This window comes from Legionella sp. JM-2024, assembly GCF_055389095.1.
Genome location: NZ_AP039388.1, coordinates 1,758,258 through 1,815,928, shown reverse-complemented (window position 1 = coordinate 1,815,928; position 57,671 = coordinate 1,758,258). Strand labels below are relative to the sequence as shown.

Genomic DNA, 57,671 nt, shown 5'->3' with positions numbered 1-57,671 from the left:
ACATCAGTACAAAGCATACACCACCATGTGTTAATGGTCGCCGTATCAAATTACGTTATGCACATCTGGGTGGACATAATCCACCAGTTGTAGTTATTCATGGAAATCAACTTGATGCTTTACCTGAAAGTTACAAGCGTTATTTAAATAATGAATTTGTTAAACATTTGGGATTAATTGGTACTCCTTTAAAACTTGAATTTAAAGGTGGTTCTAATCCGTTCGCCAACAAAAAAAATAAATTATCACAAAGACAAGTTAATAAGAAAAAACGATTGATGCGATGGGCCAAAAGCAAAAAATAAATTAAAAAAATAGGTCATAGTGAATCAAATAGGACTGAATCATAATCAGGAAGATCCCGTCTTAACTACGTTCCCCCTGGCAACGATTGCACTTTTACTTGTTGTCTTCTCTTTCTTCCCAAGATTAATCTGCTCTAAGAGTTAATACATCGCAATGCGCATGGTTTACTACAGCATGAGCTGTGCTCCCTAAAATTGATGGGAGGCCCATAATAGAATGAGAACCTATTATAATAAGCTGGCAGTTTAAATCTTTTGCCTTATTTAGCACATGTTCTTTTACTGATCCAATTTCTACAAATTGCTGCTCTAAGGGTATTCGTAAATTTTCCCCTAACAATGAAAGTACGGTTTGTGCATCCTCTTTTGAAGGGTTAGCTAACTCAGTAAACCCCAGTCCTTGGGCTATTAATATACTTGTTGGTAATTCGATTACATGTAAAAGATATAGTTTGGCATTGAACTGTTTCGCGATACTTGCAGCTTTTTCTGCGAGATGGACATGCTCATTTAATAAATCAGTTGCAAATAAAATATTTGTATACATGTTGACCTCATTTTAAATAGAATCATTAAGTTATAGTGTAGTAGATTATGTTGTCAGAGTATAATCCTAAATAACGTAACTGCATCCTTCTATGAGCACTTAAATCATCCATCTCCAAAACCTTAGATATTCTTGTTACGAATACAGCCGCACTTTTTAAGATAATTTGATGCTGATAAATCTGGCTTTAATTCCAGAAGAGGAATAAGAACAAAATCTCGCAAGTGAAAACATGGATGTGGAATTGTTAAATTTTTTGTTTTAACTGATCTACTACCAAATAAGACAATATCAATATCAAGTGTTCGTGGCCCCCATTGTTTTTTCCTAATTCGCTTATGTTTGTTTTCAATTTTTTTGCACCATTTTAAAAGTACTGTGGGTGATAAAATGGTTCTGATTTCTATCATAACATTACAAAAATCTTGTTGATTCTTAAGTCCCCATGCCTTATTCCAATATAATTGGGATATTTTTACGAGGGAAGTTGATGGAATTTGTTTAATTTCATTAATGGCCTGTCGTATTTGACGTTCAGGATTTTTTTGATTTGAACCCAGGCTGAGATAACAGACGTTCATTTTATTACTTTCGGTTTACGACGTTTTTTGGATTTTGCAGGGCTGTTCGCAAATAATTGCGCGACCATTTTGTTTTTTTCATTATCATCAACTTCTTGAAAAGTTGTCCACCACTGTGCTAAATCCATCGATTCATCGCCAGCTAATGCCCTTAATGCCATAAAATCATACGCTGCCCTAAAACGTGGGTGTAAAAGCAAATTGAAAGCCCTACCTCCGAGTCTTTTTTCAAAACGGTATTGTAAAAGCCAAATTTCCCTAATGACCTGGCTATAGCGCTTCGGAATAGAAATTATTGTATTCTGGTCACTAAGCGCCAAGGACATTGCTTTTTCAATAGATGGTAAAGGATCCAATCCGGATTTTTGTAATTTTTTAGAGATTTCAATCATTGGAAACCATAGTAAAATAGCAATAAGAAATGCAGGAGTTACTGGTTTTCCATCGCGTATTCTTGTATCAGTATTTTCGAGAGCAATGCCCAATAGAGGATTAACTGGATAATTGCTTTCAAGTAAAGCGCTAGTCTGAGGAAATAAATAATGAAATAAACCATATTGAACAAGTAATTTTTGAACTGTTTCAGCTTCCCCACATTGATAAAGTTTAGTCATTTCATCAAATAGCCGTGAACTAGACACTTGAGTAATCAGATGACTGATTTTAGGGAAGGGGGCTTCTGTCTCTGGTGACAGTTTAAAATGCAACTTCGCACTAAATCGGACAGCTCTCAGCATACGCACTGGGTCCTCTTTATAGCGTGTGACCGGATCTCCAATTATCCGAATCCGCTTTTGTTGAACGTCTTGAACACCACCAGTAAAATCAATAATTGAAGAATCAGAAATATTATAATAAAGAGAGTTAATCGTGAAATCTCGCCGCCATGCATCCTCATCCAGGGAACCATAAACATTATCCCTTACGAGCATCCCACGCTCATTAAATTGATGACTGGAATCACTGGAATCATGACCTCGAAAAGTAGCCACTTCAATAACTTCACGATGAAATAAAATATGGACTAACTTAAATCGACGACCAATGATGCGAGCGTTTTTAAATAAATTTTTTATCTCGTTGGGAGTAGCATTTGTCGCGATATCAAAATCTTTAGGTGCCTTATGGAGTAATAAATCTCTGACACTGCCACCAACAATATATGCCTGAAAACCATGACTAATTAAACGGTTAAGAACCTTTAGAGCATTTGTGCTAATATCCGCTTTAGATATGTTGTGCTTATTTCTTGGAACAATATATGCCAAGTCGATTACACATCCATGCGTCCTGTTTTTTCTTAACAGCTTTTTGATAAACTTGATGATCGTTGTTTCTCTCTTGATTGATTAAAGATATTAGGGTGTGTTGACAATTACCTCATAAATTATAAGTACCGGCAAAAAAGCATCAACATAGAGGACATTGCAGATCGCTTTAAACACCGAATTGTTAACACAGACTAATTATAACGAAGCAAATGATCAAAGGGAATCATTTACCTTTACAAATATTTTAGCGAAAATGATGCATCATACTTATCATAAGGATACTAAATGGATTTTATAGATATATCCCTTAGTTTAACCGCCCTGGTTATCCTGGAAGTGGTTCTTGGAATAGACAACCTGGTTATTCTGTCAATTATGACAGAAAAATTGCCCCGTGAAAAAAGAAAAAAAGCAAGAAGGTGGGGTTTAACTTTTGCCTGGATGACACGATTACTCTTACTGGCCTCTGCTGCATTTTTAGTTAAATTGGTAAAGCCAATCATGACTATAGGTAGTCTGTCATTTTCAGCACGTGATTTGTTCTTGATATTGGGTGGTGCTTTTTTAATTTGGAAATCAACAGATGAGATTCATCAGGATGTTATGGAAGAGCCACCTATCGAGCCTGTTTCAAAAAATGTTTATTCAACAGCTACATTCAGAGGTGTTGTGATTCAAATAGCATTGCTTGATATTATATTTTCACTGGATAGCGTTCTAACGGCCGTTGGACTAACATCTCATTTTATGGTGATGGCACTAGCTATTACCATTGCAATTATCATTATGATCTGGGCAAGTGAACCTGTCAGTAAATTTATCAGTGATCATCCTACTATTAAAATGCTGGCTCTAAGCTATTTAATTCTAATAGGTACAGTATTGGTAGCCGATGGATTTGAATTTCACGTACCTAGAGGATATTTATATTTTGCCATGGGCTTTTCGTTAGCAGTAGAATCACTCAACCTGGTTAAACATGAGCGAGCGAAGCGTAAGAAGTTGAGAAGGAAATAGGTATGTTATTCATTAAAGCATTTCATATAATTGCCATGGTAGCCTGGTTTTCAGGTTTATTTTATTTACCAAGACTGTATGTATATCATGCTGAATCCCAGGATAAAATCAGTCTTGAACGGTTTAAAATAATGGAAAGAAGATTATATTATGGAATTACCTGGCCTGCAGGGCTTGTTACTACCATTTTGGGCTTGTGGCTATTAAATTATAATATGTCTTATTATCTTAAAGCAGGGTGGATGCACACCAAGCTTACGCTGGTTTTAATTTTATGGATATATCATTTGGTTTGTGGCCACTACCTTAAATTGTTTGCGCTTGATAGAAACACAAAAAGTTCTCGTTTTTATCGGTTTTTTAATGAAATGCCTACCTTACTACTGATAGGCATAGTTTTGTTGGTTATTTTGAGGCCATTTTAATCCATTTCAACCATTTCAAAATCTTCTTTACCTGCCCCACAATCTGGACAAAACCAGTTTTCAGGTACGTCCTCCCATCGTGTGCCTGGCTCAATACCATCTTCAGGCCAACCTTCAGCCTCATCATATATAAATCCACAAATAACACAAATGTATCTTTTAAACTCTTGCATAGTCTAAACTCAATAAAAAAGTGCTAATTTATCTACTGTTGACAATTATGTAAAGTTAAACCTCATTTGATACTGCAGCAAACTTATTATTTACATTAAATACAAGCATATTGATGCAATTTTGTACTAATCAATAGCTGATATACAATTCCACTGAAATTGGATACTTATGTATCAATCTTCAAACTTATAATCATTCATAATACACATGATGAATTGAATTTAAGCAGAACAATAGTTCTAAATCAACTCGATCTGATATCTACTTGATGTGTGTTTAATACTACTATTTTGCAAAATTTACGAAATGACTGTACCATAGCCTTGCAAAATAGATAGTTACTTATATAGTTTAGTCATTATGAAGCGACTTCTGGCCTGCTTTACTAATCAGCTAACACAATAGCCGTGAAGAGCCTTAAGACGTAATTGTTCATATGAGTTCCTGAACATCCTAAATCAATAGAAATAATGACTAAAACCTTATTTATTATTTTAGGATTTTCTATGAGTCGTTCTTTAGATTTATTTCACCAAGCTCAAACAATCATTCCAGGAGGTGTTAATTCACCTGTCCGTGCTTTCAAAAGTGTAGGCGGCGATCCAATTTTTTTCAAATCCGGTAAAGGCGCATATCTTACCGATGTAGATAACAAACAATATGTTGATTATGTTGGATCATGGGGACCATTAATCCTTGGCCATTGCCATCCAACAGTTATAGAGGCTGTCAATAAAGTACTGCATAGTGGTATGAGTTTTGGAGCTCCAACAGAACTGGAAATACAACTGGCTGAAAAAATTGCCTCATTAATGCCCTCAATAGAAAAAATTCGTATGGTTAATTCAGGTACGGAAGCAACTATGACTGCAATTCGCTTGGCACGTGGATTTACCAATAAAAATAAATTTATCAAGTTTAATGGGTGTTATCATGGACATAGTGATAGCTTATTAGTTAAGGCTGGTTCTGGTTTACTTACTCTTGGTATACCCTCAACACCAGGTATTCCGCAAAGCATTACTGAACACACATTGACCGCTGATTTTAATGATCTGGATCAAGTGGTTCAGCTATTTGAAAAATACCCAGATGATATTGCTACAGTAATTCTAGAACCTGTTCCTGGTAATATGGGATTTATATTACCTAAACCCGAGTTTTTAAAAGGTCTACGTGAACTTTGCGATCAATATAATGCTTTATTAATTTTTGATGAAGTAATGACTGGATTTAGAGTTGATCTACATGGAGCACAGGGTTTATTCAGTATTAAACCAGATATAACAACACTTGGAAAAGTAATAGGTGGGGGTATGCCTGTAGGAGCTTTAGGTGGAAAACGTGAAATCATGTCCTTTCTAGCCCCAGAAGGACCTGTTTATCAAGCAGGTACTCTCTCAGGAAATCCTTTAGCAATGGCAGCTGGTTTGGCTACTTTAAAAGAAATTGAGAAAAATAACTTCTTCAAGGATTTAAGTAACACTACCCTTAAATTAACCAAAGCATTATCAGCGGCAGCAGAAAGTGCCAATATTCCATTTTTTACTTCATCATTGGGCGGAATGTTTGGATTTTGTTTCACTGATAAGAGGAGTGTTGAAAATTACTCAGATATTGCTTCATCTGATGAAGTTTTATTTAAAAAATTTTTCCATGCGATGCTTACACAGGGTGTGTATTTCGCACCATCCATGTATGAAGCAGGATTTGTTTCAAGCGCACATGGTGACATGGAAATTCAGAAAACATATGAAGCTACTGAACTGGTGCTTAATCAATTAAAAGGTAAATAGACACTTCATATGTCTTTGAACTAAGTTAAGGAAAAGGTTTCCTTAACTTAGCGCGTTGAGACTTATTCTGGAAAGATTAGTCCTCAGCAGTATCCTTTATATTTTTAGGGTTAGAAAGCATCTTTTTATCATTGCAAGCTGTCATTTTAAATAATTTATAAAACACTAGACAGTAGTTTTTCCCTATGTCATATTCCTGTCTCTAGATCACAAGTATGGAATCTTGGTGAAAGATCAAATTTGAACTCATAATGGTGAAAAAGTTTCTAATTGAATACAACATAGATTTCTGAGATTTTAACTATTCTTGCAGAGATAGAAAATATCTTTAATCCAAGGATCTATTAGTGCATACAGATACTTTTCACTCAAGATGAGTCAAGTATGGTTTTTCTTTGATTTGATCACAAGAGAGTCGATGTTATATTCGAGAAGAACTCAGCTAGCAAGGGAAGGCATATTATGTCGATATTGAGAAGAAGAGGACTATGGAGCTCCATGCCACAAGGTACGTTTGCATTATTTTTTATACAAGTAGTTTCTACTTTAAGTTTTAGTGTTCTTTATTCAACTCTTGTTTTATATATGAAGGGTAAACTGGGTTTACCAATAGCCACCGCAAACAGCATAATGGGTGTGTTTATAGCGTACAATTTTGCTCTGCATTTATTAGGTGGTTTCTGGGGAGGTAGACTTCTATCAAATCGCTCACTATTTTGCGTTGGCATGATTGCGCAAATTCTTGGGTGTATTCTGTTGTCTGTAGGAAATACCACCTTTTTATATTATGGATTAGCTGCTTTTCTAACAGGCTCTGGGCTAAATGTTACATGTGTTAATTGTATGTTAACCCAGCAGTTTACACCCGAAGATTCTCGACGAGAAACAGCTTTTCTCTGGAATTATGCAGGTATGAATATTGGCTTTTTCATTGGGTTTAGCCTGAGTGGTATTTTCCAAATTTCTCAAAACTATCAAAGGCTTTTTCTTTTAAGTAGTTTAGGTAACCTTATTGCTTTGCTTATTTGCCTCTATTTTTGGCAACAACTTTCTGATAAAAACACCACATACTCAAGAAAAAACAAACTATCGCAAAGAAAAGCAACAGTATTTGGGCTTGGATTAGTTATTGTACTTCCTTTTATTTTAAGTCAATTGTTACAATATGCGGATTGGGCAAATAAATTAGTTCTTGTAACTGGTCTTGCCATGCTTGGATTAATATTGGTGTTAGCCCGTCAACAACCCACTAAAGAAGCAAAAGACAAGATTTATGGATTTGCGATATTAATGATGGTTGGTACTGTTTTTTGGATGCTATACCAAATTGGTCCAATGGGATTAACAGTATTTATTGATCATAACGTACAACGACAATATGGAAATTGGATTATCCCACCACAGTGGTTCCAAAATATTAATACGGTAGTCATAGTATTTGGAGGTCCACTACTAGGATTGACATTAAATAAAATGCGCAATAATGGATCACAAGTAAATATTCCCACCCAATTTGCTTTTGCATTACTATTTATAGGAATCGCATTCGCTATCTTACCAATAGGCATTGCTTACGCTAATTCGGAAGGTATGGTTAGCCCCAGCTGGGTTATCACCAGTTTTATACTGCAAAGTATTGGCGAACTTCTAATCTCTCCTATTGGTTATGCTATGATAGGAGCCTTAGCTCCAACTTCTTTACAGGGTGTGATGATGGGAATGTGGATGCTAAATACTGGGGTAGGAGCCACTTTATCCAGTTATAGCTCAAATTTGATGATTATTGGTCAGGAAAGCACCTCGCCTTTACTAACCAATGCGGGTTACAGCCATGTTTTTTTAATGCTTGGTTTGTTTGCTATGGCATCATCCGTTATACTTTTTACTTTAGTGCCTAAATTAAGAAAGTTAATTAAAGAGAGAAATTTAAATAACTTTAAAGAATCAGGCTTAGAGGTGAACGAAAGAGTAGCTTTATGTGAGTAGTCCGTTTGTACCCATTATAACGGCAGATATCGATTGGCGCGATGGACTGCCTTACTCCTTGCAGTTTGATGATATATATTATTCTGCTGAAAGTGGCATTAATCAAAGTCGCCATGTTTTTATCGATGGGAATAATTTAATTGATCGATGGCAACAGTTGCCAATCGATGAATCAAGCATGTTCACTATCGCAGAAACAGGCTTCGGAACTGGAATGAATTTTTTGCTCACTTGGAAATTATGGGAGCAATTTGCGCCTAAGGATGCCAATCTGCATTACATTTCATGTGACAAACATCCCTTAAGTAAAAAAGACTTAATCAAATGTCTAGAAAAATGGCCAGAACTGAGTGATTACGCAATACAATTAATAGATCAATATCCAATTTTAACCCCCGGATATCACTATTTGACATTTAATAATAGTCGAATTACTTTGATTTTAATGCTTGGAGACGCACTGGAGTGTTATGAACAACTTTTGTTGTGTGGTGATAGTAATCTTGAGCAACAGTTGCGAAGCTCCCATATTAATGCATGGTATTTAGATGGATTTTCACCCTCTAAAAACCAAACGATGTGGTCTGAAAACTTATTTACTATCATTGCGATGTTATCAAAGAATGGCACAACTTTAGCTACTTATTCAGCCGCTAATCAGGTCAAATCCGCTTTAAGAAATGCAGGATTTATTATTGAAAAGAGAAGGGGATTTGGACCTAAGCGACATATGGTCTGTGCTTATTATAAAGAGTTCTCCTCAAATTCACAAAAATATCGTCATACTCCCTGGCATGTTAGTCCTCCGTTTAAAATGAATACAAAATCTGCACTTGTTATTGGAGGAGGTCTGGCTGGGTGTTTTATCGCAAATAATCTTGCCAAGCGAGGATGGACTGTTACGTTATTAGAAGAAAAGAGTAATGTTGGATGCTGTGGATCTGCTAATCAGCAAGCTGTCTTGTTTCCTAAATTATCGGCTTATAAATCACCATTCACACAATTTATGCTTTATTCATTTATTTATGCCAACCATGTTTACAGGGCACTTCTAAATCAATATAAAATTGGTGAATTAAAAGGTTCTTTGTTATTGGCACATAATGCTAAGGAAGAAAAAAATCAACAAAGCCTGGTACATTGGTTAAAAGCGTATCCAGAATTGGGACAATTAATAGATAATAAGGAAGCAACGGAACTATCTGGGCTATCCTTACAGTGTGGTGGTTTGTTCATTCCTTTTTCTGGCTGGATTAACTCACCAGAACTATGCAAAATATTGATCAATAATAATAGAATTTCTTTAATCACTGAAAAAAAGATCAACACAATAAATTTTAATCAGAAAAACTGGGTAGTTAATGATTTAGAAGCTTCTGTACTGATTTTAGCGAATGGACAACAAATCAATCATTTTCAAGAAACCGATTATTTGCCTGTTAAATCCATAAGAGGTCAAATGACTACAATTAAAACAACAGAGAACAGTTCAAAATTAAAGATACCTTTATGCGCAGATGGACATGTTTTACCATCATTAGAGAACAGTCATAAAATAGGGGCCACCTATAATATCGGTATATCTGAACCAGAAATTGATACTCAGGATGATCAGTTAAACCTTAGCAGATTGAAACAGATGGTTCCCGAAGTAGAGTGGTCTACACATGTTTTAAATCACTGGGCAGGTATACGTGCTGCTTCACCCGATTATTTACCTATAGTAGGACCAGTATCCAAAGCAAATGAATATAAAAAAATTTATTCAGGGTTACAAACTAATTCAAAGAGGTGGATCGCTCAACCTGGACCTTATTATCCCGGCTTGTATGCTTGTGCGGCTTTTGGATCCAGGGGGTTAACGACTATACCTCTTGCAACAGAATGGTTAGCTTGTTTAATCAATAACGAAATTTCAATACTACCTCGAAAATTAGTACAAGCGATATCACCAGCACGATTTTTAAGAAAAAAAATTATACATGGATTATAAGATATATTGATAACTCAACTTAACTTCATCTTTCTATATCAGCTATAATCCTTATTTTGATGTGAGCTGACTGTGCATAATATTGAATTTTATCAAATAGATGCTTTTACCGACAAAGTCTTTCATGGTAATCCAGCAGCCGTCTGTATACTTGATGAATGGTTAAATGATGAATTGTTAAAAGCAATCGCTGCACAAAACAGTTTGGCAGAAACTGCATTTATAATAAAAGATAAACAAGATTTTTATATTCGTTGGTTTTCTCCTAATGGTGAAATTAGTTTATCAGGACATGCAACATTGGCAGCTGGTTTTGTGTTGTTTGAATTAGGTAAAAGTCAAGATGACCTCATTGTTTTTCATCACACCAGCGGGCAGTTTTCAGTAGAGAAAAGAAAAGACAGAGTTGTTCTGAACTTTCCCAGAATAAACTATAAAAGAAATCTTTATCCTGAGACTATTATATCTTTATTAGATCAACCAGCTATTGAGGTCTATGAAAGCGAACTTGATTATTTGGTTTTGCTAGAAAATGAAACTCAAGTTCAAAAATTACAAATAGATCTTCTGGGTTTAATGAGGTTACCTAAAAGAGGAATCATTATAACTTCTACAACAACAGACGCCGATTTCTATTCTCGTTGTTTTTATCCAAAATATAATATCGCAGAAGATCCTGTTACTGGGTCAGCTCATTGTATATTAACTCCTTTTTGGTCAGAAAAACTCAATAAAACCAGCTTGCATGCTATTCAAGGACTGCATAGAAAAGGGGAACTACACTGTGAACTTAACGGGCAAAGAGTATTTATTACTGGAAATTGCCGATGGTATTTACAAGGATATTTAGTCATTTAACCTGGGCTTTATAAGTTAAGTATCATCTATTGTTAAGACAAAATATAATTTTGTACCGTTTCCAATGAGAACACAGGTTAATTTAATAAAATTAATTGAGATACATTCCCCATTGAAGCATAATATATACCCTTCAGGTTGAAGAATCGACGCATTTTGTTTGTCATCGCAGGTGTGTGTGAGAGACTTTCCCAAAGTTATCTTTATGCTTGCATAAAGATAACCTTCTCATACACTTGGGGAGACAACCTCATAAAAGTTGTTGATGCATCAGCTTTCGGGATCAACAGAGTTTAATTGAATGACCAATTCTGGAAGTGCGGACTTCCAAAAAAATTAAAGAAAAACATACTGTTTCAATAAACTCATACCCAACAATTTTAATTGTATAGGAAGAATACTTATTTACAGTAAGACATCAAAATACATAAAAAAATAGACCAACTGATGGAGGAGAAAAATGAGTAGCAAAAGTGGAGGTTTAGCCGGTGTAGTTGCTGGTCAATCAGCAATTGCCACAGTTGGATTGGCAGGCAAAGGATTAAATTACAGGGGTTACTCAATAAATGATTTAGCTGAATACGCAAGTTTTGAGGAAGTAGCTTATCTGTTGCACTATGGAGAACTTCCAACACAGAGAACACTGGATGAATATATAAAAAAACTCATTAATCTAAGAAATATACCCGATAAGCTTAAGAGTGTTTTAAAATTCATACCTAAAAACACCCACCCTATGGATGTTTTACGAACAGCTTGCTCTTTTCTAGGAAATATTGAACCTGAAGAAAATTTTAAGCAACAATACGAAATAGCTGATCGTTTATTAGCACTTTTCCCTGGAATAATGTGTTATTGGTATTCCTACCATTTTAAAAACAAGGAAATTTCTGGCCTTAGTGAAGAAAAAACAATAGGTGGGCATTTTCTAGCTTTATTACATGGCCGTCAGCCTAGTCAAATTGAAACAGATATGATGAATGTTTCTCTGATTTTATATGCTGAGCATGAATTTAATGCCTCTACATTCGCTGCTCGAGTTACTGCTGCAACACTCTCAGATTTTTATTCAGCAATTACAAGTGCAATAGGAACTTTGCGTGGCCCCTTACATGGCGGTGCTAATGAAGCAGCCATGGAATTAATCGAGCGCTTTAAAACTCCTGAAGAAGCGGCAATCGGTATAAAGCAAATGCTAGCTGATAAAGAATTAATTATGGGATTTGGTCATCGAGTATATACAACCTGCGATCCTCGTTCAGATATCATCAAGAAATGGTCATTTAGACTAGGTGAAGAAAAAGGTGCGCTGCTTTTATATCATATTTCAGAGCGCATTGAAGAAATAATGTGGCAAGAGAAGAAGCTATTCCCTAATCTGGATTTTTATAGCGCGTCAGCTTACCACTACTGTGATATACCAACCCATTTGTTTACTCCAATCTTCGTGATGTCACGTATTACAGGATGGTCAGCCCATGTCTTTGAACAGAGAGCTAATAATAAATTAATACGTCCTACCTCCGAATACATAGGTCCTGATTCAAGATCATTTCCCGTCATTGAAACACGAGGTTAAATATGCACAGTTATGTAGAAGATAATGTTAAGCCAGGCTATGATCAGGTTATAACTGATATAGCTGATTATGTTTTAAATAAGAAAATTGATAGTGTACTAGCCTTTGAGACCGCCAGATTATGCTTAATGGATACACTCGGATGCGGTATGTTGGCTCTTAATTTCCAAGAATGTACTAAATTAATGGGTCCAATAGTTCCTGGTGCGTTTCTTCCAGGAGGAGCTCGAGTACCAGGTACTGATTATGAATTAGATCCGGTTCAAGCCGCATTTAATATCGGTACGATGATTCGCTGGTTAGATTTTAATGATACTTGGCTTGCTGCGGAATGGGGACATCCCTCAGATAACCTTGGTGCAATTTTGGCAGTTGCTGACTACCTATGTCGAGAAAATTGCTGTAAGGGAGGTACGCCTGTATTAATGCACGATGTTCTTACTGCGATGATTAAAGCCCATGAAATACAGGGTTGCTTAGCCTTAGAGAACAGTTTTAATCGTGTTGGTCTTGACCATGTCATATTAGTCAAGATAGCCAGTGCTGCAGTTGCAGCCCACTTGTTTGGTGCTGATCGTGACATGATGTTAAGAACACTCTCACAAGTTTTCGTTGATGGACAAACCCTGAGAACTTATAGACATGCCCCCAATACCGGCTCAAGGAAGTCATGGGCTGCCGGAGATGCCACTTCCCGTGCTGTTCGTTTGGCTTTAATTGCCAAATCAGGTGAAATGGGATACCCAAGTGCATTGACAGCACCAACATGGGGATTTTACGATGTACTGTTTGATAAAAAACACTTTAAGTTTCAACGTCCCTACGGCAGTTATGTGATGGAAAATGTTCTATTTAAGCTGTCTTATCCTGCCGAATTCCATGCGCAAACCGCAGTGGAATGTGCGGTAAAATTACATCCAATCGTTAAAAACAGATTCGATGATATTGACCGAATTGACTTAGTTACTCACGAATCTGCAATAAGAATAATAAGCAAACAAGGTGCATTACATAATCCTGCTGATAGAGATCATTGCCTGCAATATATGGTGGCAATAGGTCTTCTCTTTGGTGATTTAAAAGCAGAACATTATGAGGATGATGTTGCTTCAGATCCAAGAATAGATGCTTTGCGTGCCAAAATGCATGTCACTGAAAATGAACAATTCTCAAAGGATTACCATGATCCTGAAAAACGTTCTATAGCCAATAGCATTAAAATTGTCTTTAAGGATGGGACTGAAAGCGAATTGATAACCTTAGAATATCCAATTGGTCACAAACGTAGACGGGAGGAGGGCATTCCAGTTTTAATGTCTAAATTTAAAAATAATCTGAGTACACGTTTCTCAGCAGAACGTGTGGAAAAAATTATCCAGACAATGAGTGATACCAATACTCTATCCGCTATGAAAGTGAGTGATTTTATAGCCTTGTGGACAGTTAATTAAAATCCATCAGAAATACAACTTTATAGCCCGGACACTGCATCAACAGTGTCCAGGATCTTTGATCAAAACACTATGCAAATGATTGCTATATTTTCCTCTGTAAGCCAGCAATAGCAAGTACCTTTGTTGAGATTTCCTCGATAGAAAATTTAGTTGAATTAATATAAGGAATGTTTTCCCTTTGATACATTGCTTCTACTTCGGCTACTTCTAAACGACATTGCTCTACAGAGGCATATTTGCTATTTGGCCGACGTTCTGACCTGATTTGTTGTAACCTTTGATAATCAATTGTAAGTCCAAATAATTTCTGTTTATAAGGTCTTAATATCTCGGGTAAACGAAAGCCTACAAGATCTTCTTCTGTAAAAGGGTAATTAGCAGCTAAAATGCCATATTGTAATGCCATATATAAACAGCTCGGTGTTTTACCACAACGTGAAACTCCTATAAGAATAATATCTGCTTTATCGTAACCTCGAGTTTTTATTCCGTCATCATGTGATAAAGCAAAATCAATTGCTTCAATTCGATGAGAGTAAGACTTAACATTTGCCACTCCATGAGTCTTACCCACTGTATACGATGACTTCTCTTCAAGCTCATTTTCTAAAGGACCAATAAAAATGCTAAACAAATCAAAAACACAAGCTTGAGCTTTTTTAATAGATTGCCTAATCTCAGGATCAACCAAGGTCATAAATACCAAAGGTTTGGTCCTTTGTTCAGAAAAACATTGATTAATTCTTAGCACAACGTTTTCTGCTCTTTGTATTGAATCTATATAAGGAATAGTTATTTTTTCAAATTGTATACTCTCAAATTGGGTAATCAAACTATTACCCAATGTCTCTGCTGTAATCCCTGTTCCATCAGAAAGCATAAAAACATAGCGTTTCATAAGTAGCCTTATTTTAATTTATTGATTAATAAAAATATTAATCAAATTACGAAATAGAATCAGCATTGTACTTATTATTAGTCATCTGCTATCTTAAAATTATAATATTACATTAGTTTAAACAAATTGAACTTTGGAAAATACTGTGCAGAATAAAATATACGAATATAGTAAGCTACATATAATAGGCATTATTTGTTTAGTAGTTTCCTTAGGCCTCTTTTTCTTTAGTTTTTATATTGTACCTTACTTAATTTGGCAATTGGATTACGATATTCCTGATTTTATCATGGATATGATTTCATATGGTGAAGATGAGTTTTTTTACAGTTCTACTATCAGCCGACTTATTGTTTGGCTGCTCTTTTTTATACCAAGCCTGGTTACTGGGTATATCGCTTATTATATCTCAAATTATATTGATAAAAAGAAATTACACCTTGAAAAAAAATCAGAGGAACAACCACAACAAGAATCATCTTCCCAACCTTCCGGTAGTGCAAGAGACTCGGCTATGTTAGGATTCAAGATCATCTTGTTGATGATTTTAATTATCGCAGCAATTTTTTTATTGCAGGCATTAATTAACGTCACAACTTAGACAGAGGAATATGCATGTTTAATTTTAAACGTTGGAAAATAAGAAGAATTACAAAAAAAATTAAGGCTATGCAAGCAAATAGGGTAAGTAATCAACCTGGGGACGAAATCCTCAAGAAGGAAATACTATATTATTTTGAACTGGCCGCAATTTTTAAGAAACTACAAGGGCATAAAAAATTTCCCCACGCAGAAATTATGTTAATTGAGTGCTATAGAGCAGCAGCTAATCTCGATGATTCTGCTGCGAATTTTCAGCTAGGTCAAATTTTTCTTGAAGAAGCGAAATACAGACAAAAATTAGATAGTGAAGGCATATTTAATAGTCAAGCCAATCTAAAAAGAGCTCAGCAACTCTATGATGAGGCACATGCCCACTTAATGGCTGCCGAAAAATTAGGGCATATAGGTGCCAAGAGATTAAGAGGTCTTTGTATCATCAATGGCTGGGGGGTCGAAGTAGATAAAAATGCAGGATTTGAACTGGTTGTAGCGAGCATTGATCAGGAAGGAAGTTGGGATAGGGTTCCACAAATCTTTGCATCAATGGGGCTAAACAAGCCTGAGTTTTTCTCCGCTATTATGCAAAGAAGAAAAGATTTATCTTAAAATTATTTAGTTATGAATATAAAGAAAAGGTCAACCAATGGCATAATTTATTAAATTCTTATGAGCTAGTTAAATTGAAAATAAGTATAACTTACTATTTGTAGTTGAAATCTTAATGAACGTATCTAAATCAGAGATAGAACTAACTGAAAATTATCAATCTATAACGACTCAATTCTCAGAAGGGGAACTTGCTCATCTTTCAAAGATTGGAAAAATTGAAAAATATGCTTCTGGAAATATCATTTATAATGATGGTGATCCATCTGATTCATTCTTCGTTATCCTCGAAGGTGAGGTCGAAGTATTTAAAACAGTCATCGATGAATTTGGTGAACATAATATACATTTACTTGCCACTTTATCTAAAAATGATGTTGTTGGAGAGATGTCGCTCATAGAAAATAATTCGCGATCCACTTCTGTTAGAGCTAAGACTAGCTTAACTGTCATACAGTACCCACTGGAAAAGGTGAAAGCTCAACCAAAGTTGAATTTGAAGTTAATAAGAAACATGGCACAGATACTCTCCAAGAGGCTTCGTTTTACTAATGAAGTAACCGTTAAGAATATGCAGCAAAGATTAAATGAATCCTTAGGCCGTAATTCTCTAGGCGTATTTCTCATAGGTTTGCTTTGGATCATTTGTCTTTATACTTTATCCTTAAATTTCTTGATCATGTTGATAGATAAAGCTGCTATTACAACTACATTGTCAATCTGTTTAATTACGCTCTTTGCCATAACAACGATCGTTGCTATGCGCTTTACAGGACTCTCTTATTCCCGATTTGGAATCACTTGGAAAAATTGGGGAAAAAATACTTTGGAAGCCTTGGCTTTTACTATACCTGTTATGCTCTTTGTATTAATAGTGAAGGTTTTTTTTATAATAGGTATCGACCCTCCGGATAAAATCTCTATATTTACAGGAGCAGAACCTTTCATTACAAATCATAAAATTGACTGGGAATATTATATATCCACAATGTTTTTATATAGCCTTTTTGCACCTATTCAGGAGCTTATTGCACGAAGTGCACTGCAATCAACATTTTTTCTTTTTTTACCAGGAGAAAAACTATTTCGCAAATGGAATGCAATTTTTCTATCAAATCTAATATTTGCAACCATGCATACTCATTTTGGATTAAATTTTACCTTATTGACCTTTATTGCGGGACTTTTTTGGGGATGGTTATTTCATAGACAGAATTCTCTTTTAGGAGTATCCGTTTCACATGTTATTCTTGGTCTATGGTCATTGTTTATTGTTGGCGTGAGTTAAACTACTTTATATATTACATCCAAAATTCTAAATACCAATTTATGATAGATTGCCCCCAAAATATAGCTACTAATCCAGAGCCACATAAAAAAGGACCAAAAGGAATAGCCGTATCTTTTGATTTATTACTTATTTTTAAATAAATCAATCCAACGATAGCGCCCGTTATTGAGGACAATAAAAGAATTAATGGTAAATACATCCAACCAAACCATGCACCAAAAGCTGAGAACAATTTAAAATCGCCATGTCCCATTCCAACTTTACCTGTAAATAAATAAAAAAGATTAATAAATAACCATAGTGCCGCATAAGCCCCAGCACTACTTAACACAGCAACTTGAAGACTAACAAACAAGTCCTGAGTATTAGCTATAAGACCAAGCCATAAAAGACCTAAAGTCATGCAATCAGGTAAGATTTGATGATCAAGATCAATAAAAATAAGTGGTATCAATATCCAGATAGCTAATAGAATAAATAATAATTGTAAAGTAAGTCCGAAATGCCAACTGGCATATAATGATAAAACAACAGTTAGAAATTCAATAAATGGATAACGAATTGAAATTGGGTTATTGCATTGATAACAACGTCCTCTTAGCAAGATATAGCTTAGTATGGGAATATTCTGCCATGCTTTAACCATAGCTTTGCAATGAGGGCAAAAGGAACGTGGAAAAAAAAGATTAACTTTTATTTTTTCTTTTTGCGGTTTGAGATCAAATAATTCACAGCACTGTTCTCGCCATTCATCCTGTAACATAATTGGCAGACGATAGATTACGACATTGAGTAAGCTTCCGATAGCCAAAGAAAAAAGTCCAATTACTAAATACATAAACCAAGGATAATTTGTTATAAGTGTATGTATCATTTGATCATTTGGCCTATGCTATTATTGTTAAATATAATTAGTTTAAACTGCAGAGCCTAGCTTAAAGATAGGCAGATACATAGCTACCACTAATCCGCCGACCAGGATGCCTAATATTGACATAATTATTGGCTCCATTAAACTGCTAAGCGCATCAACTGCATTGTTAACTTCTTCCTCATAAAAATCAGCAACCTTGCTCAACATTTTCTCTAGTGCTCCAGACTCCTCACCAATAGCTACCATTTGAGTTACCATATTTGGAAATAAATGAGTATTCTCCATGGCAACACACATTTGCTGTCCCGTCGCAACTTCCTCTCTAATTTTATCAGTTGCCTTCGCATAAACAATATTTCCCGTGGCGCCCGCTACAGACTTCAAAGCTTCAACCAAAGGTAACCCAGCAGCAAATGTAATAGACAGGGTTCTTGAAAATCGTGCAATTGCTGCTTTCTCCAAAATAGGGCCAATTATAGGAAATTTTAACATGACTTTATCAATAGTTTGAGCAAACTCCACAGAATGATTCTTAGCATAAAAAAAACTATAGATGGCTCCACCCAAGACACCAAAGATTATATACCAATAAGCCTGCATAAATTCAGACATAGTAATTACCGCTTTTGTCATAGCGGGCAAATCTGCTCCAAATCCCTTGAACAAAGATTCAAATTGTGGAACCACATAGATAAGCAGTCCGGCGGTCACTATAAGCGCAACAACCATGACAGCAATTGGATACGTTAATGCTTTTTTTATTTTCTTTTTGATGACTTCAATTTTTTCTTTATATGTTGCAACCTTGTCTAACATAACGTCTAATGAACCGGATTTTTCTCCCGCATCGACAAGATTACAAAATAATTCATTAAAATAGGCTGGGTGTTTAATTAAGGACTCAGAAAGTGTTAGCCCGGTTTCAATATCGTGTTTAATTGTTTCAATTAAATCTTTAAGCCTCTTATTGCTTTGACCTTTAGCAACAATGTCAAACGATTGAACTAATGGTATCCCCGATTCTATCATGGTGGCTAATTGACGACTAAAAACTGTAATATCGGCTTGTGTAATCTTTCTATTCTTTCTATCAAGTAAAGGTTTTCTTTTTTTGACCACCTTATTAGTTACTATTCCCTGTTTGCGTAAATCAGCCTTGGCTATTGCCAAACTCCTGGCCTGAATGTCGCCTTCCATTTTTTGACCGGCTTTGTTGATGCCTTGATAATGAAAAGTTAATAGGGGGTTTGTATTTTTATCCATCAAAATTAATCAACGGTTACCCGATTGACCTCCTCTATAGTCGTGATTCCTTCTTTGACCTTTTCTATGCCAGACTGAAAAATAGTTAACATCCCCTCTGATTGTGCTAATTTTAATATTTCTATGGAATTACCACCTGACATAATCAGCTGACCCAACTCTTTTGTCATCGATAAAACCTCAAACAAACCTACACGACCACGGTAACCGCTCGTGCATTGATTACAACCTGCTGCCTTATATAATTTTAGATCAACCAGATCGGTTTCCTTGAAACCTAATTCGATTAATCCTTGATTTGTAAAATCATCACGAACTACCTTACAATGATCACATAATTTTCTTGCCAATCTTTGAGCAATAATTAATGTAACAGAACTGGCAATATTAAAGGTAGGAATCCCCATGTTCACTAAACGATTTAACGTTTCTGCAGCACTATTGGTATGAAGTGTAGAAAGAACCAAATGGCCTGTTTGTGCTGCTTTTATGGCTATTTCAGCTGTTTCAAGATCTCGAATTTCGCCAACCATGATAATATCAGGATCTTGCCTTAAGAACGAACGCAAAGCACCTGAAAAGGTTAAACCCGCTTTAGGATTAATATTAACCTGATTAATCCCGGGTACTTTGATTTCAACAGGATCCTCAGCAGTTGAAATATTTACTTCCACTGTGTTTAATATATTTAAAGCAGTATATAATGTTACTGTTTTACCGCTACCTGTTGGGCCTGTTACTAAAATCATTCCTTGTGGACGTTCAATCGCCTTAACAAAATTTGATCGTTGGTCAGGGCTAAACCCTAAAGCCTCAATCCCTAATTTAGCAGCGCTTGGATCAAGAACGCGCATTACCACTTTTTCACCAGCAGAAGTTGGACAAGTACTTACCCTGAAATCGATGGCTCGTGACTTGGAAATTTTCATTTTAAAACCACCATCCTGTGGTATACGTCTCTCTGATATATCTAAATTAGACATCACTTTAATACGAGCAGTAATACGTGATGCCAGACTTGCTGGTGGAGTTGCAACCTCATGTAAAATACCATCTTGCCTGTATCGAATACGATATTCTCTTTCATAGGGTTCAAAGTGAATATCAGAAGCGCATTGTTTAATTGCATCAAGTAAAATTTTATTGACGAATTTTACTATTGGCGCATCATCGGTTATAGAAGTTATTGTATCGGAATCTTGTTCTTCATCTTCAACGCTTATCTCTAAGCCTTCCAAGTCTCCCGAATCTTCCACATATTCTGATAGGCCTTGACTTTCCTTTGCATTTAACAAATTATCAATCAGTATGTTAAGTTTATCTGTTTCTACAACAATAGCATGTGTATTAAGCCCAGTATGAAATTGAATTTCCTTTAATGAGGCTTGCTTACTGGGGTCATCTGTAGCAAGGTATAAATTAGTTCCTCGACTGAAGAGAGGGACCATGGCATGGCGCTTAATCAGTTTTTCATTTACTAAATTGACAGGAATGGATTCTATTTCAATGCAGTTAATATCAATCATTGGAACGCCAAAATTTTGCGCAGCTGTAAGGGCAATTTGCTCTGCAGACAAAATTTTATTTTTTACAATATATTGCAGTAAAGAAATCTTTTCGGATGCAGCTAACTTATGTAACTCAATTGCCTTTGTTTTATCTAACAGTTTTTGAAGCACCAAAAGCTGCCCAATTCCCTGCAATCTATGTTCATCCGTAGCTAGAACCATTTTATTTATTCAAAGTGTATCTTAGTTTTAAATATAGTTAAATTTTTTAATAATTTCACGATTTTTTGCACATAATCACGTATTTGAGTCTACCGTTAAGTATTTCATTGTTTTATAAATTATTTTAATTATATCTATTGTTTAAGAAACAGTAGCTATAAGTGCACTAAGATTTACGTATTTTTAATCCCTATCCTCAGAAACAAGAAGACAAGTCCAGAAGAATTTAAAATCGAAAATCAATTGTTTGCATGTAAAACTCGTTGTATTGTAGTTAATACAAAGATAATAATAATTCAAAGGCCAAATTTTGTTGATAGAACAGCAAATTAAACATTATCGCACTTTATGTGAATGGTTCCAATCACCTTTAGGTGAATTTGTTGCTAAAGAATTTACTGATCAATTTGAACCAGTAAAAAAGTATTTAAAAGGTGAAACTTTGCTACAACTTGGACATTGCGGTGAGAATGCGTGGTTAAATCCTCTCGGTTTTAAACACAAATGGATAGCATCCCCATTTTCTTACAAAGACCAAATTCATCTTGAATGCTCACTGAATCAAATACCATTAAACAGAAATACGTTAGATTGTGTGCTGGTACCATTAACTCTGGAACCATTCGGGAGCAATTTTAGTTTAATTGATGAAATTGATCGAATATTAAAGCCTATGGGTTTTCTTATCTTCCTTTGTATTAATCCCTGGAGCTTATGGGGAGGAGCTATGAAATGGGGCTTATTACATTGTTATGATAATAGAAAAGTGAAAATGAGAACGGCTTTCAATCTGAACAGAATCTTTCTACAAAGAGGATACAGGCAGTGTTCTTTAAGTAATTTTTGCTATATACCTCCTGTTAATAATAAGTCAGTACTTAAAAAATTAACGTTTTTGGATGAGATTGGTAAAATGATATGGCCTCTGCCCTCTGGATTCTATTGTTATATAGCTCAGAAATATGAATTTGTTGGTCCCAATTTAGCCATTGAACCCGCAGCAGAATCATTAAAAAAAGAGTATGAATCACCGTTACAACCAGCAACAAATTAGAACATGCTAACAATTTCCCACTATAACAATGAAGAGACTAATTAAGTAACTCTATAGCTGCATGGATAATAGTTTTACATCCAGCTCAGATGTATCTATACGAAACTGATTTAATTGGCTGAATTTGGTATCATAGGAGATTACATAATTCTATATAAACAGATTTATCTAAATATTTGAAGACTAACCCTTACATTTTGTATACTTTATTTTGCTTTAAAACAAGGTTAAATACATGACAAAAAAATCGCTATTTAAAATCAGTTTCGCCAATCAGGATGAAATTTATGAGATCTACGCTCGTTCAATAAAAGAAAGTGAAATGTTTGGCTTTCTGGAAATTGAAGAACTAGTTTTTGGGGAGCAGACAGCTCTGGTAGTTGATCCATCCGAAGAGAAGCTTAAAATGGAGTTTAGTGAAGTGAAGCGCATTTTTATTCCAGTACATTCTATATTTCGAATTGATGAAGTATCAAAACAAGGGACATCAAAAGTAAAAGATAACTTAGGTTATAGTAATAAAGTAAGGCCTTTCCCTGGATCAGGGAAAGTTAAAGATTAACTTTATTTGTCACAGTGCCTGTATAAGCTTCTAAGGAAACATAAATGAACATTCCTGGTAAAATTAAATCTGTATATGAAAAATCAACATGTCTGTATACTTCGAATGAAGTGGAAGCCGCACTGGATAGAATGGCCATAAAAATTCATGAGAAATTACAAGATAAAAATCCAGTCATTATTTGTGTTATGGTAGGAGGTCTCATCCCTTTAGGAAATTTACTGCATCGTTTAGATTTTCCTTTGGAAGTTGATTACGTTCATGCCACACGTTATCGAGGTGATTTAACGGGAGGGGATATTCATTGGAAAGTAAGACCATCAAGCAATTTAGCAGGGCGTACCGTTTTAGTCGTGGATGATATCCTTGATGGAGGTGTCACTCTAGCTGCTATTGTCAATGAAATTAAAGCGATTGGCGCGACAGAAGTTTATAGTGCAGTATTAGTCGATAAATATCGCAAACGAGTCCCTAATGGCCTTCAAAAAGCTGATTTTGTCGGTTTACAGGTGGAAGATCATTATATTTTTGGCTACGGGATGGATTACCACGAATATTTACGTAATGCACCTGGGATTTTTGTGGTTCACCCCGAACATGAAGCAGCGAAGTAGTAAAGAAATCCTGATTATATTTATTAAATAGAGATTAGATATTTGCAAGTGTCATTCTATCTTTTGAATATTGGTGTTGAACTAATAGTGTAGTAAAGTTCAACACCCATTATTTTGACTAGCTCCTTATTCCCATTCGTAGACTAAATGAAGATTAATAGCAAACTATTTTCTTAATCAGTGTCTCAATTATAAAAATTTCGACTTATTAAATTATATATTTAGTAAATAAGAATGGACATTCTATCTATTAATAGATAGAATGTCCTGATGAAACTCACAACAATGCAAGAAAAAATATTGAATACGGCAGAAAGCTTGATCCAGAAAATGGGTTATAATGCTTTTAGCTATAAAGATATTGCTGATGTGGTAGGCATTAAAACGTCTAGCATTCATTACTATTACCCAACTAAAGAAGACTTGGCTGCAGCAACAGTTGATTGGCAATTAAATCGATTGACACTATTTTTAAATGAGTTGAAATCGAATACCTCATTGTCTTTGCAGCAAAGACTACTGAATTTGGTAGAACAAGTATTGTCCCTAACTTTACATGATGAAATGAAAATGTGTTTGGGTGGCATGCTGGCATCAGATGTGATTTCATTACCAGAAAAAGTTAAGGTTAAGGTGCGTTTCTTTTTTAATGTTTTAGAGAAATGGATAAAAGAAGAGATTAGTAAAGGAAATTCTGATAAGACAACAGAGAATGTTTTGTTTCAATCTGACGATCTTCCAAGATATTTATTAGTACAATTGGAAGGGGGGTTATTAATGTCTAGATTATATGAGGATAATTCATATATAGAAACAGTAAAACATTTTATAAAAAGAGTATTTTAATTTTTTTACATAACAAATCTATCTACTGATAGATATACAAATGAGGAATCTATGAAAATTAAGCCTTTCTTGAAAACTTGTGCTCTAGCATTTGGAATAACAACTTTTAGCTATGCGAGTGACACAACCAGAACGATTAGTTCGGAAACTATTCAGAATGCCGCATATATAAAAATGATAAGTAAACCTAATTCAAGCTCAAATTTCGAGCAATTTATGAAGGATGGCGCCCAACTTATTCGACAAACTGAGCCCAATACAGTTTTTTGGTTTGCATTAAAAAAAGGTCATCAATTTGCTATATTTGATGTTTTTTTCAATATAAAAGGAAGAGAACAACATTTCGCTGGTCAAGTGGCTAATGCCCTAAAGAAAAATGCTTCGCAATTTGTACAAAGCGGATGGGAAGAGGGGGTTCTTCAGAATATAAGTAATTTTGATATCATTGCTTCCAACCACTTTATTAAAGATAAAGTTTTGACATCTAAAGAAGCATCTTATATTACCATTAAAGCAAAACCCGGTAAGAATCGTGACCTGGAACTGTTTTTCAAAGAAGCATCTCGACTGATCGATAAAACAGAACCCCAAACCTATTTCTGGGTAGCATTGAAAATTAACAAAGACAGTTATGCCATATTCGACGTTTTTCCTGATAAGGCTGCACAACAAAAACACTTTTCCAATAGAGTAGCATCGGAGCTACAGAAAAATGCTGAAAATTTGATTGTTGGAGGATGGGAAAAAGGTATAGTTGCTAATATACATAATTTTCAAATCATAGCTGTATCCTGATTTCTGCGCACCTCTGTGTGCGCTATTTACAATGCTGGGTCCTGAGGGGATTGAGGTAATGCATAACCCATTCACGAGCGAAAGAATGGGGCTTTTTCCATCTTTAACGAGTTATCGTTCCCTTAATGCCGATTGTTTCGCTTTAATGATTGGCTTAAGAATATACTGAAGAACTGATTTATGGCCGGTAAGAATGTCCACAGTGGCCTGCATACCAGGAATGATTGGCAAAGGATTTTTTGTTGTTCCCAGATGATTTTTCTCTGTGCGTACCTTCACCACATAGAAACTTTCTTCCTTCTTATCTGTTTCATCAACAATTGTATCAGCACTAATTTGTTCTACAACTCCTTCCAAGCCACCATAGATAGAAAAGTCATAAGCAGTAATTTTAACCATAGCTTTTTGACCAGGATGTATAAATCCAATATCAGAAGGGCGTATTTTTGCTTCAATTAATAAAGTATCATCGAGTGGTACGATTTCAATCAAATCACTGCCAGGTTGAATTACACCACCAATTGTCTTAATTTTAATTTGCTTTACGATACCATATACCGGTGAAAGAACTGTAGTTCGAGTTAACCGATCTTTATCGGCTTTATTTGCTTCAACTAATGCAAACAGCTCAGATCTAGCCTTATTTAATCTATCCAGTTGTTCTGATTTGAATTTATCAATGTTTCCTTTAATTTCACTTACAGTCCTTTCCAATCGAATAACTTCCACTTCAGAAACAGAACCACCTTTTAATAATGGTCGAGTCAAGTTTAATTCTTTTTGTGCTAACTCTAAAGCCGTTTCTAATTGATTTAATTCTCTCATGCGTGATTCATATAATGACATTTGATCTTGTACCAAATGAGGATAGGTCTTTGTAAAATTCTTTGGGAAAACTGGCTTTTGCTTATTAATTTGAGCATTAAGCCGTATAATTTCTATTTCCAATGCATCGATTTTCTTCTCTGCCTCTGCATAGCTGGACATAAATCGAGTATTATCAATTTGCATTAAAGTTTGATCCTTTTTGACTACCTCACCTTCCTTGACAAAAATATTCTGGACAATGCCACCCTCAAGGTTTTGTATAATTTGTACCTCACTAGAAGGAATCACTTTTCCTTCGCCTGTAGTGACTTCATCAAGTACTGCATAATTAGCCCAAATAATTGCTAAAACAATAAAAAGTAACGATGTCCATAAAATAATATGGGTAAAGGCTTTAGAACTGTGAGTTTTCTTCATATTGTTATTTCCTCACTGTTACCCCGGTTCTAAGCGCATTTAGAACGGCTTCTTTGCTGCCATCGGCTATTACTTTACCATTTTCCAAAACGATAATACGATTTACCAATTCAAGCATAGAAATCTTATGTGTTATTAAAATTAAAGTATGATTATCAGACAAATAGTTATTAAGGCGATTCTTAATTTGTTTCTCATTACTGTCATCCATTGCGGAAGTAGGCTCATCTAATAATATAATATTAGGACTCATTACTAAAGCCCGGGCAAGCGCCACAGATTGTCTTTGCCCACCAGACAATTCTGCTCCTTTTTCACCTACTTGCCTATCAAAACCTTTAGGGTGGTTATTTGTAAAACTCGTTACACCTGCTATTTCAGCAGCTTTTAAAAGGGCAGCGTCATTAATAAAAGGAGCACCAATGCAAATATTATCTCGTATACTTCCATAAAATAAGACCACATCCTGAGGAACATAACCGATTTGTTGGCGCAAGTCGTCAGGATTAATTTGTTTATAATCGGTGCCATCTATTAAAACAGTTCCCTCAGAAGGAATATACAGCTTCAATATTACTTTTCCCAGTGTTGATTTGCCTGAGCCAACTCGTCCAATGATTGCTACACGTTCACCAACATTAATTTTAAAATTAAGATTTTGCAGTACATTAATTTCATCATCCATGTAATGAAAAGATACTTGTTTAAATTCAATTTCACCTTTTAAAGCAGGTCTATGGAGATAACGAATATCATCCGTTATATCTGTATCAAGCTGCATCACTTTGTTCAGTGATTCCAGAGCATTAACCGATTGAAAATAGCGGGTAAATAACGTGGATACCTGCGCCATGGGCGCTAATGCTCTTCCAGTTAATATTGTACAGGCAATCAATCCTCCAGTAGTTAATTCACCTTCAGAAATCATATAGACACCAGCAATAATGATGGCAATAGTAGCAATTTGCTGAGCTAAATTAGTAATGCTAATGCTTGTATTTGCAACAAAATGTAATTGCATAGAATTTTTCGAGGCTTCATTAACTATTTTTTCCCATCGTGATTGCAAGAGTGATTCTGCCCCGGTTGTCTTGACAGTTTCAATTGTAGCTAAGGACTCAAATAGTGTTGCCTGTTTTTCAGCACCATATTGATAAGATTTTCTTGTCAGTCGAATTAAGGGCCATTGCAATAGTAAACCTATCAAAAAAATAGTTGGAAGTACTAAAAAAGGTATCCAAAACAAATTTCCACCTATCAGGTAAATAACAAAAAGAAAAATAAATACAAAAGGGAGATCAACAAGAACTGTCATTGTGGTGGAAGTGATAAAATCTCTAAACAGCTCAAATGATTGTACAGTATTAGCTAAAGAACCAACAGATCGGGGTCTAGTTGCCATACTCAGACCAAGAACTTGTTGAAATATTGAAGCTGAGAGCTCTATATCGCTGTGCTTATTTGCTACATCAATAAAATAAGAACGTAAACCTTTAAGCAACATATCAAAGATAAAAACCAAAGCGACGCCACTAGCAAGTACCCACATGGTTTCAATAGCATGATTTGGTACTACACGGTCATACACATTCATAGTAAATAATGGAATAATGAGTGCGAAAATATTAACGAGAAATGATGCAAGCAGAACTTCTGAATATAAAGGCCAAGATTTGATAACTACTTTCCAAAACCAGTTGTTTTGTTCTTTAGCAAAAGTTTCTTGCGATCTGGGAGTATGTTTAAATTGCTGCTCTACAAAAATAATTTGATCGCTTAATTCATCAGCGATCTGACTTAAATCAATTTGAACATCAGGTTGCTTTGGATCAAGAACTCTTCTTTTTCCATTATCATCTATTATCAGAAGTACAGCCTCACCATCTTTTTTAATTAATACCGATGGTATATTGGCATCATCAATTTGATCTGATTTCAAAGTTCTTACTTCTGAATCAAGAGAAGCCCTGGCAGCAGCACGTGAAAACATATCAACACTTAATTTATTATTCTGAAGTGGTAAACGTGCTATAAGTGAGGGAGGTGAGAATGGGTTTTGATAATATCTCGTTAATAAAACTAAGCAGGCTAACAGTGAGTCATCCTCAGCTATTTGACCTAAATCAATATGAGACCATGATTGTCTTCTGGGAGTAGTCATATGCTCTTAATGATTTTCTTTTAATAATTATTTTATTTAAGTATATACTCAAATAAAATAAAAGAGCGATACTTTACATTAAACCGAAAATTTAGGTTTTTTGAAAGGCTTGAGAGATTCTGATATTTGTTTATAAAGCTCGGGTAACCACCTCGGTTGAGCAAAGTTAGAGGTTGATGGCTTTTGATGACGTAAATCATTAGGAGCTATGATAACCTGGATGTTCTTAAGACCTACTCTTCTAGCTAAAATAAACAATTGATCAATAGCAAGATCACCTACAGCCAAACATCCCACAGATAAGTTTTTTCCATGGATAAAAATATTATTCCCCAACTCTTTTCTACCATCCATATAACCTTTTTGCCGATCAAAACTATTTGGATAGTTAATCATCATTGATAAGTGCATACTGCTAAATGGATTAAAATTAACCAGTTTATAAACACCTTCAGGAATTTGCTTATCATTTTCACGTAATTTAGGTCCTAAACGACCGCTAAAACCAGTTAATGGGAAATTATGAATATGTGTCCATGTTTGACTTGAATTCTTTGCCCACAGTTCGACCTTACGTTCTGACTTAAAAGCAAGTAGAGCTATTTCTCGGGGAGGGTAACTAACACCTGCTTTAGAGAAATAAGAAATCAATTGTGGTTCTACCTTTAGTCCATAGCGTCTTATAGCATTATCAACCGCTTTATCCCAATTAAGCTTAGGTGCCATTGCAAATAAATTAAAACAATAAAGGATAAACAATATTGAAATAAATCGTTTCATAGAAGCATTATACTTGTAAGATATACACATGGTATCAAATAATAAATAACAGAACAATTTGTTAAATTGCCGATTTAACTTTTCTTTTGTTGCAACAATAGCATTTGTTTTTTACTAGGTATTGATAATTGTGAAGCAATAAAATCAGGACTTATCGACAATCGACCAATCGATGGTATTAATCCATAGTGATTTGGGCAAAGATAATGTACTGCGCCATCTACTCCTACTTTATAAAAAATATACCTGTATGTACAATAATCAGGCTTTTCTAAAAGAGCCACCTGCATCACTGGTGTTCCAGTCAATCTATTTTCAATAAAGTATGCGTTCATCCACAGATTAATGACTACTAATAAACTTCCAATAACAATAAGAGATTGGAATAGGCTGCCTATAATTTTAAATGTTATATTATCCCTGCTTAAGTGCCATAAAATATAAATCAAGGATAAGCATAAAATAAATAAGTTGGCTGTATATATCGTCGCGTTTAGATAATTAAAATAACTCCCTAGAATCTCTCCTCCGGAAGTTTGATAATGTATGATTAATGAAATAAGACTGATCCACAATGAAGAGATAACATAATAAATTGCATTTCGCTTAATCCCAATAATTAAAAGAACTAAAGCAATTAATGGAAAGAGGCATTGAATAACTTTAGCCAAGATATGCATTGATTCTATCCCTTGTTATTTATGAGTTTGTTGGCTGAAAAAAAACATATATAGTTATATCAGTAATTTACATGTGTTACTAGCTCGTTAAGTAATAAATAAAGCAAGAACTTCTTACATTGAAAGCGAGCGAGTTTTATCATTTATTTTTTATCAGGAGAACAAATGGAGCAGTAGGAAAAATAGTGGTTTTTATCAAATTATCAGACAACTTAATTCGTCTCAGAGTAAAATCGTCCAGAGCAGGGATTATGTAAGACAGTGGATTTAAAACTGGTAGTAAATTGGTACTTTTCTTATTCTGCTTTAAGTTAAATATATTTTGGTGTATAGAACCTATCCACAAGGTGGTTTTTAGATTGGACAAATGATAATTTGATTCCCAAAGGGTCAAATCAAGTACCAAATTAGATTTTTTATCCAGGTAAGTCATAATTAGCCCAGGCCTTTTATTTTCAAATAATTGAGTCAACAAGGGAAGTTTAACCTCGGTGGAGGTATTATTCATTCGCATCAGCAATCTGGTAAAAAAAGTTTTGTCACTTTGTGGCTCCCATCCATATTCCTCCAGTTTATTTTGTAACAGATCCAAGTCACCAACGTATTGAATGTTCAAAAGACTTATTCGCTTTCCAATTCTATTTAGTCTGTATAAAGGTAAAATGGGTTTTTGCTGATCCCACCATTGCATTTCTGTCAGTGCAAACTTCTTTTGATAGGGCATATGATCATGTATCAATTCTTTGAAATTCATCGCCGTTGAGACCGCTGTGGAAAAAGCAATAACCATGAACAATGACACAAGCATAGTTAATGGGTGCCCGTTTTTTGAAATCGCAACGCTAGATCTTCTATATATTAAACAATGAATTAAACATATTTCAGCCCCTAATAAATAAGCTGCCAGAATGTCTGAAAACCAAAAATCACCCAGGTAGACATTGGCAAATCCGCTTAGCCCAAGCACAATTAATATAATTGTTTTAAAACTACTGGTTATCAATGAATACTTACTGTTTATATAGAATAAAATAAAACCATAAAAAGCAGTAGCAATAGAAATACTAATGGATGGAAAAGAGGAACCGGGTAAGGTAACTAATAATCCTTGCGGTCTAGGGCTATTAATTAAGTTTGTTAAAATTAAAGAGATAATACCACTGAACAAAACTATGCTGACTAAATAAACCGTAGCCCGGTAGTTTTTATGATAAATAAACCAGAAGCATGAAGTAATGAATAAACTGATTAATGTTAATTTGCTCGTTAATTGAGTGCATACAATAAAGAAAGCTTCTAATAAAGAACTATGAAAACTTTGCATGAAAAAATGTACTGGGACATTAATATAATCAAGTAATTGATCCTGAATCGTTAACATCACGAGCGTTAAAAAACAAAAGAAAATAATTAAAATGGTAAGTAATAAACCAACAGTAGGGTAATGATTTTCTTCACAAGCTGGAGTAATAACATAATATATTTTAGATAATCTTGAATTTACCTTGATTTTCAGCCAAAAACTATGCAAATTTCTTTTTAAAAATGAGTGCAACCTAATAAACAACCATTTGAGAACAAGGCTAACCAGCCAAATAACAGCAAGAATCACTAATATCAGTATAAATAGCCTTGTGGCGCCCTCTGCTGATAACTCATTCCCTGCAGCTCCAATCAATACTCCAGGCATAACATATAAAATAGACCACCCGATTGCAGAAAGTATGTTTGCAATGAGAAATCTCCACTGTTTCATATGCATTATTCCAGCAATAACCGGGATGATTGAGCGTAGTGGTCCAACAAAGCGACCGATTAGAACACTTTTTCCCCCATGACTTGCAAAAAAATCCTTACCGTACTTCAATAAACCCGGGTATTTTTTGAAAGGCCAAATTTCAACCAAATGCTCACTATAGTAATACCCTAAAAAGTAACTCAGACTATCGCCAGCAACAGCCCCCAAGGTAGCGGAAAGCAGTGTCAAATCGATGCGCATGATCCCTGATCCAGCTAATATTCCTATTGCAGTCATGGTGACAGAGCCAGGTATAATACTGCCTATTAGGGCTAAAGATTCACTTAAAGCAATTAGGAAAGTTATAAATAGAGACCAATGCGGGTTTACTTGCAGCCAATGAGTAAGCGGTTGTACATAATCTGCTAACAAATTCATAATATCCTATTATTTAAATTGATTCAAAAAATACTGTACAAAATGTTGACTTACTTCCTCTAGCTGAATATCAGGATGAAAATGACTCATCTGTGTCATTTCCATTTTAACAAAACCACACGGATTTATACCTAAAAATGGGCTTAAATCCATGTCCACATTTAATGCTATACCGTGATATGTACAGCCATTTTTTACCCTAAGTCCTATCGATGCAATTTTTTTGTCACCAATATAAACTCCGGGCGCCCCATGGCGTATATTTGCTGTAATTCTATAATGCTCCAAAACTAAAATTAATATTTCTTCCAATCTCGCCACTAAAGTTCTTATTCCCAAATTTCTGCGACGAATATCCATTAATACATAGGCCACCAATTGACCTGGCCCATGATATGTCACCTGTCCTCCACGATCTGATTGCACGATTTTTATGGAGTTACTATTGAGAATATGTTCTGGTTTGCCTGCCTGACCTTGAGTGTATACAGGATAATGTTCTAATAACCAGAGCTCATCTGAAGTATCACTATCACGTTTTTCAGTGAACACCTTCATCCGTTTCCATATTTCTGTGTAATCTTGTATACCTAAATTATGAGTTATCATCATAAAACCATTTTAACATCGGGATGTTGGGTCAACTCTTTATATAATGCATCCAGAGTTTTTTGGCTTTCAGCATACACAATAACAGTGATAGCTAAATAATTGTTTTTTTTGCTCATTTTATGGGTTATATGATTATCTTCAAAAGCAGGAAAATGATTAATAACGATTTGTTTTATTTCGCTGATAAATAATTCAGAATTAGTCCCAATAATTTTTATAGGGAAATGACAAGGGAATTCTATTAATGTTGTTTCTGTCATAATTTAACTTACTAGTTGTTGATAGGAATCATTAATTATTCGCCAATATTCACCAACTTTACCATCGTTAACTAAGGAATCATTAATCTTAGTGATAGGAAACACCTCCTTTGTAGTACTCGTCGCCCATACCTCTTTCGCTGCAAAAAGTTCTGAAGTATTAATTTCAGTTTCGATAAACTTTAAATCTAATTTTTTAATTATTTCAACGGTAACTTGGCGCGTGATCCCTGGTAAACAAAAATTATTCATGGGTGGAGTTTTAATGGTTCCATCTTTGGTAACAATAAAAATGTTGGTAGTGCTTCCTTCTGTAATTGTATCATTACGGACAAGAATTGAAGTATGGAAACCTTGAGATACTGCCTCATCATTCAATAAAATATTTGCGAGTAAGGAAGTGGTTTTTATATCGCATCTCATCCAGCGAATATCTTCTACCAGCTTAGCCCATAATCCTTTTTCTTTATCTTCCAAGGTAGGATATGTGTTATGGATAGTAAATGCGATAACTGTAGGTGTTATGGAGGAAGGAATATCATGTTTACGTGCGCCTTGATTCCCTCGGGTGACTTGAATATAAATTTGTAAATTGTCGCCATTATTCTCTAATATCAACCTATGAACTAAACCATACCAGTCATGTTCTGGTATAGTCATTTTAATTTTTTTCATATTTGAGATTAGTCGATCAATATGTTTATCAAAAAAGTAGGGCTTCCCATGATAAACGGGCAATACTTCATAAACCGAATCACCAAAAAGAAATCCTCGATCAAATATTGAAATTTTCGCGTCAGATAAACAACAATACTCGCCGTTAACAAATGCGATGTTCATTATGATAATACCCTATGAACCAAACCATCGCTTAAACGCTAAACGTATCGAGTCTTTGGTTCTGGTATAAAATCCACCTGACTCTACTGCTTGCAAAGCATAAAGAGGCTTGCTTGACACAACATTATTATCAAACTTCACCACTAAATCTCCTACTTTATCGCCTTTTTTAATGGGTGCTTGTAGGTAAGAGGGAACTTTAGTTGAAATATTTAGTCTTTGATATTGTCCCGCAGGTATCGTAATAAATTGATCCTCTGTCAAACCAACAGAGATTTTATCGGCAGCGCCTTTATAAAGAGGTAACTCTGAAATTGATTGTCCGGATTTATATAATTGATGTGTTTCAAAAAATCTAAACCCGTAGTTTAACAATTTTTCACTATCATCAGCCCGAACAGATTCACTTGGTTCCCCTAAAACTACTGCTAACAAACGCATATTGGTACGTTTTGCTGAAGATACCAGACAATATCCTGCCTCATTAGTATGTCCGGTTTTTATGCCATCAACTTGACTGTCTCTCCATAATAATCGATTTCGATTTGGTTGGCGTATTCCATTATAGGTAAACCATTTTTGTTTATACCAATCATAATATTGTGGGAAATCAAGTATTAACGCTCTACCCAAAATTGCTAAATCTTTGGCTGTTGTATATAAATTAGGATCGGGTAACCCTGTACTGTCTGTAAAATGACTATTTTTCATGCCTAAATTTTGAGCCTGCTGATTCATAATGTCAGTAAAGGCACTCTCTGTTCCGCCAAGATGCTCAGCCATAGCAACACAAGCATCGTTACCGGAATCTACAATGATACCTTTTAAGAGATTTTCAACAGAAACTTGTTCACCTTCCTTTATAAACATACGTGAACCGCCTGTTTTCCAGGCATCTCGACTGACTCTTACCATATCCGTTAAATGAGTTTGGCCGCTTAGCAGTGCATTAGAAATAACATATAAAGTCATCATTTTTGTTAAACTGGCTGGCGGGAGCTTTTCTTCGCTATTCTTTTCCGCAATAACTTTTCCGCTGTTCACGTCAATGAGAATATATGCCTTGGCATTAAGTGCAGGGGCAGCAGGGGTCGTAAAAGGCTTTGCTGTTACTGTAGGTGAGGTTTTTTGTAAATCAGAAGAGGATGGCAATTCCTCAGCCATGGAATTAGTAGATTGTACAAATAAAGTAATAAAAAATAATAGCGTCAATAGAAAAGACGTTGCTCTTGTCATGTTCTTACCTGATGTAGTTGCAAAATAAACGTATCTTATCACAGCCTTTTGCAGGCGGCCAAATAGCATATGAAAAATATTAATATTTTTTTAAAAATTTTAATTAATCGTGAATTAATTTAATCACACTTCGAAAATTCTTATTTTTTGGTAATATTAGCAATCATTAATAACAACAAGAAATATAGAAGAATATGCGCAAACTACTTATCGTTTTCTCAATATTTTTGGCAAGTTGTCAAACCACCCATGATAAGCCAGACCCTACAACAGGTAAACGTCAATCAGTTCCACCTAAAAATTCAATCTATGATCGATATAAAAATAAAACCAATCGTTATACGGTTGCGCAAGATAGTGCGCCCACACATCCTAAACAAATTAGCTTTAAAGAGCCTGTACCAGCAAAGGAACCATTAAGCAGATATGGTAATCCTTCGACATATTATGTTGATGGACGGGCTTATGAGGTCATGAGAAACTCTAGTGGATACAAAACTCGAGGAATTGCATCTTGGTATGGAACAAAATTTCATAAGCAACGCACATCTAGCGGCGAACCTTATAACATGTATGTCATGACAGCAGCTCATAAAACTTTACCTTTACCTACTTATATAAAAGTAAGAAACCTGGAAAATGGTAAAGAAGCAATAGTGAAGGTGAATGACAGAGGACCTTTTCATGGTAATCGGATCATAGACCTGTCTTATGCTGCAGCGATAAAATTAGGGATCTTCCCCAAAGGCACAGCGCATGTTGAAATAGAAACTTTAATGGGTCCAGCAGGACAAGCCCATTATTTCTTGCAAGCAGGAGCATTTTCAACAGAGACTTCGGCAAAACGTTTGAAAGAGAAATTAGTCCATATCACACCATCACCCGTGTTCATTGAACATTATAAAGAACATTATATTGTCCGAGTAGGGCCATTTGGTAATAAGCAAATGGCGGACAATCTCAAAGCTAAATTAGCCAACAATGGAATAAAAGGTTCCTTTTCAATATTGATTTAGCTTACTAAATCTATGGCAGGAATAATTTTTTTCTTTCAGGCACATAACCTGTCTTGAATTAAAAAATTAAGACAGGTATTAAGGTTTCTGTAATTGTTCACGCCCTTGTCATAATATAACCAGTTCCACCAGTTAATAACGAGGTAGTGGGCAACTCAGATCCCTGGTAATTTCTAAAAATTTACTTTTGAACTCAATCAGAACGGGAATACTTTTTAAACAAACCACAACTTATAAAAATTATTTTTCGGCCAATAACACTACCCCAAGTGCTGTATCAGACGTAGAAATGGATTTGGTAGGAATAGGTGTAAAACCTATTTGTTGCAACATGATTTTATACTCATCGGTGGTTTTAAAGACTTCAGCATCAAATTCATCCACAAAAATGTAGCTATATTCCCAGGTCAGGCAAAGATCATAGTAAAAATCTTTAAAACTTTCACAAATTGCAACATGACCTTTCTTTTTTAAAGCATGATAAGCCATATTTAACAGTTTTCTTTTTCTAGAGTCATCCCAATCCCATAAAACACGAACAAATAAAATTAAATCAAACCCTGATGGAAATTGTTCTTCGTTAATAAAATCACCACTATATACATTAATTCGTTTTTGTAATCCCATTGTTTCAATGTGTTTTCGAGCTATTTTTGCTGATTCGGGTAAATTGTAAACGGTAATTTTTAAATGAGGGTATGCTTGAGCCAGTGCGCAAGCAATAGTGCCATCACCACCTCCAACATCCAATATGGAGCGATATTGATTTAAATCAAGATAGTCCAATAAGGTTTGTATGAGTGGTGTTGCAGTTTTTGTCATCCAGGTTTCAAGAAAATTGGCTTCCTCCGTATTTTTGGGTGGCCAGGAAACATTGAATTTTGGATCAGCAAAACGCAATATATTACTTAATTTCTCGTTTGCCATTCTCTGCCAATAAAAATCATAATATTGTTTAAATCCCCAGCTTCCATCTCCCAACATCAATTGACTTTTTGCCAATTGATACCCGATTTGCGAACCGACCTTGATCTTTTTTAAAAAGTTTTCACAACAAAGTAAATGTAACCATTTTTTTGCTCGAACAGGTTTTAGTTCAAGTATTTTCATAATTTCATTTTCCAACAAATAAGGTTTGTCATTAAATAAACGAAATAAATCAAGGTCAAACATAGACTCTAACAGCTTGATTCTCACACCACCTGCAAGGAGTCCATAAAAATACTGACGTGCCTCAATATAACTCTCATGATTATTTTGTTTTTCATTTTGTATAACAATCTCTGGTTCAGGCCTTTTGGCGTAGATCATATGATGATTAAAACCCAATTCTGCAAAAATTGGATTTCTGTCAACATAGGTAACATAGCCCTGCTTTTGTAAGTAGGTGACGAGTTTTTCAACCCGATTGTCAATATCATGAACCTCGATACTCAGTTGTTTAATGAGAGTAAACTGCTCCGGATTAATACTGTTTATTACATCAAGTTCGGCACCTTCCACATCAATTTTTAATAAATCAATGTGAGTGATCTGGTTTTTTTCAATAAAACGTCCTAATGAGGTAAGTTTGCATTTAACTTTGGTTTCTGATGTCTGATTTTTATAATTTTTTTTAATGAGATAGTTTCGTAAGAAAGGCAAATACTTTAATTGATAATACAGTGACTTGTTTTGAAGGGAAGAAAGCTTTAATAAAGTGTCATATTCCAACAGTGGTTGATAATTTGAGATAATTTTATCCATTGGTTTGTAAGTGGCAGTAACGGAGCTATCCCCAAAGAGAGTAAAATCTATACTGCAATCCTCTGGAGCATTTCCCATCCCAGTATTGTATAGGTGTACGTTATGCTTAAACCGCGCTAAATTTTTTTTTAAACACGTAAACGTAGCCGGAATAGGTTCAAAACTGTAAATTTCAGTGTTGTAGTTACATTGCTTCAGAGCAAATAGAGAGAAAATACCAACATTCGCGCCAACATCAAAAACAACGGCTCCCGCACTTAAGGTAAGAAAATCTGATAAATAACTCTTTTGATGAAAAATCTCATATATCAAGCCATACACTTCTAGTTCATTAATAAAATATAAATCTCCAATAGTGAAGTGTTTTCGTGAGATTTCATTAAGCATTGATACTTATCCTTTTAATCAAAATATTTGGTCAATCCAACCAGGATTAATCGATTTCCTGTATGAGGTGTTTTTCCATGTAGGCAGGAATAATTATCTACTATCATAACATCCCCTGGTTGCCAGGATGTTGACACAGTATTTTTTTGTATTGCAGAGTTGATACAATCAGACTCTTGTTTAGATAATGGCTCTCCATCACCATAAAAAGCAATATAAGGGTGAAAATATTTGTGTAACAAGATAAAACGAGCAAAAGGGTTAGTAATCTTGCTTTTGATGTAATCACTGGTTCCATTATAATAATGGTTGGCATGGTTAATTTGGTTAAACCAGACTAATTTACCGCTAACCGGGTGATTGCGGTAAGCAGGAAGCAATTGTTCAGTAATTAGTCCATTACCTTGCACCCATCGAAATTGCTGCCCCATTTGATGCAGCATCATTTCAACTTTCTTGTTATCATTGGTTTGAAATCGCTCCATCCATGTCATACATCCAGAATTTTTACCTATTAATCGAATCATTTTGTACCTGATTCCAGAACCGTAATAATGTCTCCGATACAAAATCCCTTTAGATTGCAATTTTTTTTGTAAAAACTCGGGTAAAGAAAACCATACCTTGTTTCCATCAGCCAAAGCAGTATCTCCACCTTCTTCAGGAGCATGGATACAATTAAAAAAAACGTGGCTGGGAAAATCATAGTCATATGATTTTTCATTATGTAAAGCAAGATTAAAACTTGGATGGATATTTATTGAAGTATAAATATTCTCCTTAATCCTTGTTCTAGGAATTGGACAATATTCATAAGAATAATTTGGACCCAAATCACCTGCCTGGATCACCTCTAAAAATTGCTCAGCCGTATTAACATGAAACCCACGTAAGATAATCGCGCCATAATGAAGAAGATAGTCTTTAAATAAGGCATTTTCCTCTTTAAGAAATTGTTTTAAATCATGGATATTACCCTCTGATTTGGCTTGAGGCTGAATCATTAGAGGTAATTTTTGTTGATTTAAAAAAGAACATATGAGTTGATGGTATGCCATAAAATTTCTCACTTACAATCATGAGGCATGTTATTAGACTTTCAGAGAGTACTTCGTTCTTCCTGATTTTAAAAGGTAGCTCTCCCTCCTTCTCATCTATGCCATACAAATTACCGAGTCACCTTTTTTGGGAATACGCACATTAAATAGTATAGGTTATAGCAAATGTTATACAAGGCCGTATTAGCGCAGCGTAATATGGGGATTGGGCGTGCTTTTCTGGAATACGACTTCATCAAATCCCGGATTGCCGTGTGTATGACCAAATTACACCGCTATTTACGAATCACCATCTTAATATTCAATATTTAATAGCTAATTAATAGATTAATAGATAAAATTAATTTTATAATTCAATTTTAGCTACCTTTATTAATTGTGGGGTATTCAGGCGATGCATGATGGCTCAGTATTTTATACTATATTTTTAATATTTGCTGGAGCTGCATTTTTTTCTACTCTGGTATTGTATACCAGACAGTCACTTTTGGTTGCTTATATAATATTAGGCGCTATATTTGGTCCTTGGGGATTAAAACTTGTATCCGATGTCACCATTGTTAAGCAAGTAGGCGATATCGGAATAGTATTCCTGCTTTTTTTATTAGGCTTGCATTTACAACCACAGAATTTAATTCACATGCTAAAAAAAGTAACCTGGATTGCAATCGTGAGTTCTATTCTATTTGCAGCGCTTGCCTATGGAATAGGTAGATGGTTCGGCCTCTCAATAACAGAGTCTATGATATTGGGTGGCGCTATGATGTTTTCCAGTACGATTATTGGTTTAAAGTTGTTGCCGACAACGATTCTGCATCACCAACACACTGGTGAAGTGATGATTAGCGTACTTTTAATGCAGGACGTTATTGCAATAATACTATTAATATTAATCAACAGTGCTTATCAAGATGGCAGCTTATCAATCAATGATTTTATATTAGTTATTGTCGCATTACCTGCTTTATGCCTGTTTTCCTTTTTATTTGAGCGATACATCTTGATAAAGCTACTAGCTCGTTTTGATAGAACTCAGGAATATGTTTTTTTACTCTCAATTGGATGGTGTTTGGGTATATCTGTTTTGGCACAAAAAATAGGACTGTCTGAAGATATAGGTGCTTTTATAGCAGGAGTAGCATTAGCTTCCAGCCCAATTTCATTATTCATTGCAGAAAGCTTAAAACCATTAAGAGATTTTTTCCTTGTCATGTTCTTTTTTTCAATCGGAGCCACGTTTAACTTTGGTTTTGGAGCGCAAGTAGTAATACCAGCAGTAATATTGGCAACATTGATACTTATCATTAAACCGGTATTATTTTATATTTTACTGGCACGATCTGGTGAGAAAAAGCAAGTGGCTAAGGAAGTCGGTGTCCGGTTAGGGCAGGCGAGTGAATTTTCCTTACTGGTCGCAAGTATTGCGTTGAGTACTAAAATGATTTCAGAGGTCGCCTCTAATTTAATTCAAGCGACAACCATTTTAACTTTTATCGTTTCATCGTATCTTGTTGTATTAAAGTATCCAACACCTATAGCTTTATCTGAAAAAATGCGTAAGGATTAATCAAATGAAATTACTGGTAATAGTATTGTGTTTGCTCAGTGAACGGTTTTTAATCCATTCAATTTCTTATCAGCGATTTTCCTGGCTTAACGACTATTACCTATTTATAAAGAAAACAATTGAGAAAAATGAATATTTTTCTAACCCATGGTCCGTCTTAGCCGCAATCATACTGCCAATTGTTTTTCTTGTATCTCTAGTTTACCTTTCACTCCAAAGCGTTCTTTTTGGATTATTTGGCTTAGTCCTTAGCCTTTTTATTTTTTTCTACTGTCTAGGCCCACAAAATGCCTTTTATCCAATTTCAGAGAGTGATGCTAATCGGGCTGAAGTTGATTCCATTGGTGAATACTTTGCAGAAGTAAATAGCCAATTATTTGCCGTTATCTTCTGGTTTATCATTGCAGGTCCAATTGCTGCTTTGACCTATAGATTGCTTACCTTATGTAAAGATATTAATACTGTCAGTATTCAGGCAACTCAAATTACCGAGATCCTCGAATGGATACCAGCCAGAATAACTGCATTACTGTTTTTATTAGTAGGAAATTTCCAACGGGGATTTAATTTATTCATTCAATATGTTTTGACCCCTCCTGATTCGAATAATAAGATATTGAGTGAATGCGGTTTACAAGCTGTTCGTATCAATGATGACGAGGAAGTACCCATGGCTGTTGCTGAAAGCCTGGTAGAACATGCCGCCATAGTGTTATTGGTTTGTATTGCATTATTTACATTAGTAGCTTGGCTATAATGTTCTATTCCATATTAAATTAATATAGGACATAAATCATGAACACCGTATTTCGCTTGTTTCTTTGCCTGGTAATGTTGGGACTTTCTGCTTGTACTACAATGAAAGATAAAGTTACCCATCATAAAGTTTTAAGTCAATGTCAACAAATATGTTTGCAACACTTGGAGTACTGTAAGCAAAATTGTACAAATAACTGTCGAAATTGTTCTGCTAAAGCAAACAATATTGCCAGAGAAAATTACCTGGAATACCTTCACGAAGTTAAAGTTCAAGGCGGATATATTACTCGCGGGTTGCAATCTTACCGTGATCCACTACAATGCCGCAAAATAACATGTAATTGCTCTGCTGATTTTAATACATGCAAACAAGGTTGCACTGGTGTAATTCAGAAAAGATTACAGCCTGTACCATATTGTTCTTAAAAATTATTGATTGCTGGGGAACTATTTCATGAACAATGAAACAAATTTAGATCTGGATCCAATAGAAACACGCGAATGGCTGGATGCCCTACAAGCTGTACTTATTAATGATGGTCCTGAACGAACCGCATTTCTTTTGCAACAACTTATTAATAGAGCGAACACAGAAGGAGTTAAATTAACAAGTTCAATTAATACCCCTTACAGAAACACGATAAAACCACATGAAGAAAAACAAATGCCCCCAGATGAAGGGATTGGAAAACGTATCAATGCGCTAATTCGTTGGAATGCCGTTGCTATGGTGCTCAGAGCGGGTAAATACGCACCAGAACTTGGTGGACACATCGCATCTTATGCTTCTGCATCCACATTATACGAAACTGGCTTTAACTACTTTTTCAAAGGCCCTAAAGGAGATAATGGTGGGGATTTGCTTTATATTCAGGGTCATTCTGCTCCTGGTATTTATGCCAGAGCATTTCTCGAAGGTAGACTTACAGAGCAACAACTCGAAAAATTCAGACAAGAAGTGGAAGTCGATGGTTTATCTTCCTATCCTCATCCTTGGTTAATGAACGATTTCTGGCAATTTCCTACAGTTTCCATGGGACTAGGCCCTCTGCAGGCAATATATCAAGCACGTTTCTTAAAGTACCTTGAGAACAGAGGGTTAGTTAAAGCAGAGGGCCGTAAAGTATGGGCTTTTTTAGGTGATGGAGAAATGGATGAGCCTGAATCAGTAGGCGCACTTAGCATTGCCGCAAGAGAAAAATTAGATAATCTCATTTTTGTAGTCAATTGTAATTTGCAAAGACTCGATGGCCCCGTACGTGGTAATGGTAAAATTATTCAGGAACTTGAAGGTCTATTCCGTGGTGCAGGGTGGAATGTTATCAAAGTCATATGGGGAAGTCGATGGGATCCTTTACTTGCCCGTGACAACGAAGGTTGGTTGCAAAAAAGAATGGAAGAATGTCTGGATGGTGATTATCAATCCTATAAGGCTAATGATGGATCCTATGTAAGGCAACACTTCTTCAATCAGTATCCTGAATTAAAGAAAATGGTTGAAAATTTTACAGACGAAGAAATTTGGCGTTTAAATAGAGGAGGGCATGATCCTCAAAAAGTGTATGCTGCCTATGCAAAGGCAATAGAGCATAAAGGGACACCCACAGTGATACTCGCAAAAACAATCAAAGGCTATGGGATGGGAGCCGCAGGCGAAGGGCAAAACATCACTCATCAACAAAAAAAGATGACTATTGAACAGTTAAAAGCGTTTAGAGATCGATTTAGTATCCCAATCAGTGACGAAAAAATTGCTGATGTCCCTTTTTATAAGCCTGACGATGATAGTCCCGAAATCAAATACATAAAAAAACAAAGGGAAGCGTTGGGTGGATATTTGCCTCATCGCTCTCCTGACGTAGAACAGTTTAAAATACCTGATTTGGAAGAGTTTTCTTCTGTTACGAAAGGATTAGGAGATAGAGAAATCTCAACGACTATGGCCTTTGTTAGAATTCTTTCAATTTTGCTTAAAAATAAAGACATCAATTCTAGAGTAGTGCCTATAGTACCAGATGAATGCAGAACATTTGGTATGGAGGGATTGTTCAGACAAATAGGCATATACTCTCCTGTAGGCCAACTCTATACCCCGGTAGATCGAGAACAGGTGATGTATTACCGGGAAGCAGTCGACGGACAAATTCTTGAAGAAGGCATTAATGAAGCAGGAGCATTTTGCTCCTGGATAGCGGCGGCTACTTCCTACAGCTCCAATAAATTAGCGATGATCCCTTTCTACATCTATTACTCTATGTTTGGTTTTCAACGCATTGGCGATCTGGCTTGGGCTGCAGGAGATATGCAAGCAAGAGGCTTTTTACTCGGAGGAACTGCTGGGCGCACAACATTAGCAGGTGAGGGCTTACAGCATCAAGATGGCCATAGCCATGTGCTTGCTTCAACCATACCCAATTGTATTTCTTATGATCCCACTTATGCTTATGAATTAGCAGTTATTATTCAAAACGGTTTATATCGGATGTATCAAAAGCAAGAAAATGTGTTCTATTACATTACTGTCATGAATGAAAACTACACCCATCCAGACATGCCGGAAGGCGTAGAAGAGGGTATTATTAAAGGAATGTACCTCTTAAAAGAGAATAAGAGGAAATCAAAAAATCATGTTCAATTAATGGGTAGTGGTACCATTTTACGTGAGGTTATACAAGCTTCACAGATGTTAGAGGAGGATTTTTCCATAACATCGGATATCTGGAGTGTCACCAGTTTCAATGAATTGCGCAAAGATGGCTTAGCAGTTGAAAGATATAATAATATGCATCCCAAAAATAAAGCTCAAGAGAGCTACGTAACGTCCTTATTAAAAGGACGCAAAGGCCCTGTTATTGCTGCAACTGATTATATGCGTATTTATGCTGATCAAATCAGGCCGTTTGTACCTAATCGTTACGTCACACTTGGTACAGATGGATATGGTAGAAGCGATACGCGAGTAAAACTTCGCCATTTCTTCGAAGTCGATGCAAAATTCATAGTTTTGTCAGCTTTAAATGCACTAGTCGCTGAAGGAACATTGGAAAAATCAAAAGTAGTGGATGTCATGAAACGTTATAATATTAATCCGGATAAGTTAGATCCAGTGACCCATTAGTTAAACAAGCAATTTAGAACGCAAGATAGTTCCAGTTTAACTGAATGCTGAGGAAAAATATGACAAAAGAAAGTGAAATTAAAATTCCTGATATTGGTGGTGCTACTCAAGTTGATGTCATTGAGATTTTAGTTAAGGAAGGAGACCATATAGAAATTGATACTCCTTTGATAACTCTCGAGTCTGAAAAAGCAAGTATGGATATACCTTCGCCGCTTAGTGGGACTGTGTCACAGATTATCGTTAAGGTAGGCGATAAAGTATCGGAAGGGGATATAATCATCAAAGCCCAATCAGGTGCTGAGGGAACTAGAGAATCGGAGTCAAAACCCGAGCAGGAAAAGCAGAGTGTGCCACAAGAAAAAGAAGAAAAGCAGTCAAAGGAATTGAACAAACCGGCATCAGCAAGTACATCAAAAAATATCGAAGTGACCATCCCGGATATTGGTGGAGCGACCGATGTCGATGTGATTGACATATTAGTTAAATCGGGAATGGAAATAGAAAAAGATCAGGCATTAGTCACCTTGGAGGGTGATAAAGCCACCATGGATATTCCTTCACCATATGCTGGGACAATAAAAGACTTGAAAATAAAATTAGGCGACAAAGTATCCCAAGGAACACCCATACTAATTTTAGAAACCATATTGGAATCTGAAACCTCTGATGCAATCCAGACAGAGAAAAAAAATACATCAAATGAGCCTATCAAGACAATAGAGGAAACTAAAGAAATAGTAAAGTCCGAGCACGTATTGACTAGTAATTTGAATAGAACAGAATCAGTAAGTACCGTGATTTCGGCAGGACCCGCAGTTAGGCGAATGGCAAGAGAGTTAGGAGTTGATTTATCTCTGGTTCTCGGCAGTGGGCGTAAATCTCGAATTACTAAAGAAGATCTTCAGGATTACATCAAAACTCGTTTAAGCGAAAAAACAGTATCTGGAAGCTTCAACTTACCATCTAATCCAGTAATAGATTTTAGTAAATTTGGTTCTATTGAAACCAAACCGTTAAATAAAATAAAAAAGCTCACTGGTGTCAATGTACATCGCTCGTGGATAACCATCCCGCACGTAACACAATTTGATGAAGCAGATATTACCGATTTGGAAAACTTTAGAAAATCAGAATCTGAAAATGCAAAAAATCAGGGATATAAGTTAACGCTTTTAGCATTTGTTTGTAGTGTAGTCAGCAAAGCACTTCATGTTTATCCACAATTTAACTCATCATTAGATGCTACTGGGGATAATCTGATTTATAAAAAATATTGCAATATAGGCATAGCAGTAGATACTCCCAATGGTCTTGTAGTTCCAGTTATAAAGAATGTTGACAAATTATCTGTTGCTGAAATTGCGATAGAAATGACCAGACTGAGTGTTAAAGCTCGAGAAAAGGGATTAACACCTGTTGATATGTCAGGTGGTTGTTTTACAATTTCCAGTCTCGGTGGTATTGGTGGAACGGCTTTTACTCCCATTGTAAATGGTCCTGAAGTTGCGATTTTGGGGTTGTCCCGGTCAATAATAAAACCGGTTTACGATAATAAAGAATTCAAGCCCAGATTAATGTTACCTCTATCACTTTCGTATGATCATAGAGTCATTGATGGTGCTGAAGCAGCACGATTTACCCGATTTCTCTGTGATTGTTTAAGTGATATTAGGCGAGTTTTACTCTGATCATAGGGAAATGGACCTATTGACATTAGCACAACGCCTTGATTTTCTTTGCTCCGTTGCATATGTATGCTTACACCACACAACGGTGGCCAAAAGAGGGGGTTGCAACTTTAGCGAATAATTTACAACAGTTCCTTAAAACATATTTAAAAAATGAGGCTTCATAAATGGCTAATAAAATTAAAACAGAAGTGGTAGTACTAGGTAGTGGTCCTGGTGGATATACTGCAGCATTTAGAGCTGCTGATTTAGGTAAAAAAGTCGTTCTGGTCGAACGCTTTGATTCACTTGGTGGCGTCTGTTTAAATGTTGGTTGTATTCCATCGAAAGCACTGTTACATATTGCTAAAGTGACAGATGAGGCCCATGAAATGTCAGAACAAGGCGTTACTTTTGGTAAACCTAAATTTGATAATAAAAAATTGGTGACCTGGAAAAATTCTGTGGTTTCGAAGCTTACCGGAGGCTTAAAAGCTCTTTCTAAACAAAGAAAAGTAGAAGTAGTTACTGGAACAGGCAAATTTTCTGGAACCCATCAAATTATTGCTGAAACAAAAGAAGGCCCAGTTGAAATTGAATTTGAAAATGCCATTATTGCAGTAGGCTCGGAATCCATTAAATTACCGTTTATACCAGAAGATAAACGAATATTTAGTTCTACTGGTGCACTAGAACTTGCTGATATCAAAGGTGATTTACTTGTATTAGGTGGAGGAATTATAGGTCTTGAAATGGCAACTGTTTACTCTTCATTAGGAGTCAACGTAACTGTTGTTGAATTTATGGATCAATTAATTCCAAATGCTGATACCGATTTAGTAAATATACTTCAAAAACGAATGGTTAAAAAAGGTGTGAAATTTCTATTAAAAACCAAAGTAACGGCAGTAGAAGCAAAAAAGGATGGTATTTACGTCTCTATGGAAGGTGAGCACGCAACTGATAAACCACTTTGCTTCCAACAGGTACTTGTTGCAGTAGGAAGAAAGCCAAATGGTGGAGCAATTAATGCCGAAAAAGCAGGTATAAAAGTTGATGAACGTGGTTTTATTCCTGTTGATAATCAATTAAAAACTAATGTTCCTCATATTTTTGCTATTGGTGATGTGATTGGTCAACCTATGCTTGCGCACAAAGCCATCCCTGAAGGAAAAGTGGCAGCAGAAGTCATAGCAGGCGAAAAGCATTATTTTGAGCCCAAATGTATTGCCAGCGTCGCTTATACAGATCCTGAACTGGCTTGGGTAGGTTTAACTGAGAAAGAAGCAAAAGATAAAGGAATAAACTACGAAAAAGCCTCTTTCCCATGGGCTGCAAGTGGTCGAGCTCTCAGCATGGGGAGAGAAGAGGGAATGACTAAATTAATATTCTGTTCAGAAACCAATCGTATTCTGGGTGCTGGAATCGTCGGAGTAAACGCCGGTGATTTGATCTCAGAGACTGCTTTGGCAATTGAAATGTGCTGCGATGTTGAGGACATTGCACTTACCATTCATCCGCATCCAACGCTTTCAGAGACCATAGCTCAATCAGCAGAAGCATTTGAGGGCACTATAACTGATCTATATTTACCTAAAAAAAAGAAAAAATAGTTATAGAAGAATAATTGCCCATGAGCAACTAACGCTCTAATTCGTTCCTTTGGTCATTAAGAACAAAGGAACACTTAGTATATGACTAAAGAAAGATAATTTATTCCAAATCAGCAATTTTTATTTCATATTTGCTAATATTTAATCATAAATAGTTTACATGTTAAGCAGTAATTCCCAGGAGTAAGGAATGATATTAAACATTCGTAGAATGAAAGATAGTGATATTGAAAATGTTTATTCTATCGAAACCAATGTACATCTTGCTCCCTGGAGTAAGGACATATTGCGAGATTGTGTTCTTGTTGGCTACGACTGCAGGGTTCTTGAAATAAATAATGGAGACAGTCCAATTCTTGCGGGTTATATCATATCCAGAATAAGTAATAACAGTTGTCATATATTAAATTTATGTATTGCTAAACCATTACAATCAAAGGGCCTGGGAAGAAAATTATTACAAACTGTACTTTACTCTTTATCCAAATATACCCAGACAGAATCAGTCATTTTAGAAGTAAGGCCAAGTAATATCACCGCATTACATCTTTATGAAACCATGGGTTTTGAAAGAGTAGAAATCAAAAAAGATTATTATAAAGATAAAAATGGCACAGAAGACGCAATCCTCTTAAAAAAAATGATTCATCATTAAAATTAAATTTTTTACTAAAAAACAGCATAAAAAAAATTAAAAAAAACCTAAGTCAAGACTGTTTTTTCATTTTTTCTTTGCTATTATAAGTAAGTCCCATTAATTATCTATACAATTTACCCACCTGTGGATAAATTTATTTATTTTCTCTTGATTTTCTTTCTCATTATTTCTTAATTATTTATCAATTCCCAGAATTTATAAGGTCTATAGGACTTTATTTATTTTTCATTATAAAAATTGTTATCCACAAAATCTGTGGATAAACTTGTGTATAGTGCTGTGAATTCCTTGAATTAAATTACAAATTAAAGTTGTATTACTATTAACCAGAAATTTAAAACCAATAAGCGGTCAATTACACCTTATATGTTTCTATATATTGCATTCATTTCCCTGGTTTTTATTTCGACATTAGATAATTTTTCATCCAGTTCGTTAATGTTGGGAATAATGAATTTATATTGTCCAGAAACATTATTCACCATGATACCTAAACCTTTTTCAATAATATCTTCCCTTAGACTTGTCTTAAATTCGCGGTCCTTTTTAGTAGTAATGACTAAGTGATTACTTACTAGAGAAATCTCAGGGATATCATTATAGGTAATATGTAAATTATCCAGATAACTGACTAGCTTCATAATTACACTTTCGGTCTGATAATCAGAAGGAGTTAATCCCGTGATCTGAATACCCATGTAGTTAGTGATTGGTTTTCTATCAAAAAAAGCTGGTTCCTGTGGCTCTTTACCTTTATTTTCTTCCTTAGAAAGTTCTCTTTGTTTTGCATTCAGTAAATACATATTATGGCTTAGCACAACTGTGAGCATTGTAGATAGTTGAAACGGAAATAAACTAGTGCATTGATAATTATTTATAATTTGACTTAGGTAAGTGACAAAGTTATCTTGGCCTTGAAGAAGTGAGTTAGAAATATACCGCAAAGATTCCTTTTCCTCAGGGTATTTTTCTAGCTGAGTGTAAAGAGCTTCTAATGGCTCCGCAATAGTAGGTGCAAACTCATCTGACACTAAGAACATACCCAAACCACTTCGCTTATTAGCTCCCTTTTCGAAAGCCATAAGCAAATTCAACATTAGTTGCAGAGTGTCTCCCTGCACTTTGCTACCTTTAAGAACAATCAGCCCCATTCTTTCTTCAATATTTTTTTTATAATTTAAATAAACTTCCTCAATGGACAATATCTGGTTAATATCTTTAGCCGTAAATGGTCTGACCTGTTGTAAAGATAATTGTGGGCTCTTAAAATCATAAAGGTACCCATGTGTATTAATACATTCATTCAATTCCTTGACAGTATAAGCAGCACCACTTTCAGATCTAAACTCGATAGGGTTTTCGTTCAACATTTCCTAACCACTTCCTTAAGCCATCACAAATAGTGTATTAATATTTCAATAATGACAAAATAAGTTTAATTAGTTAAATATTAGCACTTTTTTTGCTTGCCATGACAACATATCAATTGCAAAAATATAGAAGATAAATTAATTTGATTATAGAAAACATATCTATAGGATTAAGATTTGAAGATTCTTGTTATCACAGGAATAAGTAGAGGAATAGGTAAGGAGATAGCTAGAACATTCCTGGACAAAGGTTGGCATGTTATCGGTACTTCAACAACTGGTGCTTCTTCAATAACTCATAATCGCTTGAAAGTTAATGTGCTAAATTTAACTAACTCAGAACAAATTGATAATTTTGTAAAAAAATTACCTAAAATTGATGTATTGATAAATAATGCGGCTGTGTTACTTGAAGATTGGGATGAAAAAAAAATTAATATGTCCCTGTTAAAAGAGACTTTTGCCATTAACCTGTTTGGTACAATTGAATTAACTGAAAAATGCATACCTAAATTAAATAACAATGCTCAAATAATAAATATATCATCAGGTTGGGGAACATTCAGCTCAAATAATTCAGCTTTTCAGCCTCATTATAAAATGTCGAAAGCCAGTTTGAATATGTATACTAAACTACTTTCAGAGAGATTACCCCAGATTACTGTATCCAGCTTTGATCCTGGCTGGGTTAAAACTGATATGGGAACACAAAATGCACCAACAGCTCCAGCAAGAACGGCACATGAAATCTATGAGTTAGTTAATATGAAAAAGAAAAGTGGGTATTTTTGGTACGATGGTAAAATAAGAGATTGGTAGCAGATTAAATCTAGGCTATTCTGAAAGTATAAAGTAATGCAATAAAGGAGTACAACAAGGTGAGTTATAGCTCAATAAAATTGATATGGATTGCTGGGATTATATGTATATTTCCTGCCTTGTCCTATTCAGACTCCAATAATCAGTACAAAGAGGAACTGCAATCACAGTGCCTCAAGTCATGGTTAAAAAATGCAGGCTCTTCAATGGACATGGAAGCATATAAACGATTTGGCGATAAATATTGCCGATGTATTTCGGCTCAAACTCTTAATAATGATACTGCTATTCAAAATGCGATCAAGTATTGTATGCCACAAACAATATTACATGATGCCATGGACGCACTGGAAGAGGAAGTCACCCTGTCCGAAGTAAACACTGCAACCATAGAAGAATATTGCCTTAGCAGGTGGAATCTTATTTATCGTAATCAAAGCTTGGAAGATCAAAAAAATATTAGTGCTTATTGTGCATGTGTCAAAACAAAATTATTACAATTTATAGAACAAATAGATCAAATATCGAATGCAGAATACAATACTGCTATTAACGATATTAATATGATTTGTTATGAAAATTTAAATAAGTAGCACAGCACACTTTAACCAAATGTCACTTAAATAGCCATTATTCCAATGACTTATAACTTACTCAGATTGCTCTATGAAGGGTTTACTTATGTTAAATAAAAATACCAATAGCGTCATATTAAGTAGGCAGGAAATCAACTGGATTTTAGAGCAACGAGTTACAAGACTTACTGATAATAAAGAAGTTTTAATTTATCCAATGGGGGCAGAGCGTTATTTATCATCCGTTTTATCTGGCTATAAAGAGGATCGATATAATATACGCAATGATATTGAAGGAAAAAATGTTTTAATTATACCAGGTTATGGTAATAGTGCTTTTTTATTTGCTCAAGCAAGAGCCAAATCTTTGGTTGTCTATGATAAAGATCCTGTTACTATTGCTTGGGTGAAAGCTTTTAAAAAATATTATCATTTCAGAGAATATAATAGTAATGGCAAGCCATATCCTTCAATTGGCGAACTACTAATCGCTCTCACTAAATGGTATCCATCCCTACTTCAATTACCTACTGGAGCCATTAAAAATTCCATATTTTGGTTGATAAACCCTAAATTATTAAGAAAATCATACATTTATTATATGTTAACACTAACTCAACAAGCCATACGGTTAAAGGTTCAAAACGAATTTGAATTAGAGAGTGATATTGAATTTTATGCAGGTGAATTAAAACATTTAATAAAAAATAGTAAATATAAAACCTTTGATACCGCTTTTGTTCCCTATCTTTTGGGTGTGCAAAATGGGATAGAGAAGGAGAGAGATATTGTTAATTTTATCAAGCAAATAATTGAGCTTACACCTTCAGGCCATATTTTAGTAACGCCATCAAGAAGTACCAGAGAGTTTCATATGGTTGGACAAAGTTATTTCTGCACTACAGGATATTCTAAGATACAAGATATCCCTGGTTTGGAACCTTATACCATTACAGAAGATAGTTTATGGTTTAAAACTCAAGGATTGGCCGTGTTTGGATTAAATAAGTCACGGTCATTAAATCAATAAGAAACTCCAATTTTATCTAAAAAGAAAAAATAGTCCTAAATTAAGTGAGTTTCGGAATAAAGCGCTTTAATTTACCTGTTTCCTTGTGCCTTGGTAAAGAAGAGAGAATCTCTATTTCAATATTTGGCGATGTTAACCCAGCATTTTTTAAAGCACTTGAAATTTCTTTTGCTAAAGTAATGCAGTTAATATCCTGATCCAAAATTAATCGACAGATGGCTCCACACACAGTTTGTTCAACCTGGTACTCTATAATTGATTGCTGTTGTCCTAGAATTGCACGAAAAACCATGGGATGAATCTTAATGCCTTCCTTATAGACAAACCAGTCATCAGAGCGTCCTTCGATGTCTTTTGCAATTCGATAGCCAGAATTCAGTGCTTTGTTAATATACACAGAATCATCAACCACATACCGTATAAGAGGAAAAGCATAATTGAATAAATTGGTTATCAATAACTTTTTGACATCGGAAGAACGTTTAACGGGCTGTAAAAAATTATCCACTAACTCAATAATCAGCAAATCGTCAGATAAATATAATCCACAATGCTCGTCATTTTCTACCCCCGCCATTCCCATTTCTACACTTCCCCACATATTATTAATTTCAACTCCCCATGCTTTTCGAACAACGTCTCGTGACTCAGAGTGCAACGGCTCGGAATTGGTTGAAACACGTTGAGGTGTTATTGATAATGAGCCACCCAGTGCATGATAGGCGAGTTCTGTAATAATAGAACTATAACCAATTAGATCGGTAGGTTGAGCTTGGTTTAATTTTTTACAGAGTTCATTCATATTCAAATCAGCGGGGAAATGTATTGCCTCATCGTTATCATTTAAAGTCATTGTAAACAGAGGAGTACTTGCATGAATAAGAGTAGGAGCAGTTAAAACGGCAATTTTTTTAGGTCGATTGAGGAGTTTTTTTTGATCATCCAGGTATTGGTAACGAAATGCCGCATAGCCAACTGTTGCAAAATATTCTAAATCCCATACAAACAAACCGCGAAGTCCAGATGATCCACCAGTTGCAGTGATATAGTAATTATCTCTAAAAAAGGGATTAGTAATTTGACCATTTTTGTACTGACGGAGGTGATCTTCTGCAATCTCTCTTGTAAGTTCAGGAACACAAACTATGTTATCCCAATTGTCCATAATATCTTTTTTGGTAGAAGGAATGATCCTCGTAAGCCCCATCGAGTTGCTACATCGTTTCTGATAATAGGATGAATAGAGCAAAACATGATTTAATATTTTTTTTAAATGAGCGTTCTGGAAAGCATGAATTTCGGTTTGAGTCCAATAAATACGACTGGCATGATTCTTAATTTTTTCACGCATCTTATCAAGCAAAACACTTCTAATCATAATGTAATCCATCATGATCTTATTCCTTTTAGCTTTAAGAACATAAACTTGAAATTATAGCTTTTATATAGCAGATATATGAATTATTTGCTGAAGCTATCTGAGTGTGTAGCTATGGAAGTATTATTGACTTTCACTCTAGTCGATAAAATTAACATTCTCAGGTGTACTATGTACGTAGAAGTTATTTTGTGAGAACAACCAAATCAACTGGGAGCAAGATTCTCATGAAATAGACTCCACGTACATATCCTCAAAATCAAATGATGTTAAAACCTAACATTCATAGAAAGGCTAAAATCATGTTATTTCAACTGAACTACATTAGCTTCCTCTACCTCTAAAATGAGTTTCTCAGGTATCTCTTGTGCAATAGATCTTCCATGGAAAGTTAATTGGATTGGTAATGGAAGATCATCTTTTACCTTATCCAACCCCTTTTTTGCCATGGCCCTCACATCAGAAGAAACCGCTTTAGAATAAATTAATTTTAGGCTGTTTATCATCATCGATTGTCGATTGAGATCATACTTATCCCAATAGGTAAATTTTTCAGTCAAATTAGCAGCCAATGTAGGATTGATCTTATCTAACTCAAGAATAATATCAGAAACTATTTGATAACCTTCGCCCGTAATTGCATGAAATCCAAATGGATTTTTAATAAAGGAGCCTATCAAAGCATACACTTTATTGGGATTAGATAAATCAAAATCCTTGTGATCTACCAGTTTTTTCACTCGCTCAATCACGTTTATGGAATGCATGGAAGCCTGTATACTAAACCAATTATTCAGAAGTCCTGGATCTTGCTTCGAATATTCATAATAACTACTTAGCATCTCATCCGCTTCGATACAACTCATCTCGCATAGCAGACTTAAGGCAGAAATAGTGTCTGTCATGTTTTTGCCTAGTGCATCCTCGAATTGAAGTATCAATTTCTTTTTAGTTTGTTCATAATCCGTACACTGGACATAAGAAAAACAAACCGACATCAAACGACGTAATCCTGCTCCTTTTAGATCAAAACCTTCGAATTTTGGTTTATCATAATTTTCTGTTATTTGTAGTCTGAAAAGACAATCAAAAAAATCAGTTCTCAATTCTCTTGCCAAAGCCTGTTGAATAAATTGTCGCCCCTCATTTAATTTTTCAAAATCCGGCTGATTCTGATTTTCTATTAACTCCTCTAAAGATGGTAATGCAATTAATTCCGCCAACATCCATTCATTTAAAGATCGATCAGAAAGAACTGCTTTATAGGCAGCAAAGAACTGAGGCAATAACTCTATTTTTTTACCGGTACAAAAATCATTGAGCAAAGCTGAAATAAGTTGCTTCGCTGCTTCGCAACGATTATATAAATTCGTATCAAATTGCATCAATAATAATAAATCTTGTTGAGAATAGGCATATTTTAAGCGTACAGGTGCAGAAAAACTACGTAACAAAGATGGAGTAGGGCGGGTCTGGATGTTTTCAAATTGAAAGTCCATTTCAGGTTGATCAATCATTAATAATTTATCCGATAAAATTTCTTTTCCAGTACTATCAAGCAAACCAATTACCAATGGTATAGGGCGATTTTTCCCATTTGTTGTTTTAATTTTTAAAATGTATTGTTTTGTATCAGGGTTAAACTCATCTTTTACGACTAATTCAGGAATTTCTGGTTCTGTAAACCATGGCAAAAAAGAATGAAGATCTTTACCAGATGAATCACTCAGTGAATCTATAAAATCTTCCAAAGTAACTGCACGTCCATCATTATCCTTAAAAAACTTGGCGACTCCCTGAAAAAAGAGCACTTTTCCTACGAACAACATCATCATGCGAAAAATATCAGCACTTTTTTCGTAGGCAGCAGCGGTATATAAACTTCTGACTGCAGTGTAAGAGTTTTGTCGAGGCGCTCGTTCATCCAAATTCTTGCCATCCAGCAATCTTATCAAATCAGTGCCGAATAATTCTTCTCTGAACATTGCTGCTCTGAAAGTAGTAAGACCTTCTTTTAATGGTAAATTAAACCAATCTCTTATTGTTACACGATCTCCTGACCAATAATGAAAAAACTCATGAGCAACAACCTCCAATACCCGTAAAATACCTAAATCGGTTTTGGTTTCAGGCGTTGCAAATAAGTTTTCCGTATTAAACAAATTTAAGCCAGTTGGCTCTGAAGCACCTGATGCGTATTTATCAACCCCAGCAACCATATGTTGTTTCAAAGCACATTCCAAATTAAAAGCGCGCTCATCCCACGCCATTGCTTCCTTCAACACTTCCTTTGCAAAACCACATTTTTCTGTTGCAGAAGAGGGTACATAGAACTCAATAGGTAAATGTCGGCCTGATTGTGTTTTAAAGTAAGTTGCAGATCGTTGTAGTTTACCTGCAACTAAAGCAAATAGGTAACTAGGCTTGGGGACATCGTCCAACCAGGTTATTGAATGACGATTAAAGGGTAGCTCATTTTTATCTATTATAACGCCATTTGAAAGCAAAACAGGGTGGTCTTCTTTATTCGCTACGATTGTTGTTTTATAAGTTGCTAAATTGTCAGGTCTATCAGGCAGATAGAATACACGACGCAATCCTTCTGTTTCCGCCTTAACCAAAGCTGTACCTTCCGTTTCATACAAACCAAATAAATCCGTGTTCTCACCCAACAAGCTTGTTGTTTCAATGACAATTGTCCCATCTTGCGGAACATTTTTGATAGTTAATGAGTGTTTGGTTAATTCATACTCTTCTACACCCAATAATTTATCGTTCATTTTTAAAGACACTAAGGTCATATTCTCACCATCCAGCACCAGGTCTTTTGAAGGCGACTCAACTTCAGGGTTGGGAACTACTGTAAGACGCGCTGTAGACTCAACAGGCTTTTTGCTGAGATCGATTTGCAAATCGACGTGAATTACAAAATAATCCAGAACCTTGTAATCACTTAATTTCTTTACCTTGGACTGATCTTTTTTCATGAATACTCCCTTCATTGACTACGTAAAAGACTAAGGATTGATATGGATACACTTAACTCACCACAAATTTTGAGTTGTTTCCAGTGAAGTGAAATCACAATATAAGATCAAACAAGCAATTTCAATAAAGTGAGTGTTTTAGATAAGGCAATTTTCGAATAATATCAATCATCAAAACCAAAGGAGAATAACTATGGACTATTGAAATACATTTTGCTGGATTAATATACCAGTTATTAATTATTACCGAATCTTGTTGTATCCTTAAATAAAGATGCGGTAATAATGAATGCTCCCTCAAGCGTGACGATGCCCGTATCTACAGCCTCTAATCTTGAATAAGATGATTCTTAGAAAACAGGAAGATCTGATGGAAATTAAGCACATTAAAAATGAAGTAAAACTATTTTTACTCAATTCTTTTAGAATTAAGGATATTGGTTATTCGGATAATATTTTTGATACAGGTGCAATGCACTCTTTATTTTTCATTCAATTATTAGTTTTTATAGAGAAGAAATATAAAATTGATCTTGAGGTCGGTGAATTTGATCCAAATCAGTTAACTAGTATTGATGCTATCGCTTGCTTTATTTCTAGTAAACTATAATTCAATTCGGATTACTGTGATAAAGTTTGGCTGTATAATGCATACAGAATGGACACACGGCATGAAACAAAAAAAACTTACTATTCTTGGTTCGGGTACAATGGGTTCGGGTATTGCACAACTTTTCGCGCAATACGGATTTATTGTCACTTTAATTGATAATCGCCAATCTCAATTAGATAAAGCAAAAAACACTAT

At 35.2% G+C, this 57,671-nt stretch carries 52 protein-coding genes (2 of these 52 cut by a window edge); 30 read left to right on the top strand and 22 right to left on the bottom strand.

Translation table 11 applies throughout. From position 1 onward, the window contains the following. Positions 1-305, top strand: the 3' portion of a protein-coding gene (gene der, locus ACZ5EK_RS08080; RefSeq protein WP_464428889.1) for a ribosome biogenesis GTPase Der. It extends 1,084 nt beyond the left edge of the window; only the last 305 of its 1,389 coding nucleotides appear in the window; its start codon lies beyond the left edge, outside the window; its stop codon occupies positions 303-305. 124 nt (positions 306-429) lie between these two features. On the opposite strand, the gene ACZ5EK_RS08075 is transcribed toward der, so the two are convergent. The 3 genes from ACZ5EK_RS08075 to pcnB all read right to left on the bottom strand — a co-directional run bounded on the left by ACZ5EK_RS08075 (position 430) and on the right by pcnB (position 2,701). Next, the gene (locus ACZ5EK_RS08075) at positions 430-852 is read right to left on the bottom strand and encodes a universal stress protein (RefSeq protein WP_464428887.1); all 423 of its coding nucleotides are present in this window, start codon (positions 850-852) and stop codon (positions 430-432) included. Positions 853-974: 122 nt separating this feature from the next. Next, complete coding sequence (folK, locus tag ACZ5EK_RS08070) at positions 975-1,433, bottom strand: 2-amino-4-hydroxy-6-hydroxymethyldihydropteridine diphosphokinase (protein WP_464428885.1); 459 nt, start codon at positions 1,431-1,433, stop codon at positions 975-977. Next, positions 1,430-2,701, bottom strand: coding sequence for a polynucleotide adenylyltransferase PcnB (gene pcnB, locus ACZ5EK_RS08065; protein WP_464428882.1), 1,272 nt, complete (start codon positions 2,699-2,701; stop codon positions 1,430-1,432). The genes folK and pcnB overlap by 4 nt, the downstream gene beginning before the upstream one ends. Before the next feature lie 288 nt (positions 2,702-2,989). On the opposite strand from pcnB, the gene ACZ5EK_RS08060 reads away from it, so the two are divergent. Both ACZ5EK_RS08060 and hemJ read left to right on the top strand, forming a co-directional pair. Beyond that, positions 2,990-3,721: a TerC family protein gene (locus ACZ5EK_RS08060; protein ID WP_464428881.1), complete on the top strand. Its 732-nt coding sequence runs from the start codon at positions 2,990-2,992 to the stop codon at positions 3,719-3,721. Positions 3,722-3,723: 2 nt separating this feature from the next. Further along, positions 3,724-4,146: a protoporphyrinogen oxidase HemJ gene (gene hemJ, locus ACZ5EK_RS08055; RefSeq protein ID WP_464428878.1), complete on the top strand. Its 423-nt coding sequence runs from the start codon at positions 3,724-3,726 to the stop codon at positions 4,144-4,146. On the opposite strand, the gene ACZ5EK_RS08050 is transcribed toward hemJ, so the two are convergent. After that, positions 4,143-4,319, bottom strand: a complete 177-nt coding sequence (locus tag ACZ5EK_RS08050) for a rubredoxin (protein WP_464428875.1) — start codon at positions 4,317-4,319, stop codon at positions 4,143-4,145. The genes hemJ and ACZ5EK_RS08050 overlap by 4 nt on opposite strands. Before the next feature lie 507 nt (positions 4,320-4,826). Between ACZ5EK_RS08050 and hemL the strand changes: the two genes are divergently transcribed. The 6 genes from hemL (at position 4,827) to ACZ5EK_RS08020 (ending at position 13,983) form a co-directional block, all read left to right on the top strand. Further along, on the top strand, positions 4,827-6,116 hold the full coding sequence (hemL, locus tag ACZ5EK_RS08045) for a glutamate-1-semialdehyde 2,1-aminomutase (RefSeq protein ID WP_464428873.1): 1,290 nt from the start codon (positions 4,827-4,829) through the stop codon (positions 6,114-6,116). A gap of 498 nt (positions 6,117-6,614) precedes the next feature. Beyond that, entirely contained in the window at positions 6,615-8,102 is a 1,488-nt protein-coding gene (locus ACZ5EK_RS08040) for a peptide MFS transporter (protein WP_464432469.1), read from the top strand. Beyond that, complete coding sequence (mnmC, locus tag ACZ5EK_RS08035; RefSeq protein WP_464432427.1) at positions 8,095-10,095, top strand: bifunctional tRNA (5-methylaminomethyl-2-thiouridine)(34)-methyltransferase MnmC2/FAD-dependent 5-carboxymethylaminomethyl-2-thiouridine(34) oxidoreductase MnmC1; 2,001 nt, start codon at positions 8,095-8,097, stop codon at positions 10,093-10,095. The genes ACZ5EK_RS08040 and mnmC overlap by 8 nt, the downstream gene beginning before the upstream one ends. Before the next feature lie 72 nt (positions 10,096-10,167). Continuing rightward, positions 10,168-10,953, top strand: coding sequence for a PhzF family phenazine biosynthesis protein (locus ACZ5EK_RS08030; protein ID WP_464432426.1), 786 nt, complete (start codon positions 10,168-10,170; stop codon positions 10,951-10,953). A 460-nt stretch (positions 10,954-11,413) separates the two neighbouring features. Further along, a complete protein-coding gene (prpC, locus tag ACZ5EK_RS08025) occupies positions 11,414-12,532 on the top strand; it encodes a bifunctional 2-methylcitrate synthase/citrate synthase (protein WP_464432425.1) in 1,119 nt (372 codons plus the stop codon). Positions 12,533-12,534: 2 nt separating this feature from the next. Beyond that, on the top strand, positions 12,535-13,983 hold the full coding sequence (locus tag ACZ5EK_RS08020; protein ID WP_464432424.1) for a bifunctional 2-methylcitrate dehydratase/aconitate hydratase: 1,449 nt from the start codon (positions 12,535-12,537) through the stop codon (positions 13,981-13,983). An 85-nt stretch (positions 13,984-14,068) separates the two neighbouring features. On the opposite strand, the gene ppsR is transcribed toward ACZ5EK_RS08020, so the two are convergent. Then, positions 14,069-14,884 carry a posphoenolpyruvate synthetase regulatory kinase/phosphorylase PpsR gene (ppsR, locus tag ACZ5EK_RS08015; RefSeq protein ID WP_464432423.1) on the bottom strand — a complete coding sequence of 272 codons (816 nt, stop codon included), beginning with the start codon at positions 14,882-14,884 and terminating at the stop codon, positions 14,069-14,071. A 145-nt stretch (positions 14,885-15,029) separates the two neighbouring features. Here ppsR and ACZ5EK_RS08010 point away from each other — a divergent pair, with 145 nt between their 5' ends. The 3 genes from ACZ5EK_RS08010 (at position 15,030) to ACZ5EK_RS08000 (ending at position 17,381) form a co-directional block, all read left to right on the top strand. Continuing rightward, positions 15,030-15,485, top strand: a complete 456-nt coding sequence (locus tag ACZ5EK_RS08010; protein WP_464432422.1) for a hypothetical protein — start codon at positions 15,030-15,032, stop codon at positions 15,483-15,485. A 14-nt stretch (positions 15,486-15,499) separates the two neighbouring features. Continuing rightward, positions 15,500-16,093, top strand: a complete 594-nt coding sequence (locus ACZ5EK_RS08005; RefSeq protein ID WP_464432421.1) for a hypothetical protein — start codon at positions 15,500-15,502, stop codon at positions 16,091-16,093. Between the two features lie 115 nt (positions 16,094-16,208). After that, the gene (locus ACZ5EK_RS08000; protein WP_464432420.1) at positions 16,209-17,381 is read left to right on the top strand and encodes a cyclic nucleotide-binding domain-containing protein; all 1,173 of its coding nucleotides are present in this window, start codon (positions 16,209-16,211) and stop codon (positions 17,379-17,381) included. 13 nt (positions 17,382-17,394) lie between these two features. On the opposite strand, the gene ACZ5EK_RS07995 is transcribed toward ACZ5EK_RS08000, so the two are convergent. The 3 genes from ACZ5EK_RS07995 to pilB are packed head-to-tail and all read right to left on the bottom strand — an operon-like array spanning position 17,395 to position 21,251. Continuing rightward, entirely contained in the window at positions 17,395-18,258 is an 864-nt protein-coding gene (locus ACZ5EK_RS07995; protein WP_464432419.1) for a prepilin peptidase, read from the bottom strand. Positions 18,259-18,300: 42 nt separating this feature from the next. Then, positions 18,301-19,521 (bottom strand): type II secretion system F family protein, encoded by a 1,221-nt coding sequence (locus tag ACZ5EK_RS07990; RefSeq protein WP_464432418.1) that lies wholly within the window; start codon positions 19,519-19,521, stop codon positions 18,301-18,303. A 5-nt stretch (positions 19,522-19,526) separates the two neighbouring features. Further along, positions 19,527-21,251: a type IV-A pilus assembly ATPase PilB gene (gene pilB, locus ACZ5EK_RS07985; RefSeq protein ID WP_464432417.1), complete on the bottom strand. Its 1,725-nt coding sequence runs from the start codon at positions 21,249-21,251 to the stop codon at positions 19,527-19,529. Between the two features lie 310 nt (positions 21,252-21,561). On the opposite strand from pilB, the gene ACZ5EK_RS07980 reads away from it, so the two are divergent. The 5 genes from ACZ5EK_RS07980 (at position 21,562) to ACZ5EK_RS07960 (ending at position 25,122) form a co-directional block, all read left to right on the top strand. Beyond that, positions 21,562-22,305, top strand: a complete 744-nt coding sequence (locus ACZ5EK_RS07980; protein WP_464432416.1) for a methyltransferase domain-containing protein — start codon at positions 21,562-21,564, stop codon at positions 22,303-22,305. Positions 22,306-22,540: 235 nt separating this feature from the next. Further along, positions 22,541-22,867 (top strand): DUF1820 family protein, encoded by a 327-nt coding sequence (locus ACZ5EK_RS07975; protein WP_464432415.1) that lies wholly within the window; start codon positions 22,541-22,543, stop codon positions 22,865-22,867. Between the two features lie 44 nt (positions 22,868-22,911). Continuing rightward, a complete protein-coding gene (locus ACZ5EK_RS07970; protein WP_464432414.1) occupies positions 22,912-23,481 on the top strand; it encodes a hypoxanthine-guanine phosphoribosyltransferase in 570 nt (189 codons plus the stop codon). Positions 23,482-23,751: 270 nt separating this feature from the next. Then, positions 23,752-24,327 (top strand): TetR/AcrR family transcriptional regulator, encoded by a 576-nt coding sequence (locus ACZ5EK_RS07965; protein ID WP_464432413.1) that lies wholly within the window; start codon positions 23,752-23,754, stop codon positions 24,325-24,327. Positions 24,328-24,378: 51 nt separating this feature from the next. Further along, positions 24,379-25,122 carry a putative quinol monooxygenase gene (locus tag ACZ5EK_RS07960; protein WP_464432412.1) on the top strand — a complete coding sequence of 248 codons (744 nt, stop codon included), beginning with the start codon at positions 24,379-24,381 and terminating at the stop codon, positions 25,120-25,122. Positions 25,123-25,233: 111 nt separating this feature from the next. Here ACZ5EK_RS07960 and ACZ5EK_RS07955 read toward each other — a convergent pair whose 3' ends face one another. The 9 genes from ACZ5EK_RS07955 to ACZ5EK_RS07915 all read right to left on the bottom strand — a co-directional run bounded on the left by ACZ5EK_RS07955 (position 25,234) and on the right by ACZ5EK_RS07915 (position 35,112). Then, positions 25,234-26,367, bottom strand: coding sequence for an HlyD family type I secretion periplasmic adaptor subunit (locus ACZ5EK_RS07955; protein ID WP_464432411.1), 1,134 nt, complete (start codon positions 26,365-26,367; stop codon positions 25,234-25,236). Positions 26,368-26,371: 4 nt separating this feature from the next. Further along, positions 26,372-28,528, bottom strand: a complete 2,157-nt coding sequence (locus tag ACZ5EK_RS07950; protein WP_464432410.1) for a type I secretion system permease/ATPase — start codon at positions 28,526-28,528, stop codon at positions 26,372-26,374. Between the two features lie 78 nt (positions 28,529-28,606). Further along, positions 28,607-29,308: a L,D-transpeptidase family protein gene (locus ACZ5EK_RS07945; RefSeq protein ID WP_464432409.1), complete on the bottom strand. Its 702-nt coding sequence runs from the start codon at positions 29,306-29,308 to the stop codon at positions 28,607-28,609. A gap of 74 nt (positions 29,309-29,382) precedes the next feature. Next, the gene (locus tag ACZ5EK_RS07940) at positions 29,383-29,988 is read right to left on the bottom strand and encodes a type I secretion system protein LssZ (protein WP_464432408.1); all 606 of its coding nucleotides are present in this window, start codon (positions 29,986-29,988) and stop codon (positions 29,383-29,385) included. Between the two features lie 139 nt (positions 29,989-30,127). Then, positions 30,128-32,164 carry a bifunctional DedA family/phosphatase PAP2 family protein gene (locus tag ACZ5EK_RS07935; protein WP_464432407.1) on the bottom strand — a complete coding sequence of 679 codons (2,037 nt, stop codon included), beginning with the start codon at positions 32,162-32,164 and terminating at the stop codon, positions 30,128-30,130. A gap of 9 nt (positions 32,165-32,173) precedes the next feature. Next, positions 32,174-32,773, bottom strand: coding sequence for a lipoyl(octanoyl) transferase LipB (gene lipB / locus ACZ5EK_RS07930; RefSeq protein WP_464432406.1), 600 nt, complete (start codon positions 32,771-32,773; stop codon positions 32,174-32,176). Further along, positions 32,773-33,036 (bottom strand): HP0495 family protein, encoded by a 264-nt coding sequence (locus tag ACZ5EK_RS07925; protein ID WP_464432405.1) that lies wholly within the window; start codon positions 33,034-33,036, stop codon positions 32,773-32,775. The genes lipB and ACZ5EK_RS07925 overlap by 1 nt, the downstream gene beginning before the upstream one ends. Positions 33,037-33,039: 3 nt before the next feature. After that, positions 33,040-33,876, bottom strand: a complete 837-nt coding sequence (locus ACZ5EK_RS07920) for a D-amino acid aminotransferase (protein WP_464432404.1) — start codon at positions 33,874-33,876, stop codon at positions 33,040-33,042. 12 nt (positions 33,877-33,888) lie between these two features. Next, positions 33,889-35,112 carry a D-alanyl-D-alanine carboxypeptidase family protein gene (locus ACZ5EK_RS07915; protein ID WP_464432403.1) on the bottom strand — a complete coding sequence of 408 codons (1,224 nt, stop codon included), beginning with the start codon at positions 35,110-35,112 and terminating at the stop codon, positions 33,889-33,891. Between the two features lie 194 nt (positions 35,113-35,306). On the opposite strand from ACZ5EK_RS07915, the gene ACZ5EK_RS07910 reads away from it, so the two are divergent. Continuing rightward, positions 35,307-36,128 carry a septal ring lytic transglycosylase RlpA family protein gene (locus tag ACZ5EK_RS07910; protein WP_464432402.1) on the top strand — a complete coding sequence of 274 codons (822 nt, stop codon included), beginning with the start codon at positions 35,307-35,309 and terminating at the stop codon, positions 36,126-36,128. Between the two features lie 240 nt (positions 36,129-36,368). On the opposite strand, the gene ACZ5EK_RS07905 is transcribed toward ACZ5EK_RS07910, so the two are convergent. Both ACZ5EK_RS07905 and ACZ5EK_RS07900 read right to left on the bottom strand, forming a co-directional pair. Then, positions 36,369-38,261, bottom strand: a complete 1,893-nt coding sequence (locus ACZ5EK_RS07905; protein ID WP_464432401.1) for an FkbM family methyltransferase — start codon at positions 38,259-38,261, stop codon at positions 36,369-36,371. Between the two features lie 14 nt (positions 38,262-38,275). Then, positions 38,276-39,319, bottom strand: a complete 1,044-nt coding sequence (locus tag ACZ5EK_RS07900; protein ID WP_464432400.1) for a TauD/TfdA family dioxygenase — start codon at positions 39,317-39,319, stop codon at positions 38,276-38,278. Positions 39,320-39,713: 394 nt separating this feature from the next. On the opposite strand from ACZ5EK_RS07900, the gene ACZ5EK_RS07895 reads away from it, so the two are divergent. From ACZ5EK_RS07895 to rimI, 7 genes are all read left to right on the top strand, one after another. Then, entirely contained in the window at positions 39,714-40,886 is a 1,173-nt protein-coding gene (locus tag ACZ5EK_RS07895) for a cation:proton antiporter (RefSeq protein ID WP_464432399.1), read from the top strand. A gap of 4 nt (positions 40,887-40,890) precedes the next feature. Next, positions 40,891-41,643 carry a hypothetical protein gene (locus ACZ5EK_RS07890; RefSeq protein WP_464432398.1) on the top strand — a complete coding sequence of 251 codons (753 nt, stop codon included), beginning with the start codon at positions 40,891-40,893 and terminating at the stop codon, positions 41,641-41,643. A gap of 38 nt (positions 41,644-41,681) precedes the next feature. Then, the gene (locus ACZ5EK_RS07885) at positions 41,682-42,071 is read left to right on the top strand and encodes an acyltransferase (protein WP_464432397.1); all 390 of its coding nucleotides are present in this window, start codon (positions 41,682-41,684) and stop codon (positions 42,069-42,071) included. Positions 42,072-42,099: 28 nt separating this feature from the next. Further along, positions 42,100-44,763: a pyruvate dehydrogenase (acetyl-transferring), homodimeric type gene (gene aceE, locus ACZ5EK_RS07880; RefSeq protein ID WP_464432396.1), complete on the top strand. Its 2,664-nt coding sequence runs from the start codon at positions 42,100-42,102 to the stop codon at positions 44,761-44,763. A gap of 59 nt (positions 44,764-44,822) precedes the next feature. Next, a complete protein-coding gene (gene aceF, locus ACZ5EK_RS07875) occupies positions 44,823-46,454 on the top strand; it encodes a dihydrolipoyllysine-residue acetyltransferase (RefSeq protein WP_464432395.1) in 1,632 nt (543 codons plus the stop codon). Positions 46,455-46,621: 167 nt separating this feature from the next. Further along, on the top strand, positions 46,622-48,046 hold the full coding sequence (gene lpdA, locus ACZ5EK_RS07870) for a dihydrolipoyl dehydrogenase (protein WP_464432394.1): 1,425 nt from the start codon (positions 46,622-46,624) through the stop codon (positions 48,044-48,046). Between the two features lie 190 nt (positions 48,047-48,236). Continuing rightward, the gene (gene rimI, locus ACZ5EK_RS07865; RefSeq protein WP_464427505.1) at positions 48,237-48,701 is read left to right on the top strand and encodes a ribosomal protein S18-alanine N-acetyltransferase; all 465 of its coding nucleotides are present in this window, start codon (positions 48,237-48,239) and stop codon (positions 48,699-48,701) included. A 365-nt stretch (positions 48,702-49,066) separates the two neighbouring features. Here the strand turns inward: rimI and ACZ5EK_RS07860 are convergent, their stop codons facing one another. After that, the gene (locus ACZ5EK_RS07860) at positions 49,067-50,074 is read right to left on the bottom strand and encodes a hypothetical protein (RefSeq protein ID WP_464432393.1); all 1,008 of its coding nucleotides are present in this window, start codon (positions 50,072-50,074) and stop codon (positions 49,067-49,069) included. Positions 50,075-50,251: 177 nt separating this feature from the next. Between ACZ5EK_RS07860 and ACZ5EK_RS07855 the strand changes: the two genes are divergently transcribed. The 3 genes from ACZ5EK_RS07855 to ACZ5EK_RS07845 all read left to right on the top strand — a co-directional run bounded on the left by ACZ5EK_RS07855 (position 50,252) and on the right by ACZ5EK_RS07845 (position 52,498). Continuing rightward, positions 50,252-50,893: an SDR family NAD(P)-dependent oxidoreductase gene (locus ACZ5EK_RS07855; protein WP_464432392.1), complete on the top strand. Its 642-nt coding sequence runs from the start codon at positions 50,252-50,254 to the stop codon at positions 50,891-50,893. A gap of 59 nt (positions 50,894-50,952) precedes the next feature. After that, the gene (locus ACZ5EK_RS07850; RefSeq protein WP_464432391.1) at positions 50,953-51,486 is read left to right on the top strand and encodes a hypothetical protein; all 534 of its coding nucleotides are present in this window, start codon (positions 50,953-50,955) and stop codon (positions 51,484-51,486) included. An 88-nt stretch (positions 51,487-51,574) separates the two neighbouring features. Beyond that, positions 51,575-52,498, top strand: coding sequence for an ABC transporter permease (locus tag ACZ5EK_RS07845; RefSeq protein ID WP_464432390.1), 924 nt, complete (start codon positions 51,575-51,577; stop codon positions 52,496-52,498). 40 nt (positions 52,499-52,538) lie between these two features. Here ACZ5EK_RS07845 and ACZ5EK_RS07840 read toward each other — a convergent pair whose 3' ends face one another. Both ACZ5EK_RS07840 and pepN read right to left on the bottom strand, forming a co-directional pair. Beyond that, positions 52,539-53,876, bottom strand: a complete 1,338-nt coding sequence (locus ACZ5EK_RS07840) for a phenylacetate--CoA ligase family protein (protein WP_464432389.1) — start codon at positions 53,874-53,876, stop codon at positions 52,539-52,541. Between the two features lie 305 nt (positions 53,877-54,181). Then, the gene (gene pepN / locus ACZ5EK_RS07835; protein WP_464432388.1) at positions 54,182-56,863 is read right to left on the bottom strand and encodes an aminopeptidase N; all 2,682 of its coding nucleotides are present in this window, start codon (positions 56,861-56,863) and stop codon (positions 54,182-54,184) included. 370 nt (positions 56,864-57,233) lie between these two features. Between pepN and ACZ5EK_RS07830 the strand changes: the two genes are divergently transcribed. Together ACZ5EK_RS07830 and ACZ5EK_RS07825 are read left to right on the top strand one after the other, a co-directional pair. After that, positions 57,234-57,473 carry an acyl carrier protein gene (locus tag ACZ5EK_RS07830; RefSeq protein WP_464427498.1) on the top strand — a complete coding sequence of 80 codons (240 nt, stop codon included), beginning with the start codon at positions 57,234-57,236 and terminating at the stop codon, positions 57,471-57,473. Between the two features lie 61 nt (positions 57,474-57,534). After that, positions 57,535-57,671 carry the 5' end (the start) of a 3-hydroxyacyl-CoA dehydrogenase family protein gene (locus ACZ5EK_RS07825; protein WP_464432387.1) on the top strand. Its footprint extends 718 nt past the window's final position, so 137 of the gene's 855 nt are visible here — the first part of the coding sequence; it begins with the start codon at positions 57,535-57,537; the stop codon falls past the right edge of the window.

Bases quoted from the DNA above. Each gene is read 5' to 3' on its own strand.
- ACZ5EK_RS07970 (WP_464432414.1), top strand. From the start codon at position 22,912: ATGAACATTCCTGGTAAAATTAAATCTGTATATGAAAAATCAACATGT.
- ACZ5EK_RS07890 (WP_464432398.1), top strand. From the start codon at position 40,891: ATGAAATTACTGGTAATAGTATTGTGTTTGCTCAGTGAACGGTTTTTA.
- ACZ5EK_RS07960 (WP_464432412.1), top strand. From the start codon at position 24,379: ATGAAAATTAAGCCTTTCTTGAAAACTTGTGCTCTAGCATTTGGAATA.
- rimI (WP_464427505.1), top strand. From the start codon at position 48,237: ATGATATTAAACATTCGTAGAATGAAAGATAGTGATATTGAAAATGTT.
- lipB (WP_464432406.1), bottom strand. From the start codon at position 32,773: ATGATAACTCATAATTTAGGTATACAAGATTACACAGAAATATGGAAA.
- ACZ5EK_RS07965 (WP_464432413.1), top strand. From the start codon at position 23,752: ATGAAACTCACAACAATGCAAGAAAAAATATTGAATACGGCAGAAAGC.
- pepN (WP_464432388.1), bottom strand. From the start codon at position 56,863: ATGAAAAAAGATCAGTCCAAGGTAAAGAAATTAAGTGATTACAAGGTT.
- folK (WP_464428885.1), bottom strand. From the start codon at position 1,433: ATGAACGTCTGTTATCTCAGCCTGGGTTCAAATCAAAAAAATCCTGAA.
- ACZ5EK_RS07940 (WP_464432408.1), bottom strand. From the start codon at position 29,988: ATGCATATCTTGGCTAAAGTTATTCAATGCCTCTTTCCATTAATTGCT.
- ACZ5EK_RS07910 (WP_464432402.1), top strand. From the start codon at position 35,307: ATGCGCAAACTACTTATCGTTTTCTCAATATTTTTGGCAAGTTGTCAA.
- ACZ5EK_RS07935 (WP_464432407.1), bottom strand. From the start codon at position 32,164: ATGAATTTGTTAGCAGATTATGTACAACCGCTTACTCATTGGCTGCAA.
- aceF (WP_464432395.1), top strand. From the start codon at position 44,823: ATGACAAAAGAAAGTGAAATTAAAATTCCTGATATTGGTGGTGCTACT.
- ACZ5EK_RS08020 (WP_464432424.1), top strand. From the start codon at position 12,535: ATGCACAGTTATGTAGAAGATAATGTTAAGCCAGGCTATGATCAGGTT.
- ACZ5EK_RS07845 (WP_464432390.1), top strand. From the start codon at position 51,575: ATGTTAAATAAAAATACCAATAGCGTCATATTAAGTAGGCAGGAAATC.
- ACZ5EK_RS08060 (WP_464428881.1), top strand. From the start codon at position 2,990: ATGGATTTTATAGATATATCCCTTAGTTTAACCGCCCTGGTTATCCTG.
- ACZ5EK_RS07840 (WP_464432389.1), bottom strand. From the start codon at position 53,876: ATGATTAGAAGTGTTTTGCTTGATAAGATGCGTGAAAAAATTAAGAAT.
- ACZ5EK_RS07990 (WP_464432418.1), bottom strand. From the start codon at position 19,521: ATGGATAAAAATACAAACCCCCTATTAACTTTTCATTATCAAGGCATC.
- ACZ5EK_RS07945 (WP_464432409.1), bottom strand. From the start codon at position 29,308: ATGAAACGATTTATTTCAATATTGTTTATCCTTTATTGTTTTAATTTA.
- ACZ5EK_RS08040 (WP_464432469.1), top strand. From the start codon at position 6,615: ATGCCACAAGGTACGTTTGCATTATTTTTTATACAAGTAGTTTCTACT.
- ACZ5EK_RS07920 (WP_464432404.1), bottom strand. From the start codon at position 33,876: ATGAACATCGCATTTGTTAACGGCGAGTATTGTTGTTTATCTGACGCG.
- ACZ5EK_RS07955 (WP_464432411.1), bottom strand. From the start codon at position 26,367: ATGAAGAAAACTCACAGTTCTAAAGCCTTTACCCATATTATTTTATGG.
- prpC (WP_464432425.1), top strand. From the start codon at position 11,414: ATGAGTAGCAAAAGTGGAGGTTTAGCCGGTGTAGTTGCTGGTCAATCA.
- ACZ5EK_RS07925 (WP_464432405.1), bottom strand. From the start codon at position 33,036: ATGACAGAAACAACATTAATAGAATTCCCTTGTCATTTCCCTATAAAA.
- ACZ5EK_RS07950 (WP_464432410.1), bottom strand. From the start codon at position 28,528: ATGACTACTCCCAGAAGACAATCATGGTCTCATATTGATTTAGGTCAA.
- ACZ5EK_RS07860 (WP_464432393.1), bottom strand. From the start codon at position 50,074: ATGTTGAACGAAAACCCTATCGAGTTTAGATCTGAAAGTGGTGCTGCT.
- ACZ5EK_RS08000 (WP_464432420.1), top strand. From the start codon at position 16,209: ATGAACGTATCTAAATCAGAGATAGAACTAACTGAAAATTATCAATCT.
- ACZ5EK_RS07975 (WP_464432415.1), top strand. From the start codon at position 22,541: ATGACAAAAAAATCGCTATTTAAAATCAGTTTCGCCAATCAGGATGAA.
- ACZ5EK_RS07900 (WP_464432400.1), bottom strand. From the start codon at position 39,319: ATGGCATACCATCAACTCATATGTTCTTTTTTAAATCAACAAAAATTA.
- ACZ5EK_RS08075 (WP_464428887.1), bottom strand. From the start codon at position 852: ATGTATACAAATATTTTATTTGCAACTGATTTATTAAATGAGCATGTC.
- pilB (WP_464432417.1), bottom strand. From the start codon at position 21,251: ATGGTTCTAGCTACGGATGAACATAGATTGCAGGGAATTGGGCAGCTT.
- ACZ5EK_RS07895 (WP_464432399.1), top strand. From the start codon at position 39,714: ATGCATGATGGCTCAGTATTTTATACTATATTTTTAATATTTGCTGGA.
- ACZ5EK_RS08005 (WP_464432421.1), top strand. From the start codon at position 15,500: ATGTTTAATTTTAAACGTTGGAAAATAAGAAGAATTACAAAAAAAATT.
- ppsR (WP_464432423.1), bottom strand. From the start codon at position 14,884: ATGAAACGCTATGTTTTTATGCTTTCTGATGGAACAGGGATTACAGCA.
- aceE (WP_464432396.1), top strand. From the start codon at position 42,100: ATGAACAATGAAACAAATTTAGATCTGGATCCAATAGAAACACGCGAA.
- hemL (WP_464428873.1), top strand. From the start codon at position 4,827: ATGAGTCGTTCTTTAGATTTATTTCACCAAGCTCAAACAATCATTCCA.
- lpdA (WP_464432394.1), top strand. From the start codon at position 46,622: ATGGCTAATAAAATTAAAACAGAAGTGGTAGTACTAGGTAGTGGTCCT.
- ACZ5EK_RS07995 (WP_464432419.1), bottom strand. From the start codon at position 18,258: ATGATACATACACTTATAACAAATTATCCTTGGTTTATGTATTTAGTA.
- ACZ5EK_RS07915 (WP_464432403.1), bottom strand. From the start codon at position 35,112: ATGACAAGAGCAACGTCTTTTCTATTGACGCTATTATTTTTTATTACT.
- ACZ5EK_RS07885 (WP_464432397.1), top strand. From the start codon at position 41,682: ATGAACACCGTATTTCGCTTGTTTCTTTGCCTGGTAATGTTGGGACTT.
- ACZ5EK_RS07830 (WP_464427498.1), top strand. From the start codon at position 57,234: ATGGAAATTAAGCACATTAAAAATGAAGTAAAACTATTTTTACTCAAT.
- hemJ (WP_464428878.1), top strand. From the start codon at position 3,724: ATGTTATTCATTAAAGCATTTCATATAATTGCCATGGTAGCCTGGTTT.
- ACZ5EK_RS07905 (WP_464432401.1), bottom strand. From the start codon at position 38,261: ATGCTTAATGAAATCTCACGAAAACACTTCACTATTGGAGATTTATAT.
- ACZ5EK_RS08050 (WP_464428875.1), bottom strand. From the start codon at position 4,319: ATGCAAGAGTTTAAAAGATACATTTGTGTTATTTGTGGATTTATATAT.